The organism is Pseudomonas sp. A-B-19 (genome assembly GCF_019947515.1).
In the GTDB taxonomy this organism is placed as follows: Bacteria; Pseudomonadota; Gammaproteobacteria; order Pseudomonadales; family Pseudomonadaceae; genus Aquipseudomonas.
Map to the genome: position 1 here is coordinate 57,672 of NZ_JAGYGN010000005.1, position 57,671 is coordinate 115,342.

Below are 57,671 nucleotides of genomic sequence, written 5' to 3' on the forward strand. Positions count from 1 at the left end.
GCAGGTTGCCCGAGACGAGCTTCGCGCTGTTGCTGATGCTCGCCTCCATGTCATCGAACTCCCGCACCAAATACTTTGCCCTTTCCAGCAGCTGCTCTCCCAGCTCTGTCAGATGCAGGCCTCGAGTCGACCTGTGCATGAGTTTTACCCCCAGCCGTTTCTCGAGCGAATCCAGCCTCCTTCCCAGCATCGCGGGGGTGACACCCTCGCTGAGGGACGCTGCAGCAAAACTGCCTTTCTGGGCGATCTGAATGAAGCTTTGGAGTTCTGTTAGACGCGCCATTCGATACCTTTTATATCGGCAGAAACTAATTTATGGGGCTTCAAGGCCTGCACGTGCTGCTCCACACTGGACTTCAGTATAAAAATATTGTTATTCCGGAGGAATTGCTATGCCGAAGATGAGAGCAATTGACGCAGCCGTTCTGGTAATGCGCCGTGAAGGGGTTGATACCGCGTTTGGCATCCCAGGTGCAGCTATTAACCCGCTGTACTCTGCGTTGAAAAAAGTCGGCGGCATTGATCACGTCCTCGCGCGTCACGTTGAAGGTGCCTCGCACATGGCCGAGGGCTACACCCGCACCAAGGCCGGCAACATCGGCGTGTGCATCGGCACTTCCGGCCCTGCCGGCACCGACATGGTTACCGGGCTCTACAGCGCCTCGGCCGACTCGATCCCGATTCTCTGCATCACCGGCCAAGCACCCCGTGCCCGTATGCACAAGGAAGACTTCCAGGCAGTCGACATCACCAGTATCGTCAAACCGGTTACTAAGTGGGCAACCACCGTTTTGGAACCGGGCCAGGTGCCTTACGCGTTCCAGAAAGCCTTCTATGAAATGCGCTCCGGCCGCCCAGGCCCGGTGCTGATCGACCTGCCGTTCGACGTGCAGATGGCGGAAATTGAATTCGATATCGACGCTTACCAGCCGCTGCCAGTGGCCAAGCCAGCCGCTACCCGCGTTCAAGTAGAAAAAGCCCTGGCACTTCTCGATCAAGCCGAGCGCCCATTGCTGGTGGCCGGTGGCGGCATCATCAATGCCGATGCTAGCGACCTGCTCGTGGAGTTTGCCGAGCTGACCGGCATCCCGGTCATCCCTACCCTGATGGGCTGGGGCACCATCCCTGACGATCACCCGCTGATGGTCGGCATGGTCGGTCTGCAAACCTCGCACCGGTATGGCAATGCCACGATGCTGAAATCCGACGTGGTGCTGGGCATCGGTAACCGTTGGGCCAACCGTCACACCGGTTCGGTCGACGTCTACACCGAAGGCCGTAAGTTCATTCACGTCGACATCGAAGGCACTCAGATCGGCCGCGTGTTCACCCCGGATCTGGGCATCGTTTCCGACGCCGCTGCCGCGCTGACCGTGTTCATCGAAGTTGCTCGCGAATGGCAAGCCGCGGGCAAGCTGAAAAACCGCAACGCCTGGCTGCAAGACTGCCAGCAGCGCAAAGCCAGCCTGCAACGCAAGACTCACTTCGACAATGTACCGGTCAAGCCGCAACGTGTTTACGAAGAGATGAACCAGGTGTTCGGCAAGGACACTTGCTACGTCAGCACCATCGGTCTGTCGCAGATTGCCGGCGCGCAGTTCCTGCACGTCTACAAGCCGCGTCACTGGATCAACTGCGGCCAAGCCGGCCCTCTGGGCTGGACGATTCCTGCGGCACTGGGCGTGGTCAAGGCCGACCCGACTCGCAAGGTTGTCGCACTGTCAGGCGACTACGACTTCCAGTTCATGATCGAAGAACTGGCGGTGGGTGCGCAGTTCAACCTGCCGTACGTCCACGTATTGGTGAACAACTCGTATCTCGGCCTGATTCGCCAAGCGCAACGCGGTTTCGAGATGGACTTCTGTGTTCAGCTGGCATTCGAAAATATCAATGCCCCGGAGCTCGATGGCTATGGCGTAGATCACGTGGCCGTTGTGGAAGGACTTGGTTGTAAAGCGATTCGCGTACACGAGCCTTCGGAGATTGCTCCTGCACTGCGGGAAGCTCAGCAGATGGCGGAAAAATTCCGCGTTCCAGTCGTAGTTGAGATCATTCTTGAGCGCGTGACTAACATCGCTATGGGTACAGAAATCAATGCGATCAATGAATTCGAAGAGCTTGCGGTCACTGCCGATGACGCCCCGACTTCGATTCTGCCATTGAATCAAAACTAAGTTTTCAGCAGAAGGAAAGCCCCATGCTCCGTATAGCCGCCAACCTCTCGATGCTGTTCACCGAACATGAGTTTTTAGCTCGTTTTAAAGCCGCATCTGATGCTGGATTCAAAGGAGTCGAGTACCTCTTCCCCTATGACTTCACTGTCACCGAGATTAAACAGCAGCTCGAAGCTCACGGCCTTACTCAGGTGCTGTTCAACCTCCCCGCTGGCGATTGGGCCAAGGGGGAGCGCGGCATCGCATGCCATCCCGACCGAGTGGAAGAATTCCGTGCTGGCGTCGACAAGGCCATTGAGTACGCAAAGGTTCTGGGTAACACCCAAGTCAATTGCTTGGCTGGCATTCATCCTCAGGGAATGGGCTTAGCCACCGTACGCAAGACCTTCGTCGAAAACCTCAAGTTCGCCGCCAGCAAGCTCGAGGCGGCTGGTATTCGCTTGGTAATGGAAATGATCAACACACGAGACATCCCGGGTTTCTATCTGAACACTACCACACAGGCCCTCGATATCCAGGCAGAAGTCGGCAGCGCCAACCTGTTCCTGCAGTACGACATTTACCACATGCAGATCATGGAAGGTGACTTGGCTCGCACCATGGAAGGCAACCTCAAGCTGATCAACCATATCCAGCTGGCGGACAACCCCGGCCGCAACGAACCAGGCACCGGTGAGATCAACTATCACTTCCTGTTCGATTGGTTAACTCGTATCGGCTACCAAGGTTGGATCGGTGCAGAGTACAAGCCGCTCACGACTACCGATGCCGGTCTCAGTTGGCTAAAGACCCACAACGTAGTTTGAAGAATCGCCACATTTAGGCGCTTTCCGATTCCTTCAATACAGCCACGCCCTCAATGAGGGACGTGGCTCCAGAAATGATAAGAGGCAACCCACATGGCGAACATTGGCTTTATCGGCACAGGCATTATGGGCCGTCCAATGGCTCTGAATCTGCAGAAGGCTGGCCACAAGATCTATCTCTCAACTCATCACAGCTCCGCTCCGGCAGACTTGCTCGCAGGCGGAGCCATTGCGCTGGCCAGCCCAAAAGAGGTTGCTCAGGAAGCAGAGTTCATCATTGTGATGGTGCCCGATACTCCTCAGGTAGAAGGAGTGCTGTTCGGTGCAGACGGCGTGGCGGAGGGTATCGGGCCTAACAAAGTAGTCATCGATATGAGCTCCATCTCTCCGTCAGCTACCAAGGTGTTCGCTGAGAAGATCAATGCTACTCAGGCGACTTACCTGGACGCTCCTGTATCCGGTGGCGAGGTGGGAGCCAAGGCAGGTACTCTCAGCATCATGGTGGGCGGAAGCCCAGAGACATTCCAACGCGCCCTTCCCTTATTCGAAATCATGGGGAAAAACATTACGCGTGTTGGCGGGAACGGTGACGGCCAGACTGCGAAAGTCGCTAACCAAATCATTGTCGCGCTGAACATTCAGGCAGTGGGTGAAGCCCTACTGTTCGCAGCAAAAAACGGTGCAGATCCTGCGATGGTGCGACAAGCGCTGATGGGAGGCTTCGCGTCCTCAAAGATCCTTGAGGTACATGCTGAGCGGATGATCAAGGGAACGTTCGATCCTGGGTTCCGAATCGGCCTGCATCAGAAAGACCTGAACCTGGCACTACAAGGTGCCAAAGAGCTAGGACTCAACCTGCCAAACACATCCAATGCTCAGCAAGTTTTCAACACTTGCGTAGCACTGGGCGGGGAAAATTGGGATCACTCGGCATTGGTGAAGGGCCTGGAGCACATGGCTAACTTCTCCCTGAGAGACGAAAGCTAATCACACCTTGTATACGGTAGGCATGGAATCAAAGTCAGCAGAAATTTTAGCTGGCCCCTCCGGGAGCGCGATCAGGGTGCTCCCGTCTTCAATACGCCGTTTCGAAAGGAACGGTGAGTCATCCAGCTGTACGTAGAGTCGAAGCTCCAATGCAGCTTGGCGCGCACAGAGCTTCAGTTGTTCTGACCTTCAATCCTGACCTTGACCATAATGGCTAGCGATCAAGCCCAGCATCTTTTTTTGATGCCCCGAAATCGCTGTCTCATCCCAATCACGTTCAGCCTTGGCATTGAACATGTGGGCGAGCTTGAGCGAGTCGTATCGACTTTTGCCTTTGAAGTCTTCTCGCTTCTTCCCAACGCTCTGGTTGCTATAGGAAGAGTTCTCACCAGGACTTAAAAGCACCAGATTGCCGAAACTATCCAAATGCTTCGCATCCATGAGGCGGCCAAACTCCTCCTTTCTTGGGTGGACGTGTTCTACAGAATTTTTTGACGTCACTCGATAGCCACCCAATTTCTTTGAGTCATAGAAATTGAAACGGCCACGCTCACGCCACAGAATGTATTCGAGCTTCTGAAACCAGTAATGCTCAAAACGTGTTCCTTGAGGTACGTTCAAGTCTTCAAGGATACTACCAATGTCTCGCTGAGCAGGACGATCGCCCATCAGTAGCATGAAGCTGGCATCTTTCTGGCTGTCTTCAGCCAGTGACAATTCGTTATCAATGCGCTCCAACAGTGCGACAACGCGAGCTTGCGTTCTGGCTGTCCCGGCCACCAACTCTCCAAGGAATGGCGTCAACCAGTACTGCGCACTCCGCTCGCCAGTGAAATTTCGCACACTTTGGAGCTGGCTCAGATCGCTGCTCTCCAGAGGGGTACGAGTAAGCCGGTACCCTTCCTCAGACTGCTTTAGCTGGACGTTAGTCTGACGTAGATACCAGGTATCGCTATCGGGTTCCGGCAGCCATTTCACCACCCAACGGTCAAACTGATATCTCACCTGCCACAAGCACTCGATAAAGGCTTTAGCCTGCTTCGCCTCCGCGCTATCGATAAAGTCTTCAAAATATTCGTTCAGCCGACTGTCATGCAGACGAACTTCGACATCCTCACCGCCATTCATTTGCTGATAGATACGGAAGGTGTGCATCAACAACAAGCTGAAACTGATAATGGGCCGGCAGTACCGGATACGCTCCACCTTCTCTTTTGGCTCATGGGTGACTGGCACTGGTTGCTTAGCCAACTGGGCAATGCTCACACCCTGTCCAACTTGGGACGTGACAGGCTGAAGCGGAAAAGTCTCAGCACAATACTCAGCTAGATCTTCATTCTTGAGACGCTTCCAATCAGCGGCAGGGAAAACCCGTCGTAGATTGCGCTCAAAAAAATCGTCCATATTTTCGCAGGCTTGCCAAATCGCATCGTAACGCAGCTTCAATCTTTCGATTTTGCTCAACAGACGCGCCTTGAGAATGTCGCTTTGCTCGAGCTGCACACCGCTGTTGTTCATGGTGGAAAAAAGACGGTTCAAATCCATGCCCTTAGGCATGATGTTATTGACCCATCTCACCTTCGAAAAGATGTAGTCAGCGATACTCGCCAGATACTCTTCATCCTTCTGCTTCAACAAGGAGCCCAGGTGATCCGCGAGAGCCTTCCGGGCTGCGGACAGATGCTTGAGGTAGTCTTCGTCTGCAGGTGACGATCTCCTAGGGCCCTCTTCCTCTTCAAGCCCGGCCCAGGCGCCAAACAGCCGCTGGACTTCATCACGAATGGCGAACACGAGCCGTGGCTTCTTATCAAGCACGACGAATTGCGCAAGAGCGTTGTCGGGTACAACTGCAGTGAGAGCGAGCGCCAGGAGCATCAACGTTGTCATGCGTTGCTGGCCGTCAATGACCTCATAAGTAGTACGCGCATGACTTGGTGCCCGTGACGTCACAACAGAGGTCAATACCGTGCCAATGTAGTAGTGAGGCGCGTTGGTGTCGTGGGCAGTAATGATCTGATCCAGTAGTGCAATCACATCCTCGCTAGGCCATACATACGGACGCTGATAGCTGGGAATGATCAGAGCAATGTCCGTGTCACACAACACTGAAGGTGCCTGGACATAGGAAAGGACGCTAGTGCTCATAGGACACCTACCTGGCTCAAGGAATGCTTCACAAGCATCCGGCCGATAGCTTGCTTGAGCTCCTTGTCGTACGTGTCCGGCAGGGCTTCACCGGGCTTTGCCAATGGCATTGAAAAGTACTCCTGCACTGCCCGCACAAACCGAAATTTCACACTGTTTTCGTCAAGTCGATTGGATATTGGGCATTCGAATCTCTTCAACGTCGCCACCAACTCATCGTGAGTGAAACTGCTCGCAATCCAGTCCAACACAGGGTTCTTATGGACGAAACTCTGCGCGGTGCTCTCACGCACTGCTTTGTCATTTATCAACCGAGGTGCAAAAACCACGCGGAATAGCCAATACCCAGCTTCCATGAGTCTCTGTCGACCAAACTGACTGACGTACAACAACACAGCGCAATCAAAAAGCCTGAGCAAAAACTCGCTACCGTTGGCTTTTTTCACCAAGTCATCGTAAAACTGATGAAAGGACTGAAGGCTGCCGTCATCCCGTTGGAGTAGCACATTTCGCCTCAACTGCTGAAAGTAGTCGAAGTACTGAATGACGTTCACACCGGCGTTCAGCGGCTGACGCATTGCGTACCCTCGCATTACCGCCTGATGCGTTTCGTCTTCAAGGAAGTGACTGATTTTGGCGGTGCGATAGGCCACATCTGCTCCCCTCCCCGTGCACTCAGCAAGCTCAGTGACAATTTCCTCTCTCTCCTGAGTAGGCTGGCGATGGCTGGATAGCGGACGCCATCTGAGTGCTTGCCAATGGCGCGCCTTCATCACCGCATCCATCGTGCCATTCAAGTTACCCCACGCTTCCCACCGCCTCGCAAAGTTATCCTGATCAACCTGTGGCACCATCCGTAGATGATGTGCTTTCAGAATCGCGGCACCATTGAGTCTGACACCACCGGTATTCTGAGTTTCAAAAAAACGGTAAGCATCGTCCTCGTGCGGTGTCACCACCAAGGTGACGTTCACCCTGGAGAAATCTACCTTTGGCAAGGCCTGCTGCTTAAGCCACTGCAGATTCTGCTGGGCGCGCATTTGAGACTCTGGTGAAGCTAACCAAACACCGTTGGCCAGCGTACGCTCACCAAGCAGATGGGCGAGCAACGCCAAGCTGATCAAACGTTGCTGGCCATCGATAATATTCAGTTGGTCTTTATGCCTCCTGGACTCACGAGTCTTGTGCACGATAATGCTACCCAGATAGAAATCATGCTGGGGGAGAGTTGCATCTGCAGGAGGGGAAAAATATTCAGTGAGATCATTCAGCAAGCGTTGAAGATGCTTTATTTGCCAACGATACGGGCGCTGGTACTCGGGAATGTTCAAACGCCCTTCAATCAGACTGCCATCGCTCCCACGAATCGATTCGGCAGCCAGCAAAGCTTCAACCGATGTGCTAGCCACTACGATTTCAGGAGTGACTAGACCACTGACCAAAGTCAGGTGTTCGTCCTTGAGTTGTTCGGTCATAAGCACCCTTTCCCTGAGATTAAGCAAACCTGAGCATCGGCGACAGCTTGGAGAATCCTAGCCGCCATATAGTGGCCAGATGATCTCAACCAATCTGGGCAAAGACAAGGAAGGAAGCCTGAGCATTCACCCAGAAGGAGTTAAATCGAGGCCCTAATACGTTTTGTAAGGCCTCGTTATACGGAAAGCTTGTGTATTCGCATTCGAGGGGCTTTATCGCTGAAGCCCCTCCTCCACCGTGCTCGTAGTACTGACAAGTGATTTACGCTCTAGAGCGTAAGACCAGAAGTAAATCAGGCATCCAATGAATGCCATGGCAGCCCCCACATACCCCGTTGAAGTCCAACCCCAGCCGGCATTAATCGCCAATCCACCTAACCACGGGCCGAGAGCATTGCCAAGGTTGAGAGCTGCATGGTTGGACGCGGCAACAAGTGATTGCCCATGTTTACTGACGTCCATGAGCCGCATTTGCAGTGCTGGGCAAAGCGCGACCATGCATCCAAGCATCAGTGCGCCAACGGCCACACCTGGCAATGTCAGCGACAGTACGGGGAACGCAAACAGCGCGAAAAAGCTGAACACCATGATGTATTTCACAGCAGAAAACTTGAATCGATCGTATAGAGCGCCTCCTGCGTAATTCCCGATCAATGTGCCCAGGCCAAACATCACGAGCATAGGCGCGATCCACTCGACCTCGAGTTTTGTGACATTCAAAATCATCGGCGCGAGATAGCTGTACACACCAAACATGCCAGAGAAACCTATCGAAGCGATCGCCAAAGCAAGCCATACCTGAGGATTGGCAAATGAAGCCAACTCCTCTCTCACATTGAGTGGTCGCTCACCCTCAACTTCAGGCGCGTTGCGATAAAGCAAAAAGAGACTTGTTAAACTCAGTGCAGTGATAGCTGCAAATACTGACCGCCAGCCAAAAATCTGACCAAAATATGTTGCACCTGGTGCACCAACCAGAATTGCTGCCGTCACACCCAGAAGAACCCTACTGACTGCTTTTCCTCGCTTATTAAAAGGCGCCATGGAGGCTGCGAGCACTGCAGCGACCCCGAAATATGCAGCGTGAGGAAACCCAGCCACGAGCCTTGAAAAAAGCAAAGTCTCATAGTTTGGCGCCATTAAGCTCACAGCATTTGCAAGAGTGTATATTCCCAACAAAAACAGAATGAGCTTTCTCTTGCTCAGATAAACACCTACAAAAACCATAACGGGCGCACCTATCACAACCCCAAGCGCATATGCACTGATGAGGTGAGCCACGCTCGTCTCAGGCTTGGAGAAGGCTTCAGACAGGTTTGAGATCAGCCCCATCATCGCAAATTCGCCGGTGCAAAGGGAAAACACGCCGACAATCAAAGCCAGTTCAACTAGAAAGTTTTTATTCCTAATCCAATTCACAGATAACTTCCTCTCGAGAAGCGGTAGATCCCTCTCCACAGCAAATTCGAGCCGCGAACAGGGTAATGTTAATTAAAACTTAAAACAGCCATGAAACTGAAACCAGTTGAAACCTACCCCTGTACACGAGAGCGAGTTCGCACCTAAACTGCGTCACCCACCTTTTTCATTCCATAAATACAAAAATTACAATTTCAATATTCTTTTAGAGACATCTACACAATAGGCCACCGCCGCTTCCAAGCTGGCTTCACTTCCATCCCACTTCCACCAAGCCCCGATACTGTCAAATAGTTTCCTCAAGGCTCGTGCTTCAATAGAACACTGTTTAGCGCCAAGGTTCTCCGCAATGGAAAAATACATAAAATCAACAAACCCTTCCCAATCTTCAATTTCTTCGCGCAACCCTTCCGGAAGTAACTTAGCGATCCTATCGGTAGCGATAAGCGTGTCCCAAATATCATTCTCTGGTCGCTGCAATTGCTGACGGATGTGAAAATTTATTAATGCGTGCCAACTCTCCTCTGGTGCTCGCAAATTTTTTAAATCTTCAAATAGCCCATGTGCGTAGTGGTTATAGTGCCAGCGCAAAGCATTGGATAAAACTTCTTCTCGGCCGCCTGGAAAATGAGAATAAATTGTAGGTGGCTTTAATCCCACCGCCGCAGCAAGGGTGCGCATTGATACACTTGCAATGCCATCACGCGTTGCAACTCTTAGAAATCCTTCGAGAATTACCTGCTTACTGGTAGTCAGGCTATTCCAGTCGAAGGTACCGAGATACTTCTCCAACCGTGCAAGCAATTCCTTTGAGCTTTCCATAATTCCTCCGCCTCATCGGCCACTCAATCTTGTATCGATTGCGCTCTCAACACACTGCATCACCAAAACAACTGAGGTTCCCTAGCAGCCCGTATCGCCTCATCGAGAAAGCGTTTTGATGCCAAAACGGACAACCGTACGAACAGTCGTTCGGGTTCAGTATATGGCAAAGGCAGGTCACGTAGCAATCAGGTACCCGGCACGTCTTACGGAAAAAATTACCTTATAAACATCAATGCTTTAACTCTAAAAACACGTATAAAATCCTCAGCATGAAGCTGAAAAGCGCGCAAAAAAAATACTTCCGATGACCCGATTGGCAGAGTGAGCGCCGATCTGAAGACAATTTCTCCCACCATACGACGTCGACAATCGCGCAGGCATAAAAACACCAGGAGCCGGCATGAACGGGCTCCTGGTGAAAGGTGAGTAAAGCGCAGTGTCCGCCCTATGCATGGCCTGCTCACAACCTGTGAGACAGCGCACAAGGCCAGCAAAGAATACTCAAAGACTTAACCTAGGAACTGTGCCAACTTGATCCAACCCCCAAATAGAATCCATAACTCAGCACAAGAAAAATAAGAAAAATTTACTGAAAGTAAAAATCAAACTTTTACATAGCAAGATATGTTACAGACACTCCAAAAACAGGCGTCACCAAAAATTAAAGTGACGCTTATATCGGGCAGTCGCAGAAAAAAGGCATAGCAAAATCCTCTGTTGACCAATTAGCAGAGGTTTTGCTATGCAAAGAGGGTGACTAAAACAACGAAAACTGACGCTAACGCTTTACTTAAAAACTACTGTGCGGTCACACCGCCATCAACGACCAGCTCACTACCCGTCATATAAGACGACCGGTCAGAAAGAAGGAACGCAACAGTTTCAGATACCTCGGAAGGCTTACCAACCCTTTTCAAGATTGCAGCATTGGCCAGAAGCTCTTCGGTGCTTTTGTCAGCCAAATACTCGGCAACCATAGGAGTTTCGATAGCTCCCGGATGAACCGAGTTAGCCCGAACACCATAACCGGCATAATCAAGTGCAATAGCTTTAGTGAACAGCCGAACCGCCCCTTTAGTTGCGCAGTAAGCACTGAGACCTGGCAAGTTAGCTACTATACCCGAAGTCGACGAGATGTTGACGATCGCGCCGCCACCAGCAGCCTTGAAGCCCGGGAGTGCGAACTGGCATCCAAAGAAGGTGCCTTTGAAGTTTACGTTAATGCAAAGATCGAGCTCTGCTTCCGTAATTTCTTCCACTGGTTTAGACAGTACGATACCGGCATTGTTGACCAGCCCATCGAGGCGGCCATGCTCTTTCAATATGGAATCGATCACGCTCTTCCAGTTGTCGGGGCTGGTGACATTCAGCTGGTAGAAGCTTGCCTGCCCTCCTCCGTCCCTGATGCTTTGCGCTACGGCTTCACCTTTCTGTCCAGGTCGGCCAAGACAACAATTGCGCCGTAACCTGCGCAGACGCGCGCATGAAACTCACCCATACCTTCTGCGGCACCAGTGATGAGGACTACTTTATCCTCTAACATAACTTACTCCGACATCAGAGTTGGAACGAAAATCTTCAACGCGTGCTAGAGCCACTCTAGCACGCACCATGCGTGGATTAGCTCACTAGGTCAGGCAACTGCTCGCCTGCAAGCGCTTTGCGTGCACGCTCAACCGCACCGTCTTGCAACGCACCAAGGGAAGTGTTGGAGCGCCATGCTATATGCGGTGTGAGGATCAGATTCGGAGCGTTGCGAAGCGGACTGTCAGTTGGGAGTGGCTCTTTCGCAAAGACGTCCAAAGCTGCGCCGGCGATTTGGCCCGAGCGAAGTGCATCAGCCAAGGCAGGCTCATCGATGAGACCACCGCGAGAAACGTTGACGATTACCGACCCAGGACGCATACGCTTCAGCACCTCAGTGGAAATCATGTCCTGGGTATCAGCATTCAGCGGCAGGTGCAGCGAAACCACATCGGACTTCTCCAAGATTTCCTCAAGCGACGCCTGTGGGACATCAGTGAATTTCGCAAATGGGTCATAGGCTTTCACCTTGGTACCCAGTGCAGCCCACCAACCTGCAGTCAGTCGCCCGATCCGCCCCATGCCTACGATACCCACCTCAAGATTAGCGAGTTTTGGGGTGTCATAAGCGATGGTACCCGCCCACGCATTATTCTTAATGGATGCTTGGCCTTGTGGCAGTCGACGAGCTAAGGCGATACCCATAGCAAGGGCATGGGCTGCAACTTCTTCAGAAGACGCGTCAGGAACGATGGATACAGGAACCCCAACTTTGGTTGCAGCTATGACATCGATGTTGTCGTAGCCCATGCCATAGCGGACAACGGCTTTGCAGCGTGTCATGCGTGCTAATTCGGCTTCATTGACCTTTCCATAAGGGGTGACCATTACAACTTCAGCGTCGGCCATTCCATCAGTAAAGGCTTGCTGATCTTTAGCCGCTACGAGTTTGAGCCCAAACTGGTCAGCCAGTTTCTGTTCACGCTCAAGATGCGGAAATTGATGAGGGGCAACCAAAAGGGTGCCACGATCGGCAATAGTCGACATATCTAATACCTAAATTAATGAGAAATCGTGCAGCGATACATCGCCACCTGGACTAGATAATCCAAGTGGCCTGTCAGCAGGAATCAATCAACTTTTCGTCCGATCCTTGCGTATTTCGGAGACCCTTTTTTCTTCAACACAAGTGCAACCACAACACCTAAGCCAACAGAAATATAGGTAATGGAGAGAAGCGACCAAATAACCACGCGGGGAGCATCAATAAGCAGCTCAATGTTTGTACTTGCAACCGCCACCACAGCGCCTACCCCGATAGCTGCAATCACGGGAGCCACAAGTGTCTGCCATACTGAACTTCGCTGCCCTTTACGATGGAAAAATGCCAATACCGCCACCGATGTCATAAAGAGGAGCAATAGCATCCCGTAAAATGCGATACCCACTGCTGCACCGTAAAGTGCAAGCGCCTTAGTATTAGTGAAGATCAAAACTACAATCGATAACAGAATCACACCACCGACGGCGAGCGCAGACAAGTATGGCGAACCATGCTTGGGATGCACTGCCGCTAACGCCCGAGGAAGAATGCCATCAACACTAAGAGAGTGCGTATAACGCGACAGAATATTCTGCAAGGACAATGTAGATGCGAACATACTTGTCAGCAACAATGCGGCCACGACTTGGTTAGCAAACACACCAAAATAACGAAGCAAAGCATCTGGCATCATCGCTGCCGGATTCGCCTGCGCACTGGCGACTGCGTTTGAAACACCGGCAGAGAGAATTAGTGCGTAAGAAGAGATGGCGTAAAACACACCTAAAAAGATAATCGCAAGGTAGGTCGCACGTGGGATCGTATTCACCGGATCGCGCACTTCGTCTCGATAGATAGCCGTCGCTTCGAATCCATTGAATAATCCAACACTAAAAAGGAGCAGCAGCCCCAGCGTCGGAGTCATCAGATTCAAAGGATTCCAGGGCTGAATGGACTGACCTTCGGGGCCGCCATTGAAAATCATCACAACGTCAAAAATAATAATTGCGACAACTTCTAAAAACAGCAGAACCGTCAGAACCTTTGCCGAAAACTCGACATTGAAATAGCTCATTCCCCATACAACCGACAGCATCAACAGCGACCACACCCACCAAGCAACAGTGCTCTCCCCTGCAAAGCTGGCAATGAAGTTATTAACTGCAACACCTGCGAAAACCAAGGCAGCAACAATGTTGAATCCATAGGTAACAAGAGCAAGGAATGAACCTCCAAGACCGAGTGGCCGACCAAGCCCCTCCGCGATATAGGTATAAAAAGCACCTGGTCGCGGAACCTGCCGAGTCATATTGGTGAAGCCTACTGCGAACATCATCATCAGTACGGTGACACCCAAAAAAGCAATGGGCACGCCAATTCCGTAGCTAATGTTGAAAGAGAGGAAGCCGAATACAACACCTAGGGGAGCTGTGAAGGCCAACACGGTAAATACAAGGTCGAGAGTCCCCATATTACCTTTTAGCTTGAAATCAGTTTTCGGCGCGTCCATCACCTCAGAAGACAACTCACCTGTTAGTCTTGTTTGGTTTAAAACTGAGCTCATTTTCATTTTCCTGTGAAGATCTTAGTCACTTCGCCTTTCGCCGAAGATTTATTTGTTATGGCAGAAAAATTTTTAGGGACGCCTTCTCGCACGCAGACTTGTCAAAATTATTATCATCCTGATGGCTCGACCAGAGCATGCTCTCGCCAGTCCCAACCTCTCTCTGTGCCTCTTGAGAGAGTTCGCTAGCTTCAATCTGGGTGGAAGCTCACTTTCCACCCAGACTGTCACACCTTTTACTCCGAGAGCAGCGATTCCAGGCCAGCTACAGTCTTTCGACTCTGCTGACGCGCGAACTGCTGCACGTACCATTTGCCCAACGCCTGCTTCCCTGTCGAGCCACTTGCCTTCCAACCACCGAATGCTTGAGGGCCTGGCCACCAACCGGTGGTCGCGTGACTAGGAACGTTAACGTTGACGCAGCCGGCTTCGATTTCCCGCAAGAAAGTTCGAGCTTCCTCAACATCCCCTGTGTAGATGCCCGCAGTCAGCCCCATCGACGTACCATTGGCAGCCTGCATGGCCGCTTTAAAGTCCGGCACGACACTGATGGACACCAATGGTAGGAAGTATTCGGTAACAGCCAACTCATGATCTGCAGGCATGCCCGAGATGACGGTAGCATCGACGAAATAGCCTTCTTGATTCAGCACTTCACCGCCGTCAACGCGGAAGCCTCCGGCCTTGGCCTGCTCTACAACCTTCTTAAAGCGTTCAACTGCTCGCTTCTCGACCACAGGCCCACCAAAACTGTTTTCGACTGTTGGTTCAGCAATGACTAACTTGTTGCGGCGCGCCGCAACGAGCTCAATCAAACGGTCATACGCTTTAGGCGTGGCGATGACGCGAGACAGTGCACTGCACTTCTGACCGACCAGATCAAATGCGGAAAATACAATGCCATCCGCAGCCATTTCCAAGTCAGCAGTATCAGTGACAATGACGGGGTTTTTGCCGCCCATTTCCGCGATGACTGGCCGTGGGTACGCGCCATTACTGAATTGACGAATGATCTCCTGCCCAACGGACACCGAACCTGTGAAGGACATGCCGTCGACATCGCTGGCGACCAGAGCGCGACCTGGATCATCGGCCCCGTGGATAATGTTGACCAAGCCAACAGGCAGATCCATCGCCGCACACATTTCGTATACCGCGTGGCAAGACCACGGGCCATGGTGCGTGGTTTTGATCACCATTCCGTTGCCAGCAATAATCGCAGCGATCGTTGGGCCTGCTGCTTGGACAATCGGATAGTTGAAAGGCGTGATGAAACCAAATACGCCATAGGGACGAAGCACGGAGGCATTTACCAAGCCCGATGGATCGTCTTCACGCTCGTCCTCGAAAGCACCTGGACGACTGGAGTACTCAACGTAGTACTTCAACAGCTCCAGCACTTCCGTTGCTTCAGCACGAGCACCGGCACGGGTTTTACCGATCTCTACAGCGACTCGCACAGTCCAGTCATCGATTTTATTCGCGACGTAGTCATATGCCTTGGCAACACGAGCAATGCGCTCGTCTAAAGGGACTTTTACCCATTCACGCTGCGCTTCGCGACTCTTTTGCACTGCGAGATGAACCAGGTCAGACGGAGCATCGTGACAACCCGAAACGATGACAGATGGGAAGCTTGGATCTTCGCGCTGCAACAACGGGCCATCAAAATACTCTTTGCCCGCGATCACATGGGGAACAATCACCGGCTTGCTCTTACGCTGGGCCGATACTGCTTGGGCAAATACTTCATGGTTGGCGGTAGACATTATTATCCTCGTACCAGTCAGGTTGACACTCGGTCGAGTGCACGCTTGGTACTAGGCTAACCTCGTCCACCTTTTGCGACTGTGCCAACCTGACACACGCCTTTCTCCCGCTCCTTAACTCGACTCTCAGCACCTATCTGAAGTGAAGTCATGTAACTCAGAACGTCTCTGTAGAACTCGACTCTCTCCTCCATCACATTTTGATAGCGCCTGTTTTCACGCCTGCAAACACCCTCTCCTACTTAGTAGCGTTTGCTACTACCCCCGCCATAGCTCCAAGCCACACATAAAACCGTGGTCTTGTCTCAACTCGGCACAGTTCGCCGCCAAACCTGGGCGATAGGCTAATACCACGATGTCGACCCCACAGGTCATTCTTCCAGGAGACAGGCGCACTATCATGGCTATCGAAAACAAAGGCGACCAAGCTCGTAACCCTACTGAGGACGCAAATGTACTTCGGAACGCAAAGGGGTTTCCCCTGCTGCCCGGTGGCTTTGGCCGATCCACCTATTACACCGGCGCACCGACGCCCTACGCAGTGCGTGGTGAAGGTTATAAGGTCTGGGATGACCGTGGGCGTGAGCTGATTGATGCCAACAACAACTTCACCACTTTGATCCACGGCAACGCCCATCCTCAGCTTGTTGAGGCTGCCACCCGTGTTATCAAGAATGGTAGCTGCTGGGGCATCCCCAACACGCATGAGTGGGATCATGCCGAACTTCTGCTGGCCCGCCTCCCAGGTCTTGACCAAGTTCGCTACTCCAACTCCGGTACCGAAGCTGTGATGACCGCGGTAAGGGTCGCCCGAGGCGCTACGGGTCGCGATGGCGTAATCATGATGAAATACGGCTATCACGGATCGTCCGATCTCGCACTGTGCACCGGTGGCCCTCAGTATCGTCGTGGCATTCCGGAAGGCGTCTCAAAGGACGTCACGCTGATTTCGCTCAATGACTTGAGCGCGCTGGAAGAAGTCATTTCCGCCAAGCCTAGCTATTTTGCGGCGATCATCATCGACGTTCTCCCGAACCGTGCTGGCTTGATCCCAGCAGATCCAGAGTTCATTCGTGGTGCACGCGCATTGGCGACCCGCTACGGAATCGTTCTCATCATTGATGAAGTCATCAGTTTGCGTCTTGGCTTCAATGGGGCTTGCGCTGAATACGGCATCACTCCGGACATCCTGACAACCGGGAAACTAATTGGAGGCGGCTTCCCAATTGGTGCTTTCGCGGGGAAAGAGGAGCTGATGCGCCATCTTGACCCCACCGGCCCTAATCCTCTGCCCCAGGCGGGAACATTCTCTGGCAACCCGGTGAGTATGGCTGCCGGCGCTGAATCGCTTCGACTGCTGACCCCCGCAGTGATCGACACGATGAATAATTTAGGCAACTCCGCAAGGCTCTCAATCGACGCCCGGGTTGCTGCAGCAGGCTGGGAAGTTCGCGGGAAAGGTTCCCTCCTGCGCCCATTCCCGAAAGCAGAAGGTGCTTACACCACCGAAGTGCAACAAAAGCTTTGGTGGGCCGCGTATGACCGAGGGGTGCTGTTGTCGCCGGCAAACTTGGTCGCACTTTCATCGCCTATGACAAAAGAAGTCGTGAGCGATATGGCTGAGCGCCTGACCGACGCAATTCTCTCTGTGTCGGCTTCTTCCTAAGTATTTCTACCGCAACACAGCCTACTCAGTTGGGCTGCGATGAGAGGGATGTTCGCGACGTTTGAACAAGCGTTGCCAGCACCCTCTCGATGAATCAATCACAAACAAAAATGAACTCTGTTGGAGGTTTTCATGGATATCGGTCTGTTCCTCGTGCCATTTCGCGCACCACAAACCAGCTTGAAAGATGGTTACGACTGGGATATGCAAGTCATCCGCTGGGCGGATGAATACGGCTTGTCCGAAGTTTGGGTTGCCGAACACAGCACTATGCGCTGGGAACCCGTTTGTAGCCCAGAACTGTATCTGGCAGCAGCCCTGGCTCAAACCAAGCAAATCAAACTGTGCACCGGCGCCAACGTACCCGCTCACCACAACCCAGTCGCACTGGCTCACCGCCTGATGCAACTTGACCACATGTCCCAGGGCCGGCTGATCGTGGGCCTGGGTGCTGGCGCGTACCCGTCCGACCACAAAATTCACGGCAACGACAACCCGCCTGAGAAGATGGCTGAGGCCGTCGATATCATGCGCAAGGTCTGGGAAACCAAAGGCGCTTTCAAATACGAAGGCAAATACTGGCAGTTTGAAATCCCTGAATATGATGCAATTCAGCAGGGCCCATTCTTCGAGTCGTTCCAGAAGCCACACCCACCGCTGGCAATGGCAGGCCTTAGTCCAAACTCCAAAACCCTCACCGAAGCCGGTCGCAATGGCTACCTGCCGATGAGCTTCAACGTTGGTCGCGAATACCTTGCTGGTCATTGGTACCGCTACATGCAAGGCGCGGAAGCAGCCGGTCATGCCGCAGACCGTAACCAATGGCGCGTAGCCCACAACATCCTGGTTGCTGACACCGATGAAGAAGCAATCGACATGGCGGTAAATGGCGCCATGGGCCAGGCCTACCGTGAATGGCTGCTGCCAGGCTATGAGCGCGGCGGCTTCCTGCCTGTCATGGTGCCTGAACTGGGCAAGGTGACCGCGGCCGACATCGATATCGAATACCTCGCTCGCGAGAAATGGCTTGTAGGCTCCCCTGACACCATCATCAAGAAGCTTCAGCGTGACCTGGATGCTTCGGGCGGCTTCGGCACCCTTATCCACTTCTCATTCGACTATCTGGATCAGGCTGAAAAATACCGTCGTCACTTCGAACTGCTGGGCACTGAAGTACTGCCTCGCATCAAGAACCTCAAGCACAAGACTGAAACGCTGGCACAGCTCAAGCGTCCTGATGGCATCAAGGACTAATGAGCACCTATCGACCGGACGGCACCGCCCGGTCGATGCAGCTCAATACGTATCTGTCCCTATTCGGCCAGCAAATCGCGAGTTGGCCTTCCCGACGGGCGACAGCGCCGATATGCGATCACGTGCATGGGGCCTGCCCTAGGCACACAGTTGCAAACTCATTTTTTAAGGCGGAACAATGAAACTCGTTAGCTACGAAACTCAAGGCAAACTGCAGCCAGGCGTTCTAATCAATGACCTGGTTTTTGATACGCGTAAACTGCTGGAGGCCGCGGGCGAAAAAAGCACCGCCGACCTTACTAATCGGACACTGCTCGCAATTTGGCAGGGCAATCTGGCGGCGCTGGAAGATAAGTTGGTAAGCGCTGCAAAGAGCACTCCTGACGCGCTGGCAGGTAACGTGAACAAACTTCGACTTGGCCCTCCTGTTCATGATTCCGCGAAGGTTCTCTGTGTTGGTTTGAACTATCGCGATCACGTAGCAGAGACAGGTCGTAAGCTGCCAACTGCTCCCGACATTTTCTGCAAGTTCAACACCTCCCTCATCGGTCACACGGACGATATCGCGTGCTCCAAACTCACACCCAATCTTGACTTCGAAGGTGAGCTGGCAATCGTCATTGGTAAAGCCTGCCGCAATGTCTCGTCGGAAAATGCTCTGGAGTATGTAGCCGGACTGACCGTTTTCAACGATACCTCCGCCCGTGACCTTCAGCTTCGAGGAACACAGTGGACACCAGGCAAAGCTATTGATGGCTCCACTCCATGTGGGCCAGCATTGGTAACCCTGAACGAGATCAGCAATCCACAAGCTCTCGACATTCAGACCCGGGTGAACGGCAACGTAATGCAGTCCTCCAACACCAGTTACCAGATTTTCCAGCTCGCTGACGTAGTGTCATTCATCTCCAGTTTCCTGGAGCTTTCTCCGGGTGACATTATCGCAACTGGAACTCCCGAAGGTATCGGTAGCAAACGCACCCCTCCATTCTGGTTGAAACCCGGCGACGTGGTTGAAATTGAAATTAGTGAGGTTGGTAAGCTGCGTAATATCGTCCGGTGAATCCAACGCCTCGATGACAAAAAGCCTGGGCCGAGTGCTTGGGCTTTTTGACTCTCCACCCTACCCCTAACTCCACCCCTCCATACGCATCGTGGCTCGCACCAGTCGCTGCTCCTCTTGCTCAATCTCCCTGAGGTTATCCCTGATGCTGTGGATGTGTTCTCGCGCGGCTCGTTGAGCCTGCTCCGGTAACTGCTCCATTACGGCGTGATAAAGCTTTGAATGCTGACGGTCAATCTGGCGCTTCTGAGGTGGGCGGCAATAGAGGTTGTTGACCGAGGCAAAAACAGTGCTCAGCGTAAGCTCGCTGAGGGTTTGCAGGGTATGCACCAATACAGGATTGTGGGATGCCTCACTAATCGCGCGATGAAACGCGTGATCCAGTTGAGCCTGCATACGAGGATCATGACGAGTTGAGTCTTCTTGGGATCCGACCATCTCGTCGAATCGGCGCTTAATGATCATCCGATCTACATCAGTTGCACGCAATGCGGCCAATCGTGCCGATTCGCCCTCCAGCAACGCGCGAACCTCCAGTAAATCAAACAGCGTTCGCGGTTGCGAACTGAAGAGGTGCATCAGGGGGGAGGTATTGTCGGAACTACTTAATTTCGCGACATACGAACCTCGACCATGCTCAGTTTCAATGATCCCTTTCCCGCGCAGAATCCTTAATCCTTCCCGAAGGGCCGTACGAGAGCAATTCAACTTCTCAACCAAACGCCTTTCCGATGGGAGCGCCTGGCCCACTTTCAGAATCCCGTCAACGATGAGCCGTTCGATCCTCTCCGCTACATGATCCGCAACCTGTGGCTTGCTCTGCTTGCTTGAGCTGGAATCAGACATCAAAACGCACTCCACAACTGGTACTACCAGATGAAAACCACCATAAGGCCCTTACCTGATTCTACCGTGATAGCCCGTAGCGCACCTACTACGGACACCATTTACACGAATAAAGTGGTACTACCAGTTCAAATCCACGTCGACCTACATATTCCCTTACCTGCATTGTTGAGATGTTCAGCTTCGCGAGCCAGTACCCGATCACACCGTGCATCAGCCTTCGGGAACCGGCTCCAACAAAAATAAAAACTGACAAGTGAGCTTCATGAACATTCTCTATGACGAGCGCGTCGATGGCGCACTGCCGCGGCCAGACAAAGCAAAGCTGCTCGCTCAGCTTAGCGATGCCATGCCCAGTCTCGAAATCCTTCATACCCTAGAAGATCTAAGACCTTATGAATGTGATGGTCTGTCTGCTTATCGTGTTGTTCCTCTGCTTGTAGTGCTTCCAGATCAAATCGATCAAGTTCAAACGATCCTCAAGCTGTGCCACTCCAATAACGTACCGGTGGTGGCTCGCGGGGCTGGGACAGGTCTTTCCGGAGGTGCACTTCCCCTGGAGCAGGGCGTCCTGCTAGTCATGGCTCGCTTCAATCGGATCATTGAGGTGAATCCAGACAGTCGGTATGCACGAGTACAACCAGGTGTTCGCAATCTCGCGATTTCCCAAGCAGCTGCACCTCACGGCCTTTATTACGCGCCCGACCCCTCCTCCCAAATTGCCTGCTCAATCGGTGGCAACGTTGCAGAAAATGCCGGTGGAGTGCATTGCTTGAAGTACGGACTCACCGTCCACAATTTGCTTCGGGTGGATATTCTCACTGCCGATGGCGAGTTCATGACGCTCGGGAGTGATGCACTGGATTGCCCTGGCTTTGATCTTCTGGCTCTTTTCACGGGCTCCGAGGGAATGCTTGGGGTTGTCACCGAAGTCACCGTCAAACTGCTGCCAAAGCCACAAGTAGCGCGGGTGATGCTGGCTAGCTTCGATTCGGTGGAAATGGCCGGCCGTGCGGTCGGAGACATCATCGCAGCAGGCATTATTCCGGGAGGCCTGGAGATGATGGACAACCTATCAATCCGGGCAACAGAAGACTTCATTCATGCGGGATACCCTATCGACGCAGCAGCCATGTTGCTTTGCGAGTTAGATGGGGTTGAGGCTGATGTACATGAAGATTGTGAGCGCGTTGAACAGGTACTGAAACTGGCCGGTGCAACCAGTGTTCGCTTGGCGCGTGATGAGGCCGAACGGGCTCGATTCTGGGCTGGCCGCAAAAATGCCTTTCCGGCGGTAGGCCGAATCTCTCCAGACTATTACTGCATGGACGGCACCATTCCAAGGCGGGAACTGCCCAAAGTTCTCAAAGGGATCGATGAACTCTCGAATGAGTTCGGGCTGCGCGTTGCTAACGTCTTCCATGCTGGAGACGGAAACATGCATCCATTGATCCTTTTTGATGCCAATCAACCTGGTGAGCTCAACCGAGCCGAAGCACTCGGTGCCAAGATCCTTGAACTTTGCGTTGATGTGGGCGGAAGCATTACAGGTGAACACGGGGTCGGTCGCGAAAAGATTAACCAGATGTGTGCCCAGTTCAACAGTGACGAGATCACGCTTTTCCACGCTATCAAAAAAGCCTTCGACCCCAACGGTCTGCTCAATCCGGGCAAGAACATTCCTACGCTTAATCGATGCGCCGAATTCGGATCGATGCACATTCACCGCGGAAACCTGCCCTTCCCAGAACTGGAGCGATTCTAATGCGACAAGATCATGACGACTCCACTTCGATGATGGAGCAGGTTAGTTATGCGCTTAACAAACGTGTTCCGTTGCGCATCCAGGGTGGCAACACCAAAGCCAATATTGGTCGCAAAGTGGTAGGTGAGATACTCGACACGCGTAGTCACCGCGGCATCATCTCCTACGATCCTACCGAGCTGGTGCTCACTGCACGAGCCGGCACTCCTCTCACAGAAATCGAGGCGGTGCTCGAAGCAGAAAACCAAATGCTGCCTTTCGAACCTCCGCACCTAGGGCAATCAGCAACATTAGGCGGGATGGTCGCTAGTGGGTTTTCAGGGCCCCGTCGTCCGTGGGCAGGCTCTGTCCGTGATTATGTGCTGGGCACACGTATCATCACGGGCCATGGCAAGCTTCTGCGCTTCGGTGGCGAGGTAATGAAGAATGTTGCGGGCTACGATCTCTCGCGCCTGATGGCGGGCAGTTTTGGATGCTTGGGTCTGCTGACAGAGATTTCCCTCAAGGTACTTCCAAAGCCCCGACAGTGTGCCAGCGTGAAGCTGGAGTTGGACACACATCAAGCCCTCGCAAAACTTGCCGCGTGGGGCCAACAACCGATCCCCATCAGCGCAGCCTCCCACGACGGTAAATTTCTCCACCTGCGTTTAGAGGGAGGTGAAGGATCGGTGAAATCAGCGTGTGACCGCCTAGGTGGCGAAGCGCTGGATGGTAGTTACTGGTCGAAGCTGCGTGAACGGCAACTTCCATTCTTCGACACCTCAGAACCACTCTGGCGCATCTCTGTTCCGAATAACTCAGCTGTCTTAAACCTGCCAGGTAAGCAACTGTTGGACTGGGGTGGAGCGCAACGTTGGTTGCTCACTGACGAGCCGGCTGAAGTTGTTCGCCTGGCTGTAACAGCGTTGGGTGGCCATTCCACTCGCTTCGGTACTCATGAGTCCCCTTTTCAGCCACTGCCTGAGCCACTGCTGCGATACCACCAAAGGCTGAAACTGCAGCTTGACCCACAGCTCATCTTCAACCCTGGCCGCATGTACGCGGAGGTCTGAGTACGCCATGCAAACGAATTTGAGCGAACAAGCAAAACGCCTCCCTCGCGCAGAGGAAGCCGAGCGTATTTTGCGGTCATGCGTGCATTGCGGATTCTGTAATGCAACCTGTCCAACCTATCAGATTATGGGTGACGAGTTAGATGGGCCCAGAGGCCGTATCTACCTAATCAAGCAAGTACTAGAAGGGCAAGAAGTCACCGCTAAAACACAACTACATCTTGACCGTTGCCTGACCTGCCGCAACTGCGAAACAACCTGTCCATCGGGTGTGCAGTATCACAATCTTCTCGACATCGGGAGAGCTGTGGTCGAGGAGCAAATACCTCGTGGATTTGGAGAGCGTTTGCTGCGAGAGAGCTTGCGCGCCGTTGTCCCGCGCCCAGCTGTATTCAAAGCATTGACCATGGCAGGTCAGTTATTCCGACCTTTGCTCCCAGGAGCGCTCCAAGCCAAGTTGCCTCGTCAAGCTCATCCAGCGAAAGCTCGGCCTTCCGTTCGCCATGGTCGCAAAGTGCTGACGCTCGAAGGCTGCGTACAACCATCGCTATCCCCGAATACGAATGCTGCAGCTGCGCGCGTACTGGACAGGCTCGGGATATCCGTAGTCCCCGCTCGCGAAGCAGGGTGCTGCGGTGCAGTCGACTACCATCTGAACGCTCAAGATAAGGGTCTTGATCGTGCACGACGTAACATCGATGCATGGTGGCCAGCCATTGAACAAGGCGCGGAAGCACTCATTCAAACAGCTAGTGGCTGCGGAGCCTTCGTGAAAGATTACGGGCACCTGCTCAAGGACGATCCAGCCTATGCCGAAAAAGCGCAGCGGGTGACCTCCCTCAGCAAAGATCTGGCCGAAGTCCTCAGCGCCGAACCCATCGAACAGCTCGGCATTGAGGCAGATCGTCGCTTAGCCTTCCACTGTCCTTGCACTCTGCAGCACGCCCAAAAGCTCAGCGGCGCCGTCGAAGGAATCCTTGGCCGTTTCGGGTTTAGTCTCACCGCAGTGCCTGACAGTCATCTCTGTTGCGGTTCGGCCGGCACCTATTCGCTCACACAGCCTGAGCTATCCCGCCAGTTGCGTGACAACAAGCTCAATGCCCTGGAAAGCGGTAATCCAGAGGTCATCGTGACCGCCAACATTGGATGCCAGACTCACCTCGACGGTGCCGGACGTACGCCAGTGCGCCATTGGATCGAGTTGGTGGAAGAAGCACTCGCCTAGGAGAAATTCATGCAACGCAAAGCCGTTCTGGAAAGCGCTGAGGTCAACCGTATGGTTACGGCCGCTCGCGCGGAAGCACAGAAAAACAAATGGCCGGTAACTGTGGCGGTGGTCGACGACGGCGGGCATTTACTTGCATTGGAGCGCCTCGATGACTGCGCGCCAATTTCCGCCTATATCGCAACGGAAAAAGCTCGCACCGCAGCGCTTGGCAGGAGAGATACCAAAAATTACGAAGAGATGATCAATTCTGGACGGACAGCACTAATCACCGCTCCCCTGCTCACTTCATTGGAAGGCGGCTTACCATTGGTAGTAGAGGGAAAGGTAATAGCAGCCATTGGCGTATCGGGTGTCAAACCAGAACAGGACGCTCAGATTGCGGCTGCTGGAGTTGCGGCACTTTGACTAGGCCATGCTTAGAGCTACAAATTTGTCTGTGCCCGGAGGGAGTTTAGTTTGCCAGAGTGCAAGCATCACGGAATCGAGCAGACCTCATGCAGCTTAAAGGCTATGAGGATCTGCCCCATTAAAGCACCAGGCTTTAACCAGTCCCCGATGCTTTCTCAGTCAGGACGCACCCTAACCTTCACGTACTAAGGTCATTCGTTTTCCTGAGGCATATAAGTCAGCACTTAACGTCGATATCAAAGCCTCTGCTGGTGTATGAGTCGATTTTTCGGTACAGCGTTGAACGACCGATTCGCAAAATTTCAGCAGCACGCAGACGGTTTCCTCCGGCTTCGATCAGTGCTTCTCTGATCTGATCCAATTCAGCCTTCTGAAGCCGGCTCAAACGGCTTCTTGCAAGCGCACGACGATGCAGTTCGGTGAGGTCTTCTATCTTGACTTCACTCCCCGATGCTTTCAGGGCGGCAGCCTCAACAATCTCTTTCAACTGTTGAACGTTACCGGGCCACTCCGCCCCCACCAGGACTTCAAGCAGACGAGCCGACATCCGACGCTGTTGTGGAAGCTGGCTGAAGAAATGATCCACCAACAACGGAATGTCTTCGCGACGAGTCCGAAGCGGGGGCATTTGGATTTCGATGCCGTGCATACTGGAGATTAAAGGCAACATTTCGTCAGTGACTTTTTTTGCCGTCATGACAATTCGTGGTGCATCGATAGAGGACAGCACAGTAGTCAGTCGATCTCTGAAGATGGCCGGCAGCGTTTCGATCTCATGCAGGATTAACGCCTGGCCTTGGGCGAGCTGGTTTTCGATCTGATGCAGATCCAAGGGGTTATCGAGACTGATGGCGCAACATTCGTAGGCAGAAGTTTTATCTGACAACCTTCCAGCGAGCGCTTCTGCCAGAAGGCGCTTCCCTGTGCCTGCCTCACCAACGATATACGCTGCGATCTCACGACTGGCTGCAGTTGTGGCACCTTCGACAGCACGTTTGAATGTAGAGCTTTTACCCACCAACTGCCCGAAAATATCCTTGCCAGCGACTGACCGAGAAAACGCCGCACGCGGGCGTGATTCAACCTTGCGCAACCTGATTACTGAGCCGGCCTCAGTATCTCCATTTGATACAGGACGAACCTGCAAATGAAGGGTTCGATCAGGGCCACAGCAGATCTCGCGCTCCATTGGGCGATCAAGGCTTTGGACTTCCTGCGCATATCCTGCCAAGACGGCATAGTCACTCTGGTCGAGCAACTGCATCGCTCCCTTACTAGCAATCGTAGTGCGCCCGTCCATTGCAACTACAGCGTCAGAACCACGCTTACGAACCTCTCGAAGATACTCCGCTAATAGTGACTGCTCACGTGCAGCCAACCGAGCGTGGAGTGCACTTGTGATTTCTGCTGCAGCACCCTGCAGAATCAGCATGATCGAACGTGGATCCATCCCAATGATTAAGCGCTCAGGAAAAGCCAGACTCAGCACCCCACGGATGGAGCGACGAAGGGGATCGCGGATTGGTACCGAAGTACAGTACATGTCCTGCAAAGCGTCATTGAAATGCTCGGCGCCCCAAACCTGGACAGCACCGCCCTCTTCAATTGCAGTGCCCTCGGAATTGGTACCGATCTGATCCTCGGACATGCATCCCCCTTGGATGGGAAAGCACTTTTCAGCACGCTTCACCATCGTGGGATCACCCCGGAAGTCTGCAAGCGTGCCCATGGAATCAGAAAGGGTCACCAGGCCTTGCGCATCAATACACAAACGCTCAAGTTCGGAGAGGATTGGGCTAGCAATTCGAAGAATCTGATCATCAAGCTGAGGCGTAGCCACAAGCTCCATCGCCTTTTGGGCTGGGCTAACCTGACACAGAATACTGCGCTGCCAAGAGCGAGCAATCACCGGGCGTAAGCCAGAGAGATCAGTGTTTTTCGGGTCAGAAAGGAATTGCTCTCTGAGAGAAATGATCGCTGACTTATTCAGAGAGCCCGCAGCAATTTCATGCTGCCCGTTTGTATTCGTATGGTTCATGTATTCCTCCGCCCCGGAAGGGAAGCAAGGCTTTGCGTGCAGGTTGCACGCATTAGCTGGCGCAGGCTGATAAGCCAGGCGATATCGCGGGGCGCCAGTGACGAATAACTCTTCAACTGCAGCTTCGTCAATCGGCAAAGAGTGCAGTCCGTCCGAAGCCATACACAGGGAAAGCGATGGCTTCGAACCACTAAGCAAAAGTACTTATTTTTCGGCGAGCCCACGGACTCGCTAGCACCAGCATTTGAATCGTTACTGCGCGGTGTAACCGCCATCAATGTAAAGCTCAGTTCCGGTGACGTAGCTGGATTCGTCACTAGCGAGGTACAGCACTCCGTAACTGATTTCTTCAGCACGGGCAGCACGCGCCATTGGCGTAGCAGCTACGAAAGCCTTGACCGACTCCTCACCCTCTTCCTCAGCCATAGGTGTCAACACCTGGCCAGGGCAGACAGCGTTGACACGAATATTTTCCTTGGCGTACTCCATAGCGGCTGCTTTGGTCATCATGCGTACCGCGCCCTTGGAGGCTTGATAGGAGAACGAACCAGGGCCGCCAACCGTTGCGCTGATGGAGCTAATGTTCACAATGGCTCCGCCGCCAGCACGTCGCAACGCGGGAACTACGTGTTTGATCCCAAGGAAAACACCTTGTTGATTGATGGCCGTCACCTTAGTCCAGGCACCCAACTCCTCCTCGTGAACTGATTTCATGGAACCCACTATGCCTGCATTGTTGATCAGGATATTCACACGTCCCCAACGTCGCTCGGCCTCAGCCACAGCTGCAACCCAATCCGATTCCGAAGTCACATCCATGTGGAGGTAATGGACATCATGACCCGCATCGCGCAACTCCTGAGCAACGGTCATCCCAGCCTCATCAAGGACATCAGTCATCAAAACCTTCGAACCTTCCGCGGCAAACAGACGAGTATGCGCTTCGCCTTGTCCACGAGCTGCGCCGGTAATAATCGTGACTTTTTCCAATACTCGATTCATCGCTAACCTCAAAATTATTCTTGGCTGGTGCCATTGTTTTGCAGGATCACCTTAACGCTGACCTCAAGCGGCTACTGTGCCATTTCGAGACAAGTGCCACATCTCAGTCAGGATCCATTTTTTCGCGCGCTTTTGCTGCACTCACTCGCCCAAAAACGATCTAGCAATACCCTTGATGCACTCAAAATGAGCAGGCCGTTCTACACACCGAACCGAGACATACCCAATAATTTGGAGCTACTCACACTCTGAAATGATCCATCAGCCTCATCTGTTCAGCTGTAAGTACGTCAAGCTGGCCTGTGATAAGCGCGGACTGATTGGCTTGGTTTGTAAGGGACTCCGTGACGCCCCTGATGTTGGCAACGTTTCGATTAACTTCTTCTGCCACAGCTCCCTGCTCCTCCGCAGCACTCGCAATCTGAAGGTTCATGCTTGTAATAACAGACACGGCCTCCCCTATACGATCGAGGGCCTCCATAGCGCGCTGGATGCTATGAGCATTGTCCTGAGCTTTGGCCTGACTGTTATGCATCATCGTCACAACGCCTCGGGTATGACTCTGAATGCGCTCAACAACATGCCGAATTTCTTCAACGGAGTCCTGGGTACGCCGGGCTAGTGCCCTTACCTCGTCCGCAACAACGGCGAATCCACGACCGCTTTCCCCCGCTCGTGCTGCTTCGATAGCTGCATTCAATGCCAGTAGATTCGTCTGTTCTGCGATGCCTCTGATGACTTCGAGAACGGAGCCGATCTGCTCGCTGCTCACAGCCAATTCCTCAACCTGTTGAACAGCCTGGCTGACTTCCGCACAAAGAATGTCTATGTCCTTCGTGGTTTGACGGATGATTTCCATCCCATCCTGAGCAGCCTCGTCTGCACCTTGAGCTGCTGTCGCGGCGCTTGAGGCGTTGCTTGCAACATCCTGAGCCGTAGCACTCATTTCGTTTGAAGCGGTTGCTACCTGATCAATCTCTCGAAACTGGATCTTCATGCCTTCGCTGGTTTCTCGGGCCACAGTAGAAGAACGATCGGCCGTGTCGCGAGTCTCGACGATGCTTTGCTTAATCCGTGCAATCGTGGGTTGAAGCTTGTCCAAAAAGCGATTGAACCAACTGGCGAGCTCTCCCAATTCATCGCGATTTGCATAACCAAGTCGGCGCGTGAGGTCACCATCCCCTGTAGCGATATCTTGCAGCATTTGTGCCACCGCATTGATGGGTCGGATAACCCCAGAAGCTGTGAACCAAATCATTACCAAACCAAACAACGCAGCTGTAAACGCAATCAATAAAGTGTCCTTCACGCCCTGCGCCTGCGCGTCACTCAGCTCACGCTGCATCGTGAGCGTGTCCTCCAGCAACACACTCCGAGGCACCCCCAACATGACGCTCCAAGGTTTGGCACCCTCGAAAAAACTCAACGGGTGTATAGCGCGAATGTCTTCTCCACTCTCTATAACCTTTGAGCCATCATTGTCCTTCAGGCCAGGTATAGGATGCGAGCCACTACCTAAATCTTGCGACCATGGCTTACCGATCGCGCCCGGGTCTTTGCTATTTGCCGCGACTACACCATCATCTGAAGTGATGACGACATAACTCTTACCACCAAATAGATCAAAAGCACTTTTCTCCACCCTCGACTGCAAAGCGGCAAGAGACAGATCTACACCCACTACCCCAACCACTACTCCATCGACCAAAACAGGCATAGATACAGATGTCAGCAAAATATTCACGCCATTGGCAGTGTCCTGATACGGAGGTTGCATGCAAATCTGCCGTGTTGTTTTTGGACATAAATACCAGTAGTTATATGGCACTCCACTGGCATTTAAATCCGCTCTAACAAAATACGACTCAGCAATGGTTGAGCTCACTACATCATTGCCGTTGCGGCTCCACTGCGGAGTAAAACGCCCTTTATCATTGCTACTGTGACCAGCATCATCTACAAAACCCGCATCTCTTCCATCCAATGCATTAGGCTCAAAGACAATCCATACCCCCTGCAGTCCACGCTTGGCATTTCGCTGGTATAGTTTTTTCAGACTTTGATTTATCAGTTCACGCTGCGCACCTGCATCCCCACCATGTTTTACCCAATTTTCCCTTTGAGCGGTCACTAGGTCAGCAACTGACGTGAGTAACAGAATGCTCTGCTGAAAGTGGCTATATAGAGCGGCTGCTTGCTCACCTGCCTCGGCCTGAAGCAGTGTCTTCGCATTATCGATCATCATCCTTTCGCTCGTTTGAGCAACAATTGTGTTATTGCTCTGCGAAAGATGAATATTCATAAAAACCACTACAACCACAATGCCGAGCAAACATATACCGGCCAATACAACTATTTTTGAACGAATAGAAAACGCGCCAAACCCCATATCACACCTAATGACGGGTGGAAGAAATATAATAACTGAAGAATGCAGCCTGGCCTACATAGGCCACAGCCATCCAACTACATTCTTAGGAAAAGGCAGAGAGGATATTAATTTTGAATCTTTTAGTGCCGAATTTGCGGTGATACGCCCTTGAGATAGAAAATAATCACTGTGTTCTTCGCGCCGCCACTCCTCCTCTTGTCCGTGGCGAGGCAGCAGGACGATAGGTAGAACGAGAGCATCAACATCCATACTGACCGCCATCAACCCGGATGCCAGTGCACTTGCAATGTGATCCTTCCTAAAATCAATATCGTTGAAAAACATCGCCGAGACAATTATTGCGTGGTAATAGCCAGATTTCGCCAAATCTCTAGCTAAATTTGGTGCTGAAAAAGGATCCGCAATCACAAAGGAATCAACGTGTTTTTGAGGGATAACCTCACAGAAACCTTTGAATGTTTTTTCAACAAATTCATCCAGCTCGCCGACCTTGATGAAGGCATATTTGTCGTTTTTCATCGCACCTACCTCTTCTTCTTATCGTGTGTCATTTCACCGCCTACTTGACCCGGTAAGGATGCAGAGAGCGTCCTGACACGCGAAGCCTGGATAACGATGTCAAAGGCTGGCCTGGAGCAGCCAGTCAGGCGAAGCACCCGGGGTAGTCTGCCGCATGCAAATCATGCCGAACTGTCCCACCTTGAATCACTGTAGGGCAGGATTCGCACGCGCGTGAGTGGCGACATGCAGGCTGCCCATAAAATTACGAGCGACATACCAACTTAAAATTCAGACATCGAATCAATGGCAGCGTTTCTCAGGTTGCCCAGTTGAAATTGGCTCTGAAGCATACCTTCGAACCACGAGAATTTCTGTCTGTCGCGGATGCCGCGAGCTGCTGGCTCAACTTGGCACAGTTCCTTTACCCGTTTGTGAGAGAACCTGAGATCAGAGGCAGGCCGATCAGCCACCTCACGATTTAGATGACTTTCAATTGTGGGCTTGAACCACCTTATAGAACGGGTTGACGCGCAGCCTTCGAGGCGCCGACAACTGAAAAAGTGATTTATGGCGGCTTAAGGGTGCACTGGCAGGGCCACGTGCATTCGCCCAGCTAAGCCTGCAGAGGTGAAAGAATGGCTGTTCTAGAGCAAGTTACCCAGTTTAAAGACTCGGTTGATAAGACGCTTTTTTTGCAAGCAATGTCGATTCTCCCTGGGCCTGTATCCCTAGTCACAACGGGGCAAGGTGATAAACGCATGGGACTGACAGTGTCGGCCCTGTGTAGCCTCTCTGCCGAACCTCCCTCCTTGATCGTATGCATCAATAAAAACGCCAGCGCTCACGAAGAGCTGCTCTCACAAGGAGTTTTCGGGGTCAACGTACTTAAGCCCGATCAGACCGAATTCGCCACCCTCTTCACTCAAAGAGGAGTAGATCGTTTCGCCAGCTCGGAATGGGTACAGCGCGAGACCGGTGCCCCTTTGCTGCGTAGCGCTCTCATTGCCTTCGACTGCCGCCTAGAGCGAGCGATTGATGGCTACTCCCATACCATTTTGATCGGGTCTATCGCCGACATCGTGCTCACCCCAGAAGAGCCGGCAGAGTGCCTCGTTTGGCATCAGCGCCGCTATCGCACCTCTGCAGAAATCGCATGATCAAGATTGCTAACGTCAGACGCTAATCGGTGCATGACGACTCATACCTTCCATGTATGAGCTCGGATGACGTCGGACTGGGAAAGCTCAAGCGTCAATGTAATGCAACCAATCCTCGGCATACACCTGCCGTGGGCGCAAACAATAAAATGATGAGGTAGAAAAAATGGCCGCCAATCGTTACGCGTTCGTCAAAGCAGGCTGGCACAGCGACATAGTTGATCGTGCCCTTGAGGGTTTCCTTGAAACAATCTCAGCGGAACAGGTTGACGTCTTCGACGTGCCCGGGGCTTTCGAACTGCCTCTGATGGCACAGGAACTGGCATTGACCGGCCGATACGCGGCAGTTGTTGCAGCAGCTTTGGTTGTCGACGGTGGGATTTACCGACACGACTTCGTTGCGCAGGCGGTTGTCGATGGATTGATGCGAGTGGGCCTGGATACCCGAGTACCCGTACTGTCGGTATCCCTGACTCCTCATCACTTCCAGGAAACGGAGCATCACCGTGAAATCTTCAGCAAGCATTTCGTGGAGAAAGGACGTGAAGCTGCACAAGCAGCGATCAAGATTTCGATGACTAGAAACAAAACACTGGGTAAGCCACAGCGCAAACTGCAGTCTGCTAGCTGATCCACAGGATGATCAATTGATCGCTGAGTTCTCATAGGGGCAATGATGGTTACGGCAGTCGCTCTGTTCAGTTCACTCAGTGGAGACCACACAGTCTACGGACTACCGACCATGTCATCCTCGCCCAACAAAAAAAGGCCCTGAAAAGGGTCTTTTGTACTCGAACCAGATCTGGGTCACCCTAGACTCAGCTTTCCACTCCTTAAAGGTTTTGGGGTAACGCCTTGACCCCGCCCAAAATCAGACAGCGTACCGCAGCAACTCCACCAATTGGGTATGCTGTGTGGGATCTCCACAAGCAACGACACTCCCGCCATTTTGAGCAGCGCTACCACCTTCGATGATCGGTATCAGGGCCTGTACGTCGTATGGCTGCAGACTGGCTTCGATAATCACATCCACGAATCCTGACGCGAGCATGCAGTACGCGTAGCAATCACCGCCAAAGCGAACTAGCGGAGCCTGACTCGCCACGGACTGAAAAGCATCTCGCCGTAAAGGTGTGTCGAACATGTCGGGTGTGGTGCACATCAGTGTCGCAGAGGAAAGATCTTGGCACGGACGTGTCTGCAGTTTCGTGCCATTGCGCTGGGCTCCATCTGGAGTGCCAATGTAGCGCTCTCCAGTGAACGGCTGATTCATCACTCCAATCACAGGTTTCTGACCATCATTGAGGGCAATCAGCGTTCCCCACAGTGGTAAGCCGGTAATGAAAGCACGAGTGCCATCGATGGGATCGAGCACCCAGGTCAGGCCGCTGCTGCCTACAATTGAGCCTTCCTCCTCACCAAGGATTCCGTGTGCGGGATACCGATCTTGAATCAGTTCGCGCATAGCTCGTTCAGCAGTCTTATCGGCCAAGGTAACCGGATCGAAAACACGACCGCCCTTATCCTCCACATCGATCTTTGCTCGGAAGTACGGATGAATGGCTACCGCGGCAGCATCGGCTAGCTCCTCAGCGAAAGCTTCATATTTCAGAAATTTGAGCGGCACTAATTGGCATCGGTCAGTCCCCCGTTTATGAGTGCCATTATGTCTGGCTAGAGGATAGACCGAACAATTGCACTGACTCACCTTCTACATTCCCTCCGCCACATCCATCAATCACCGAAAATGATCGAGCCACCTCATGCCCTTGAGCGTGCCATCAGCAGGCTGATATTCGCAGCCAACCCACCCTGTATAAGAATGTGAATTTACCAAATCAAGAACTCTAGCTAGGTTCAAATTACCGATATTAGGCTCATGCCTTCCTGGGTATCCGGCAATCTGTAAATGGTCGGATTGAGGAAGAAGGAGGTCGAGGCAAGCAAGAGGATCCAGCCGCTCCATCGCAGCATGATAAAGATCCAGAATCAGGCCTAGCCCTTCAAGCCTTTGCGTCCAGCTGACGGCTCCCGCCAGTGTTCGAATAAAATACCCTGGCACTGAAGTTTGATTGATGGCTTCAATCACAACCTTTACGTCATGACGGGTAGCCTCCTCGATAGCCCAGCGCATGTTGTCGACAAATAGTCCGCTCGAAACCGAGTAATTTTTCTGCTCAACTACACCGGATAGCACGTGAAGCAGTGGGCTTCCTCCTTCCACGGCATATTCAAGTCCCAAGTGAAAATCTTCACGGAAGTCCCCAGCTTTTCCGGACTGAGCGGCCAGACCCTTACTGCCAAGTCTTAATGGCACTGTTGCCAATACCTGTTGAAGGCCTGTGCGACGAAGATTTTCGGCTATTTCTGTTGCCGTCATGTCTCGTGGGAAACTGAACTCAACGGCCTCAAACCCGGCGTCCCGCGCGGCGCTAAATCGATCCTCGAAAGACCATTCGGTGAAGAGCAAGGTGAGATTCGCTGCATATTTGATCATTCAATTAATCAAGCCATTGTGTTTGAGTTGCACCACGAAAAGCGGATTCAGCGCCACTGAATCCGCACTCGTGCTTGGAAATTACGCAGTTACAGGAAAAGATTTTGGCTTGAGCAGAAAGTGCGCCAGTGCCGGAACCAGTACCAACGCGCCCACCATGTTCCAGATGAACATGAACCCGAGCAAGATGCCCATGTCAGCTTGGAACTTGATAGGTGACAGCACCCAGGTGAGGACGGCAATGCCCAGCGTGATCCCGGTCATCACCACCACCTTCCCCGTAGAAAGCAGGGCCAGGTAGTAAGCATCCGACAGGCTTGAGCCATTTCGCAAATTAGTGAGTGTTACGCTGAGGATGTACAACGCGTAGTCCACACCAATGCCCACCCCCAACGCGATCACGGGCAGCGTCGCGACCTTCACGCCGATGTTAAGTCCGACCATCAAGGCTTCGCACAAAATGGAGGTCAGCATCAGTGGCAGCACCGTACACACGACCGCGCGCCAAGATCTGAATGTAATGAAGCACAGCGCGATGACGGCCGCGTACACCATGAACAGCATCTGTACGTTGGAACGCTTCACCACGATATTGGTGGCCGCTTCAATGCCGGCATTGCCCGCTGCATTGAGGAACTGGATCTGATCCGAGTTATGGGTCGCCGCGAACTGTTCGACTGTCTGAACCACGCTGGTGAGCGTGTCCGCCTTGTGATCCTTCAGATAGACATACACGGTCAGCAGATCGCAATTCTGGTTGAACAGCTCTCGCGGCGCCCGGGTGATGATTGCATTCAATAATCCCTGGTTACGGGGTATCTCGTACCAGGTCATGCTGCCTTCATTCATGCCGGCCGCCGCCTGCTTACTCAGCGCCGCTAAAGACGTCGTGGACACCACGCCCGGCAACTGCTGAAGCTGCGCTTCCAGCGCGTCGACTGACACCAGGGTCTGGTAATTGGCGCAGTAGTATTGGGGCGTTTTCACCATCACAACATACTTGTCGCTACTGGCGGAAAAGTTACTGACCATGAAGCGGTTATCGCTGTTGTAACGCGATTCAGGACGCAATTCCGGTGCCCCGGGATTCAGATCACCGATCTTCACATGAAGGCTCACCGCAAAGCCTGCCACGCCTAAAATCACGGCGACAATGATTGCTCCGCTTGCCCATTTACGCTCAGTGAATCTATCCAGAAATGCCCAAAATGGATGGCGGGTGTGGTGAGCGTCCAACTGCGAGAACTTGTCGTTCGCCGCTTCACGTTGCGCCGCCGCTTTGCTGACCCCGGTGTACGACAACAGAATCGGCAACAGAATCAGGTTGGTGAAAATCAACGTCAGCACGCCGATCGTCGCGGCGATAGCCAGATCCTGGATGACCGGAATCTTGATGATCATCAGCACAGCAAAACCTACGGCGTCCGCCACCAGCGCCATCAGCCCGGTCAGAAACAACCGGCGAAAGGTGAAGCGTGCCGCCACGAGCTTGTCGGCTCCACGCCCGATGTCCTGCATGATGCCGTTCATTTTCTGGGCGCCATGACTCAACCCGATTGCAAACACCAGGAACGGGACGAGGATCGAGTAAGGATCGAGATCAAAGCCCAGAGTGGGCAGTAATCCCAGCAACCAGATAACCGCGACAATCGAGCACAGCAACACCAACAATGTGCTACGCACGCAACGGGTGTACCAGAACAACACGATTCCGCAAATCACCAATGTCGCGGCGAAGAACAGTTGCATCTGGCGCATGCCGTCAATCAGATCACCCACCACTTTGGCAAAGCCAGTGATGTGGATTTTGATGTTGTCGGTTTCGTACTTGGCCCGGATCTGTTCGAGCTGGCCGGAAAGCGCGTTGTAGTCCAGAGGTTTGCCGTCGTCCGAGGTGATGTCCTGAAGAGGCAACAGTACAATGCTGGAGTTGAAATTGGAGGCTACGAGCCGACCTACTTCACCCGACCGATCAACGTTCTGCCGAACCTGATCAAGACTCTTGGCAGAACCATCGTAATCGTCAGGTATGACTGGCCCACCATCGAAACCCTCCTCCGTCACGCCGATCCAACGGGTTGCCGGAGTCCACAGGGACTTCATGTATGAGCGGTCGACGCCGGGGAGTAGAAACACCTCATCATTGATTTTCTTGACCGTCTCGAGGTAGGCAGCATCAAAAATACTGCCCTGTTTGGCCTCGACCGCAATCCTCAAGGTGTTTCCACCCTCCCCCAACTGGCCTCGGTTTTTCAGGTAGTTCTGCACATAAGGGTGATCTGTCGGGATCATTTTTTCGAAGGCGGCATTAAGCTTCAGGCTCAGTGCCTGGTAGCCCAGTATTAGACTGAGCAACACGCAAATGCCCAAAATGATGCTGCGATGATTGAACAACAGCCGTTCAACCAGCGTGCCGGAAGAAGGATCGAATGTGTCCGTTTGAGGAACGGTGTGATGCTCGGCAGTACGCGTAAAGCTGTTCATTGATCGTGCTCCGGCAAGTCCACGGCAACTGCGGACGACAGCATGCCGCGTGCACTACTGATGATCAGGTTGCCGTTCGCGGCTTGTGCCATGCCTGTGAAATAACTGGGTTGAGCAATCTGAAGGACTGCCGCTTTGGTATCGCCATCCGCGTAGCGCAACACTCTTCCCGACTCATCGGTGAGCAGCACCGATCCATCGGCAAGACGCAACCCACTGGTCAAGGAGACGGGCTGCAAAGTGTCGAGGGGCTGCCAGGTATCGCCGCGATCCTTGGACTCAAACGCTTTGCCGCGAAGCCCGAACGCCAGAATCGATCCGCTGTTGGTCGCCTGAAGCCCGAAGGTCGTGCCCTCATAGGGGGAAGTCAGCGACTCGAAGGTTTGCCCCTCGTCGCTTGACCGCAACAGAGTGCCCTGCTCTCCGGCGATGAAGAGGTCAGCCCCCACCCGCTCAATGCTGTAGAGATGCAGTCCGGATGGGTTGTTGATACGGGAACGGATGGATTGCCAGCTGAGTCCGCCATCATGCGTGACAAACGCGAGACCGTAAGCGCCCACCACTAGCCCATTTTTGGCGTCCAGGAAGAGCAGATCGAGAAAAGGTTTGTCTGGGCCCTCGTCAACGAGTTGTTGTGCTTGAGCGAGCCCCTCCTGTGCCATTTCTGTTTTTTCGGAACTCTCAACGGCGCGCTTCGCTTCCTGCAGTTCGATACCCGCGGCTTGGACACCATCAAACTGCTTCTTCCAACTCAACCCACCATCTTGGGTGTGCAATACGATCCCTGCATGCCCAACAACCCAACCTTCGCTGTCATTGATGAATCTAACTTTGACCAGCGTCATGCTCACGGGCGAACTGACTTGCTGCCAAGAATTGCCATTGTCATCTGAGACAATAATGAACCCTCGCTCTCCGACTGCCACCAGGCGTTGCCCTGCACGCGCAACGCTGAGCATTACTGACTGCGCAGCCATGGCACTCGTAATTGCAGGCTGCACCTGCAATCCATCTGGTTGTGCAACAGCTGTGCAGGAGAAGCATGCCGGCATGATCAACATGCTCAGCATGAGTGCCCTGAGCGGATATTTATGTAGAAGCCTGGGTATTTGAATGCGCATTTGAGAACCTCGAGGATGCGGTTCACTGGGCGCAGTGCTACTGACACTGCGTCCATGGAACAAATTGAATGAGTCGTTTCGAGATTCAGCGCACCGATCCGGACGCTACCGCATTACCGGTAAAAAAGTTCTCTGGTTTGCGCGGGATAACGCTATAGGTTTCGCCGTTCAGGCCCTGCACGACGCTGTACGTCTTGGCTTGCAGGTTGTAAATCACCACAGGTTTCACCACTACCGCCGGGATGGAAGGCACAACAAATGGCAGCACTTGTGAGACACGCCACAGCTTGCCCTCAGCGTCATATCCGTCTACTAGCGATACCGTCCAGCTGTCTTCATCAATGAAGAACTTGCGCTTAGGTACTGCATGGCGTTTGCCTGGTGCAACCGTGGCCTCCAACTCCCAGACGCGATGGAGCTCCCAGCGCAATTTGTCTGGATTGAGGTGATTGGCCACGAAGGCGTCATCTCGTTTTTCTGCGTTGAACTTGTTGTCGTTGTAAGGGATGTACATTTCTTTTTTGCCAACGAGCTTCCAGTCATAGCGATCTGGATGGCCAATGAAGCCATGCACCTCATCAAAGTAGTTAGCGCCCGAGGCTACAAAATCGGGGGTGTCATAGCCGACAGTGGGAGCCCGTCGCACACGGCGTTGGCCGACTAGGTATTGCCAAGCCTCTCGTGGCTCCTGGACATTGATACTGTCGTGCGTCACAAGCGACTCACCAGCTTTAAACGGTGGCTCGTTGGTCAAAAAGCGCAGCAGCGCATACTGCCCTGACCATTTATCAGCACTTCCGTCTTTGAAGTAATACGGGTATTGCCAGTTCTCGATTCCGCGGCTTGCTAGAGTCCGGGTTCCGTCAGCATTACCAATAACGTTGGCGTATCCCATCTGAATTGATTCCGCCTCCACGCGCAGAAGGAAATTCCAGATGACCTCATTACCAGTTTTTGGAATAGGAAACGGAATACCGCCGTAACAACCTTCCACTGACAAACCGTTGCTGGTCGTCTTGCAACGGGTCGCATTGGCGAAGGTATTTTGATACACGCTATCCGGTGCTGCAGCAGTACGGTGGGTTGGGTAAATATCCAAATGGAAGGTGTCGGGATATTTGGACAACAGTGCTTTTGTACCTTCGCTCAATTTGTCCGCGTACTGCGCAACGTTTTTAGCGGTGATCTGCAATACAGGCTTCTCGCCAGGGAATGGATCAGCCGGCATATCGCCAAGCTTTGTCCCAGCGACATCTTTGGTCAATCCGCCTGTCCAAGCAGGAATGGAGCCGTCGGCATTGCCGGCTTTTTCGGCGCCCATGGGAGTCAGTGTAGTCTTGAGCTTTGCTGCCTCGTCGGGAGTCACCGCTGCGAAGGCGGTGCTGGCACAGAGTGAGATAGACAGGGTGGAAAGCAGCAGTTTAATTTTTGTCATTATCAGGGCCCGCCTCTTCTTTGCTTAAAAAGTTCGCTGGATCGAAAACGCCACGAAATCTCTGTCTTTCATGTTTTGCTGGTAGGTGAATGAGTTGGAGGAGTTGATGACAGGCCCCGCCTCGCCAAAGAAATTGGTGTAACTCAGGGATGCGTACCATTGCTTCTTGTAATCAGCCTTGAGACCTAATGTCAGATCCCCACCGTGCTCGGGGCCAAATGCCTGAGGTGTGACTGAAGATCGCCCGGAGGGGTTGTAACCAATGGTGATTGGGGCCTGAACGTCGATGCCAGGAAAGACCTGGAAGTACTGAGGTTCAAAGGTGAACCGCAGTGCGAAGGCATCACGTGTGGTGTTGGGATCCAGCTGATCGGCATTTTTGGTCACGCTCAACCGACGGTTGAATGCAAGCTCGCCTACGAATGAGGCACCATCCCAAAGTGCCGATCCGCCATATACATTGACCATCGACACCTGGGCATGCCACGAGCGACCAATGGGGTAAGCCGGATTGGAATCGTTGTCGGAATCCAGGCCGGTAATGATGGTGCCGCCAACACCTGCCAACGGTGTATCGACCCGAATCGAAGTCTCAACAGCAATGTTCGCTTCGCCGACCAAGGTACTGAAACTTGCGCCAAAGACTTTGATATCCTCGGGATAAACGTTGACGAAAGTGTCATCTGCTCCAGGCACCAGTGCTGCTGGTCGGAAGTAAAACACCGGAGTTTTTTCGTGATACTTAGCCGCGTATAGACCGAACTCCCAGTCTTCGATAGCGAATTTCAGCTGAGCGCCAAACTGGCCTGAGTTCTTGGCATCAATGTCCTTGCCGTGAAGTAGCGCACCAGTAGGGAAAAATACACGTTCGCCTCCTTCACCGACAAAGTCCGCGCCACTGAAGTAGCTCCCCGCTGCGGGAAGACGAGTTTTGTTCCACTCGAACTGGTAATAGGCACCGACACTAACCGTATCGCTCAGCTGCCAGTTACCCGAGACCTGCTTCGTCGGCATCAGAATCTCTTTGAACTGGGAGCTGGGTACTGACTGCAGCTTCACTAAGTCAACGGTGGATTGCGCATTTGCAATTCCGTTTGCACCGAAGAAAAGGCTTTCACCGTAAATTTGGGTGAACTGCCCCAATCTGCCAGACAACGAAGTGCTGCCAATTTCCTTCGAGCCATAGATGAAGGCATCGAGGATTTCAGTGTTCGTTTCGTGGATCCGACGCGTGTCGCTGGTGAACTGATCGTGATCGACGCTCACCGAGTTCGCCGTAGCCGGCGAATCGTTATCGTTGTCATGACTGTAAACATTGTCGTACCAGGAGGCCGCGCTGAGACGGGCACCGACATCCTTGTACTTGATGTCGAACTCGGACAGGAGATCTAGGCGATTGGATATGAGCCCACGATCGAAGTTTCGGTCGCCGTCATCCAGATTTGGATTACTGTTGGAAGTGCCTGGGCCGGCCGCAACCTTGTGATCCAGCTTGTTCACACGCCATGCATTGCTGTACTTGATCGTATTGTCCCAAGTCGCCGAAAGATCGGGGTTACCAGTATCGATTTGGAAGGCTTGCGATTGAGTAGAAAGACTCAACAGCGCCATTGCGCTGACTGCACAGGCGATGCTTGAAACCGGCAACGGGCAGAGCCGCTGGTTAGCTGTTTTCATGAAGATGTTCCTGATTTTTTTGTTTTTGTAAAAGGTCTTCAACTCGCAGCATCAGCTGCGAATACATCTGCGTACTGCGTGGTGCTCTCGGCTTCTTCCTTAACCACTTACCGTTCCTGATGAGCTGCCAGTGCTTGTAAGCCCGTCTCCACAAGGATGATGTCCAGCTGAGACTTCAACCTGCTGACAGCGAACCCTCCTACGACCTCGCCCTCGACAACGATTGGAAGCCCCCCTTCGATGGGGAAGACCCCATGGATCATCGAAGCGCCAGATCTGCCTTCGGCGACCATGTCCTCAAAAAACTTCGTCGGTCGGCGCGTGACAGCGGCGCTGCGGGCCTTTTCAATGGCCGTTTGGACAGACGAGACGGATGCGCCATCAAGCTTTCTAAACGTCATGAGGCAGCCCGCCTCATCAACCACAGCCATGGAAACCTTCCAGTTTTCCCGGGTGGCTTTTTCCATGGAGGCCACAAGCATCAATTCGGCGTCAGCCAACTCGAGTACCCGCTTCGTTTTCATCACGCCCCTCTCGAACCTTTGGTTTGTGGTCAGCCTATGCACGAGCCATTCATGCATAAAAGAATATATACTGCACTACAAATCACTTTGTGCACAAAACGTAATCCTGGGCAAATTTAAAGTCAAGGAGATTCTCCAACGCATTTTTTTGCTACATGGATAAGGCGAGACAGGAAAAAGGCATCCGAAGCCAACCGGCTGGGGGGATGGTTCAAAGGACGGAAAATTCTGAAATCCACCAGGAGAGGTGGATCTGGGAGGGGTGCAGGCGGGAGCAATAGAGGCGCAGGTGAATTAGAGCTGTTGACAGAGTGGCCAACGATTCTTTGCTTGCGGCTCGGGAAAATTTATGCGCAATTCAGGCATTCATCCTTTGCACTAAAGAATGTTTTGCGCATAAAATCGATTTAGTGCAAATTCCAGGATGACTCCGACCATGATCACCTCCCCCGGCAGTCCGCTGATCGATGTCGCGTTGACGAAGATGAAAAAAGCGATTGTTTGTTGCGAGCTGGCCCCGGGCGAAAAGCTCAAAGTGGCCGAACTGTCCAAAACGTATGGACTCAGTAGCTCCCCCATTCGTGAAGCCCTCAATCGACTGACTCAGGACGGTGTCGTCGAAGCCAGCGATAACAAGGGGTTTAGGGTCGCTCCAATTTCCACGACAGACTTTCGCGACATTACTCGATTGCGCTGCCTGCTCGAATGCGAAGCGCTAAGCGATGCCATCCAGTATGGCGACGATGCCTGGGAAGCCGATGTGCTGGGTGCATTTCACCGCCTGAATCTGATTGAGAAAAAACTTGGTAGCGGCGTGCTCGTACTCGATGATGAGTGGTCTATCCGGCATAAGGCTTTCCACTTTGCGCTGTTCGCGGCCTGCCCGTCACCGTTGATGTTGAAGATGGTTGACTCCCTGTTCGACAGAGCAGAGCGCTACAGACGCTTCTCAGCCAAGCAGCGGCAGACTCCAAGGCACAAGGGAAATGAGCATCAAGAGTTAATGGATGCTGCGCTTGCACGCGATTCAGACAAAGCGGTGACGCTCTTGCGCAATCACATCCAAGGCACTTTGGGCCGAACTGTCGAAGCTATCGAACGCCAACAAGCCACGCTCCAATAACTAAATCGATAGCCTGTCGCCCCCCATTCGGGGCGACACTCGATGTCCTCCGCGTCCAATTCAAACTCAAAAAAACCTTCGCATCGCAACTGCTTTCGTGGACAGTGCAATGCGAAGGCTCTACAGCCCCTTGTAGGTTTACACCTGCGCAAACCTGTTTGTCGTGTCGCACGCTCCGCCGCTACTCTGCCTAGCCTGTTCAGGTTCCTTGCACCACAAGGCAAGCTCCATTCCCTCTAGCAGTTCCATCGCCCAGGCGACAGTGACTGCCCCGCCGTACACGTAGTGATCCGGCCGCACGATGACCACATTGCAGCCTCGACTCTCAAGCCATTGCGTCAGTACGCCGTCGACCTCTTCATAATCATCAACAGTGCGAGCAGCAGTCTGCTGAGGGCTGACCAATCGCACGACCTGAATGGGCAGACCTTTAAGGGATTGGCTACTGCGCAGACATCTCAGTAACGCGCTAGCGTCGAATCCAGGCGCAACCACCACTCGAAAGGATTGCCCGGTAAATTCATCCAGCAGAGCTTTTTTACCCGTATGGTTGATGACCATTGGCTGAGGAAACAGCTCACCGGCAGGAGCGACTTGCGAGACAAAGCCTCGCGACAGCCCAGGAATCAGCGATTGTCTGATCGTACCTCCCGGATTTTCCGTCATCTGCTGGATTAATCGCGTATCCCGGATCGCTGCTCTCTCGTTATCACGCTCACAGATCACTACACCAAATTCTTTGGCTGCCAGGGTGGTTTGGCGGACGTGAGGAATCCGTTCAGTTTGGTAGGTATTCAGGAATGCCGGTGCTGCCAGACCTCCTTTTACCAGCGCGAGCTTCCAGACCAGGTTCAGCGCATCGCGGATTCCCTGACACATGCCTTGAGCCAGGAATGGAGGCGTCATGTGTGCGGCATCCCCTAGAAAGAACACTCGATCGGACTTCCACTGTTCCAAAATCAGTGCATGGAATCGGTAAGCAGAGGCTCGCCATAGCTGATAGTCGCCCTCAGGCAACCAGCGGGAGATCAACTTCTTGATCACTTCGGGCTGGGAAATTTCCGTCGGTTGTTCGTCAGGATTGATCATGAACTCCCAACGCCGATGTTGACCCGGGCCTACGACAAAGGTGCAAGGTCTGGCCAGCTCGCAAAACTGCACGTTCGTCTTTGGCAGGTGCTCACCCGCCCCTTCATTCAGGATTACGTCGACGACGAGCCACGGCTCATCGAATGCGAGATCCTCCATTTTTAACCCTAGACGGGTTCGGATCGGGCTGGTACCCCCGTCACATGCCAAGACATATTCCGCAGTCACAGTGCGCTCAGTTCCATCCTTAGCTTGGATGCGAACATCAGCTTGTACATCTTTGGAGTCAACCGATAAAACCTCTGAGCCGAGTTCTACCGTTACAGACTTGAAGCCCGAAATTTTTTTACGCAGCGCACGCTCTACAGGTGGCTGCGAGAACACGTAGTTTGGTGCCCAGCCCAACGGAAATGGAGGTTTGGCGGCATCAATGCGTTTGATCAGCTGAGAACCGGTAGTACGGTACTCAGAGGGACGATAAGGCATGACATGTTCGGCAATGTCATCGGCCAAGCCAATGTTGCCGAAGACACGCATCACCTCGTGGTCAAAGCCCATAGCCCTTGGATTGGTGTACACCGTTTCGGACTTGTCCACGACGAGAGCCTTCAGCCCCCACATGCCGGCGAGATTCGCGCACAGAGCACCGACCGGCCCCATTCCAACAATGATGACATCGTAGTCCATCGTCTACTCCGCTTTTTGTTTTTATCTATCGCGACGTCTGGCCGATGAACCGACTTTCGCACGCTCACCCACCAGACCTCGGCATCCAACATTCAGAACGGCCCAATGGCCCTTCCCTACACGACTAACCGATTCGAACCCGTTGCTCTTCGATCCTCGCCCGAATGGAGTCCATCCATTGCTCTCGTGTCTGGAAACCGGGACGACGCTTACACATGGCTTCGGTCTGGGCCAGGATGACTTCAGTCGGCAACTCGAGATCTAGTGGTTCCTTGCAAGGCTGTGCGGTGTAGAACGGCGCATCGACATACATTTCGACGGGGTTGCCTTCAGGGTCTTTGAAGTACATCGACCAGGCGTTGCCGTGATCCACCTGAGCAATCCCTTCGATGCCGCTCTTTTTGGCGAATTGATAATAGGCCTTCAGGTCATCCAGAGAGTTCAGCAGAAACGAAAGCTGGTTGATCGGGTTGAATGGTAGGTCGACAGGCTTACCGTCGAAGAGCACAACCTGGTGATGCAATTCGGGGTTCTGCGTCATAAAAAACAACCGATGCCCTGTAGAAGCGACACCTTTGTCACTGACGATGAAGCCCAGGGTACGGCAGTAAAAATCGACCATACGATCAAGGTCTGCGCAAAACACGCCGGTGTGGGTGAAATTGATAGTGGGTAATGCGGGCATATGGAACCTCCGGTTTTTATGATTGTGTAGAGGACAACGCTTAGGCTTCGTCAATAACGCCGTTCGATAGCGTCCCGATCTCCGTGATGATCACTTCAAAAACATCACCGGGTTTCAGGAAAATTGGAGGCTTCCTCTTGAAGCCAATCCCGCTTGGCGTACCGGTTGCCAGAATGTCTCCCGGGTTCCAGGGAAGTGCCTTCGATACATAAGAAATCAAATGGGGAATGTCAAAAGCCAGCTCCGAAAGGCTGCCTTCCTGCAACTGCTCGCCATTGAGTACTCCCCGCACTACCAGCTTACGGTAATCGGGAATTTCTGAAGCCGGAACCAGCCATGGGCCTAGCGCACCGGTTTTCCTGAAGGTCTTGCCCATACCGTACTGGTGCGTATGGAATTGCCAATCGCGCACACTGGCATCGTTGAAGCAGGTGTAACCCGCAACATGATCCATCGCATCCTTCGGATCGATGTGCGCGCCGCCTTTTCCGATCACAACGGCCAACTCTGCTTCGAAATCAAATTGCTCTGATACCTGAGGCCTTACCAATGGCTCTCCATGGGGAAGCAAGGTTTCGGCAAAACGCTGAAAAATGACCGGGAACTCTCCAACCTTTCTACCGGCCTCTTCCGCGTGAGCGACATAGTTAATGCCGACGCAAATGACCTTACCGGGATTCGGTATGACGGCTTCCAACTCGACACTTGAAAAGGGGTAATCGGGCTCAGCTGCGTCCACCATCTGCCGGGCCTCCTGCATCATCGTCGGCTCCGCCAGCAAAGAAGCGAGATCCGGAACCTGTGCAAAGCGACGAGTCAGCTCGACCACCCCATCGCCAGACACTGCTCCGAAATGGGCCTTCCCCTCTTTTCGATACGAAATCAGCTTCATGATCATCTCCTGTTTTTTTGTGCACAAAAACTAACTTCTTGCACCATACATCATTAAATGCATAATGCAAAAGGCCGGTTCAAAAAAATAGCGAGCCACTTGAGGCTCTCGGTTCTGGAGGTTAGGTATGTCGCTTGTGATAGTTCGTAAGGTCAAACTGGACGTCGAAGAAGTATTCCACGAAGGCGGGCCCCGCTCGTCCGTTCCGCTCAGGATTGCTGTGGCCACTGCCGTGGTTACCAATCCTTATGCAGGCCGATACGTCGAAGACCTGTTGCCGTTTATGCAGGAACTACGAGCTTTAGGAGCAGAGCTGTCCGAACAACTGATCCATGCACTCGGTGGTGCAAATCAGGTACAAGCCTATGGCAAGGGTGCCATCGTCGGAGAAGACGGCGAGTTGGAACACGGAGCTGTCTGGCATGAAGCTGGTGGCTGGGCCATGCGCGAAGCCCTCGGTAACCCGAAGGCAATCGTGCCGGCGGCGAAGACCATCGGTGGCCCAGGTTGCCGGGTGATGATCCCTCTGGGCCATATCCAAGCTGCTTATGTTCGTAGCCACTTCGGCGTGGCTGAAATGACCGTATGGGATGGCCCTCGTCGTGGCGAAATCGCCTTTGGTTTAGCGATGGCTACTGGCGGCCGGATACATGCACGATTGGGCGGTCTAGCGGCCACCGATGTGAAGGGCGAAGACGGACTGCGCTAGTGCCACAGATTTAAAGCTTGCTCCAAGGTTACGTATCACTACAAAAACAATATGTGTTGGAGAGCATCATGACTGTAAAAACTATGCGCGCTGCACGCCTGTACGAAGGCGGTAAACCCATGGTCATCGAGCACGTTTCAGTACCTGAAATTCGCCCTACCGAGGTGCTGGTCAAGGTTAAAGCATGTGGGATCGTTCCAAACCTGCACAACATTCTCACCAATTGGGTGAAGTGGTTCCCTCAAAATCCGCTGCCTAAACTTCCTGCCATTTTCGGGCTCGATCCATCAGGTGTCGTCGAAGCAGTAGGCGCTCAAGTCTACGACTTCAAGGTCGGCGACCGGGTGTACGTCAATCCGGGCCGACACTGCGGCTCCTGCCGAGCGTGCCGTGCGGGCAACACAATTGCCTGCACCGCCTATACCTTCAACGGTTATTTTGGCTTCACGCCGAAAAGCCCCCGCATGTTCGAAGACTACCCTTACGGCGGCCTTTGCGAGTACATCCCGGCCCCGCAATACAGCCTGGTCAAACTGCCAAACAACATCAGTTTCGAAACCGCCGCGCGCTTAGGCTATCTGGGCACCGCCTACAAGGCTTTGCTCAAGGCCAACGCGGGCCCTGGTAGCACTGTCCTAATCAACGGGATCAGCGGCACACTCGGTTTAGGTGCAGTCGCTCTGGCATTGGCCATGGGGGTACGCAAAATCCTCGGCACTGCGCGCAACCAAGAGCTGTTCCAAAAGGTGAAAGACCTAGCAGCCCCGGGTCGGATCGAAATTCATACCCTTGGTACGATTCCCACCAATGAATGGGCCTTTGAAGTCACCCATGGCGAAGGCGTCGACGTGGTCATTGATGCCTTGGGCCCTGGGGCCCCCCACGAAAGCCTGACCCAAGCCCTTAAATCTCTCCATCGCGGTGGCCATCTGGTCAACGTCGGCGCCATTGCCGGTGAAGTCCCAATCGACCTTCACTGGATCATGGACAACGACATCCAGATCAGCGGGTCGGCCTGGTTCACTACAGGGCAAGGCCAAGCCATGGCTGACATGGTTGAGTCCGGTGTGCTGGATCTCTCATTTTTTGAAAACACGGCCTTCAAACTAGAAGACGTCAACAACGCAATTACCGGTATCGAAAACCGCCACGGCGGCTTCAGCAACTACGTCATCTGTCCTTGATCAAGCTCGGCGAGCGGCGCGGTTTAGGCCGCCCCTCGCTGTCTTTCGGTTGTCAGTACGCCTGCACTTTTTGACTATTAGTCGAGTAATTCAAAATGAAAATAAGAAGAATCGTGACCGGCCATGACGAACATGGAAACTCCGTGTTCATTTCTGATGATTACGCTCCACGAGCACAATCCTTTACCTCGATTCCCGGGCACGCTATGGCCCAACTGTGGACGACTTCAGCACATCCGGTTTGTCTTGAGCAAAGGAGCGACCCCACGCTTGACTACGCGTCGCTAATTCCGCCACTGGGAGGCACCAGTCTCGCCATATTTGATTTCCCACCTGACTCGATCATGCAGAACCCTATCGATGGTGTCCGGGCCTATGAGGAACTGAGTGCTGCTCTGCCTGGTTTGATTGAAAGCTTTGAGCCAGAAAATCCGGGTATGCACACCACTGCCACCATCGATTACGGAATCATTTTGGAAGGCGAGATGTGGCTTGAATTGGATCATGGCGAGAACCGCCTAGTGAAAGCCGGCGACGTCGTTATTCAGAGCGGCACTCGACATGCGTGGCGCAATAAAAGCGAACGTATTGCCAGGGCGCTTTTTGTGATGATAGGTGCATCGCTCCCAGAAAAATCTGGGCTGTAGTCTTACCGAGGCCATGCCCTCTCTTGGCTCAAGGAGTTTTATGAGCACTTCAACTCTCCGTTTAATCGGCATCTCCGGCAGCTTGCGCTCGGCGTCAAACAACACTGCGATACTTGAAACACTCGCGTCTCGATTGATTCATCAAGCAGAACTGAGCCTTTATCCGTTGAACGATATCCCCCTGTACAACAGTGATCTCGAAACGGACGCGTTACCGACCTCAGTGGCAGCGCTGAAGGAAGCGATCTCACTCGCCGATGGCTTAATCCTCTGCTCACCGGAGTACAACTACGGCACTTCTGGCGTTCTGAAAAACGCATTGGATTGGGCCTCTCGTCCTGGCTTCAATTCACCTCTAAAATATAAGCCCGTTCTGATAATGACGTCTTCACCGGGGTTGCTCGGCGGGGTACGTGCCCAGTCTCAGCTGCGTGAGACGTTATCAGCCACACTTTCCAAAGTGGTTTGCTGCCCTCAAATTGTCATTCCTAACGTCTTTCAAAAGATGCAGAACGGCAGATTCGTCGACGAGCCAACGATTGAATTCATGCTCGCTGCCATCAATGAGTTGAAAAGGGAAATCGATCTTGCGACAGAGCAAAATTGAGATAGCTAGCAGACTCCAAGTGATGAAGCAGAGGTGGAAACCACATTACATTTGAGGCGAAAACTGATCCAGAAATGTTCTTTATCTTCGTCAGCAACAAGACATTCAGCAGCTTCGCCAGAAATCGTTTAGCTAATAACCCCGATCAACAAAAAGGGCCCTCTCGGGCCCTTTTGTACTCAAACCAAGATCACTTTGTCAGCCAAGACTCAACGGTCGCGGAGCTAAACGTGCATCAATACCGACTTCAGATGTGACCATCTCTCAGTGCAAGATGCTTGGAATTGGAAATGCTCAATCAAAATGGCACTAAGCATCGCGTTGGTCAGCACCAGATATTTACACTCGTGAAGCTTTGTTAAGGCTGGGCAGCAAGGGACTGCCCGTCACCGATGAAGGGGCATAGATAGTCTCCGCCTGCACAATTTCAGGCTTTTGTTCTTCGATCTCACCATTAAGCGCCTTGTGCATTTTCACCGTGTCCAGCGCCCCTACCCATTTGGCGATGGCCATGGTGCCGACACCATTACCGATGGTGTTGGTAATGGCCCGCGCTTCCGACATGAACCGGTCGACACCCAGCAGCAACACCATGCCGGCCACTGGGATGGTGCCCAGGGAAGATAAGGTGGCGGCCAAAATGATGAACCCCGAACCGGTGACACCTGCCGAACCTTTAGAGGTGAACATCAGCACCGCCAGTACGATCAACTGATCGGTCAGGGTCAGCGGCGTGTTGGTCGCTTGGGCGATGAAAATCGCGGCGATGGTGTAGTAGATCGCCTGCCCGTCGGGGTTGAAGGTCAATCCGGACGGAATGATCATCCCGGCGACGGGCTTGGACACCCCGGCCTTTTCCATCTTCGAGATCATCTGCGGCAGTACTGACTCCGAAGAGCTGGTGCCCAGTACGGTGAACAGCTCTTCCTTGATGAATTTCAAAAGCTTCCAAAGGCTGAAACCGCTGTAGCGGCAGATCGGCCCTAGCACAAAAATCACGAACACGGCGCAGGTCAGGTAAACGCAGGCCATCAGCTTGCCCAGAGAGAACAGCGAGCCGAAGCCGTACTTGCCGATAGTGAAGGCGATGGCACCGAATGCACCGATCGGCGCCAGGCGCATGACCATGTTGACGATACGAAACATGCCCTGCATCAGGCTATCCAGCGTATCGACGAACGCTTTGCCGCGTGGCCCCACATGAGCCAAGGCGATTCCCAACAGGATGGAAAACAGCAGGATTTGCAGCACATTGCCCTTGGCGAAGGCGTCCACGACGGTGTCGGGAATGATGTTCATGACGAAGTCCATGAACGATGCATGTTTCACTACCGAGGTGTAGGTGGCCAGGCTGGAAGTGTCGAGGGTAGCAACATCGATGTTCATTCCGGCGCCGGGTTTGAACACATCGACCACCACCAGGCCGACCACCAGCGCCAGCGTCGACACAACTTCGAAATAGAGCAAGGCGCGAAAGCCGACTCGACCTAGTTCCTTCATGTTTTCCATGCGGGCGATGCCCGTGACTACGGTCAGGAAGATCACCGGAGCGAGGAGCATCTTGATCAATTTGATGAAGGCATCGCCCAAGGGTTTGAGAGCAGCGCCGGTTTCAGGAACGAACACACCGACGATGGCGCCGAGGATGACCGCGATGAGCACTTGCACGTAGAGTTTGCCGAATATTCTTTTCATGACAGGGCCCTGATTTTTTATTGTTGTCAGGAAATGCCAAGGAGTCAGATCCAGTGATCTGCCCCTTGGTGTTGTGCCGCAGTACTACTTTGAATCGCTGGAAAATATCAGCGGTTGATCAGCGCGATGACCGCATCCGTGATCTGGCGGGTGGTGGCGGTACCACCCAAATCAGGGGTATGCACACCGCTTTCGGTCACGGCTTCGATGGCTGACATCAGCTGTTTCGCCGCAGCGGCTTCGCCCAGATGTTCGAGCATCATCGCCGCCGTCCAGAACGTAGCAATCGGGTTGGCCACACCTTTGCCGGTGATGTCGAAAGCCGAGCCGTGGATCGGTTCGAACATCGAGGGGAATTTGCGCGACGGGTTCAGGTTGGCGGTCGGTGCGATGCCCAGGCTGCCGGACAACGCGGCTGCCAGGTCGGACAGAATGTCAGCGTGCAGGTTGGTGGCGACGATCACATCCAGCGAGGAGGGTTTGAGCACCATGCGCGTAGTCACCGCGTCGACCAGTTCCTTGTCAATTTTGACGTCCGGGAAATCCTTGGCCACTTCGTAGAAAATTTCGTCCCACAACACCATGCCATGACGTTGGGCGTTGGACTTGGTGACCATGGTCAGGTGTTTGCGTGGGCGGCTTTGCGCCAGTTCGAAGGCAAAGCGGTGAATACGTTCCACCCCGGCACGGGTGAATACCGACACTTCAGTGGCAACCTCTTCCGGCAGTCCCCGGTGCACACGACCGCCGTTGCCGGAGTACTCACCTTCGGAGTTTTCCCGCACCACCACCCAGTCGATCTGGTCACCATTGAGCAGCGGGCTTTTCACCCCAGGCAGCACGCGAGCCGGACGCACGTTGGCATACTGATCGAAGCCCTGGCAGATCGGCAGGCGCAAGCCCCACAGGGAAATGTGATCCGGTACGTTGAGTGCTCCCACGGCACCAAAAAAAATCGCGTCGAAGGTTTTCAGTTCTTCCAGACCCCCTTCAGGAATGTAGTAACCGTTTTTCAGGTAGTTATCCGAGTTCCAGTCGAAATGTTTGAAGTCCAGGTCGAAGCCAGATTTTTTCGACAGGGCTTGCAGCACCTCGACGCCAGCGGCGATCACTTCAACACCGATGCCATCACCTGGAACCGCTGCAATTTTGTATGCGCTCATGGTCAACTCCAATCTCGTAACATTCTTGTTTTGCCTGTCGAACGGACTGTTCAATCAGGGTGTGAGCGGAGTATATGTAGTGAACAAATAGGTGTGAGTTACTCAGAATCACTACATAAATAACTTTGAGTTACGAATGAACCCAACCTTGGATTTGTCATTTTTTTACCTTCTGGCCAACAAAGGCAGCCTCGCCGCGACGGCGCGAGAGCTGGGCATCACGCCACCGGCGGTGAGCAAGCGTCTCACCGCGCTGGAGGCTCGATTGGGCATCCGCCTGGTGAATCGCACCACGCGCTCAATGAGTCTGACCTCAGAAGGTGAACTGCTTTTTTCCCATGCCGCCCGGATCCTGACGCAGATCGATGAGGTCGAGCAGTTGATCAACAGCAGTCGGGCTACACCTAAAGGCCTGATCCGGGTCAACGCGTCGCTGGGCTTTGGCCGTCGTTACATCGGCCCGGCCCTCGGCGCGTTCTTCGCGCAGTACCCGGAGGTGGAAATACAGCTGGAAATCAGCGATCACCCGCTGGATCTGGCGACCCACGGTTTCGATCTGGGAATCCGTTTCGGCACCCTGCCCGACGCGACATTCCACGCGCGCAAGATCGCCTCTAACCGTCGCCTGTTATGCGCCTCACCGCTCTACCTGGAAAAACACGGCGTGCCGCAACGCCTCACGGATTTACAGCTACACAACTGCATCTTTCTGCGGCAAAACGAAACGCCTTACGGGGTGTGGAGTTTTACTCACGGTGGGCGTACACAAAACATCAAAGTCCGTGGTGCATTGGGCTGCAATGACGGTGAGGTGGCCCTGAATTGGGCGTTGGAAGGCCACGGAATTCTGCTGCGAGCAGAATGGGATATCGCCCGCTATGTGCGCAGTGGCCGCTTGCGATTAGTGCTGGAAGACCAGACACCAACCCGCGCCGATGTTTTCGCGGTTTACCCGCAACAGTTACACCTGTCGGCGCGAGTGCGCAGCCTGATCGACTTTCTGGTTGAGCGATTCAAGCACATCGATCACCTGGATGAAGCGGAATCTATGCATGACTGAATCGCGTTTGACAGCATCCACTTCAGTTATATCTATTGAGGGGTAGAGATCTGCTGCCCCTACCGCGCGGACGCTTAAACAACTGCAAAGCTGTTTCCATAGTTGGGACAAATTCAATAAAAAAGGCCCTCGCAGGGGCCTTTGTACTCAAACAAAAATCACTTGATCAGCCAGGATTCAACGGTTGCTGAGCCGTGCTCAGCTTTCCATTCTTTCAGCGTTTTGTGGTTGCCGCCTTTGGTTTGGACGACTTCGCCGGTGTGAGAATTTTTACAGACCTTTGCCTAACCAACGGAAATCAATAGCTCACGGGCAAATCGAATCCGAATAACTCTCTAGGCGCCTCCACTAGCAACGACCGCATAAGCTGAGTCGAACACTCCAGCGCTTGAAGCTGCTCCACCACCGTACCGAAACCAACGCTGTCTTCATGCTGGGTGTGTGGCCAATCACTGCCCCACACCAAACGGCGAAGACCGAAACTCTGCACCAGTAGCAGTAATGCCGTCCGAGCGAATTTCAAGTTCTGTTGCTGCGTACCTGCAAGCCGATAGATACCGGAAACCTTCATCCATACCTGCCCGCTCAGTCCTAGTTCCAGCAACTCGGAAAAACCCGGCTGATCAAAGTCCAAACGCGCATCCGGACGACCGAAGTGATCGATGACAATTTTGATGTTCAATGGCATCAATTGCCGAATCAATCCCGGCAAATCCTCGACGTGGCGGTGCAACTCGACATGCCATTCTAGTTCAGCGATGTGGCCGAAGAAATCATTCCAGGCCGCGTCGCGAAAGTCAGGCAAGGATTTACCCATCAGGTTCAAGCGCACGCCGACCACGCCCAGTCGAGCCATGTCGTTCAACGTGTCGCGACTGACGTCTCGCTCCAGCACCACGACCCCTCGCAACTTGGCCGGCGCCTGCCGCAATGCTGCCAACAGGTAGCTGTTGTCGGTGCCGAGAAAACTTGGCTGCACCAACACGCCATGACTCAGGCCATGGGTTTGCAAATGCTTCAGGTACTGCACGAGTGTGGCGTCGTAGCCGGGGGTATAACGCCGTGCAGCGGCCAGGTTCAGCTCACGGCTAAACACGTGAGCGTGAGAATCGATGCCGGTAATCGGCGCAGAACAGGTTTCAGACATGGATTTCATCTATCGAAAGTAATGATCATCAGGCCCGGGCACTCTCATTGCCATTGACCGTGACGGGCGCTGCCGTGTTCGTGGCTTCAAGGCTGCGACCACGGGTTTCCGGCAGACAAAGGGCAGCGATCACCGCCACGCCATAGGCGATCCCGGCATCGATGCCGATTGCAGAACCCAGTGACATGGAGTCGCTCATGTGGCCGACCAGGAACGGAAACACCGCCGAGAGCACTCGGCCAAAGTTGTAGCAGAACCCCACACCCGCGCCACGAACATCTGCCGGGTACAACTCGTTGAACAGCGCACCAAGGCTCGCTGGAATGCCCGCCGCGAAGAAGCCGAGCGGGAAACCGAGAAACAGCATCTGCGTGTTGGTCAGCGGCAGAAACACGTAGCACTGTACGGTGACGACGCAGCACAGTGCGAACAGCACGATGTTTTTGCGACGACCAATACGATCGATCAAGAACCCGCTGACCACACACCCACACCAGAAGGCGAAGATGATCACCGCGAGGTAACCACCAGAGTTCAGCACCGACAGATTGCGTTCGGTTTTGAGGAACGTTGGCAGCCAGGTCATCACGGCGTGGTAACCGCCATGCGCACCCAGGCCCAACAGACCGCCGAACAGCGTCACTCGCAACAGCTCAGGGCGGAAGATGCCGGCCAGGGATTTGAAGAAGCTATGCGGGATGGCTTTTTCTTTTTGCAGACGCTGGAAGCTATCAGGCTCCTGAACATTGCGTCGCACCCAGATGATCAGAAACGAGGGCAGCAAACCAACGATAAACATCACCCGCCAGGCCATGTCTTGCGGCACGAAGGAATAGATCAGCGCGAACACTCCGACCGCCAGGCCCCAACCCACGGCCCAGGCACTTTGCACAGTGCCCATTACTTTGCCACGGTATTTCGGATTGATGGTTTCTGCCATCAGCACCGCGCCGGCCGCCCATTCACCGCCAATGCCAAAGCCTTGCAGTGCCTTGACGACCAGCAGTTGGTGGAAACCAGTGACGAACGCGGAGAGAAAGGTGAAGAACGAGAACCACAAAATCATCCACTGCAGCGTGCGTACCCGGCCATAGCGATCGGACAACGTCCCCCCTACCCAACCGCCGATGGCCGAGGTGATCAGGGTGGCGCCACTGACTAACCCCGCATCGCCCTTGCTTAAGGCGAACGCGGCGATCAACGCCGGAATCGCCAAGCCAAACATTTGTACTTCCAGTGCGTCGAGCGACCATCCACCGAAGCAGGCCCAAAACGTTTTGCGCTCCCGAGGAGTGACTTGGCGATACCAGCTAAACATGATTCTTATCCTTATAAGTGGAACGTAAGGCAGCCGAGAGCGAACCGCTCCGCTACAGGGCCAGTTTTGGCAATCAAACAGGAAACCAGCGGCGATTTACTCGCCGCTCAACGATTCGCTACACAGGCATGGGTTAGCGAATATCCACGCTGTAGCGGAAGTGCTCCGCATGCCCACGAGAACGACGCCACTCCAGTGGTGTACCGGCGTAATCGCGCGCCAGTCGCTCGATCACTACCACCGGACTATTGACCGGCACCTGCAGCAATCGAGCATGCACGTCACTCACGGATTCGGCGGTGAGTGTCTCTTCGGCGTAGGCGACAACCTGACCGCAGATTTCTTCGTAGATCGGATAAAGCAGTGGCCCTTTTCGACTGAGGTCAATTTCCAGCAGTGCTTGAAAGCGGTTACGTGGCAGCCAGATTTCTTCGGCCAGCACGGGCTGAACATCGAGCAGTCGAACACGGACAATGCGGATAACCGGCGCTTCGACGGGTAACCCTAACGCCTGGGCTACAGCTGAGGGTGCGACCACCGGTTCGATCGACAGGATGCGACTCTCCGGCACCTGGCGCTCGCCAGCAGCAGTTTGAAAACGGAAAAATCGAAACAGCGATGATTGAAACTGTGGCCGGCGTATGAAAGTGCCTCGGCCTTGCTGCCGCTCAAGAATGCCCTCGCTGACCAACGAATCGACCGCTTTGCGTACGGTGCCGGTAGATAGTTGGTATTCCGCTGAAAGCGCGGCCTCGGTAGGAATAGCCTCTCCCGGACGCCAGCGGTTATTAGCAATCTGTTCCACCAAGTGGTCTCGCAGACGTTGGTAAAGTGGCAGGCGAACATCACTGGAAAGAGAATTCATCGACTTTATTCACCTTGTTATCTAGTCATATATATGAATCTTGAGACCAGTATTTCCCCACACGACTGAACTGTCAAGGAGGGGCAAGACATCTTGCTGACGAGTGGCGGCTAATGCCGTAGGCGAGCCTGCTTCATGTGGGCTCTGTAATACTCATGCTGTGTCCCTGACCACCTCCCGAATTTTGTCCATCAACGCCTGCGCCGCTGGCGAATGAAGCGCCCCCGTCCTTGAGATAAAACCAATTGGTCGCGTGGTATGACTCAGGGAAAGCGGAAGCTGAACAAGATCACCGCTGATCATTTCGTATTCCAACTGGTGTGCGGAAACGGCGGCGAGCATGTCTGAACGCAACAACACACCGCGCAAAATCGCTAGGTCGCCCGTTTCAATCACAGGGCTAAGTACGGTGATGCCGATGTGGGCGAAAAACGCATCCAGCAGTTTTCTTGCGGGGGAACCAGCACGAGGCAGGATCCAACGGGCCGCACTTAAGTCTTCATAGACTGGAACCCGCTTTAACCAAGGATGGTCGCGGCGTACCAGGATGACCATTTCTTCTTGCAGCAAGGCCTCACTATGCAGGTCGCTGGCGTAGGCCGATGGACGTAGAGCCCCGAGCACAAAATCCACATCGCCTGCGCGCAGTTCACTTGCCAACAAGTCGAATGGGCTTTCGTTGGTTACGATTTGTACATGAGGGTGTTCCAAGGTCAGGCGCACTATGGCTTCGGGCAATATCCCCGTGCGCCCAAGAGGCAAGGCCCCTACGTGCACGACGCCTTGAAGGGAGCCACCCAAAGCGGCGATGTCTGCATCGATGTGACGCAGTTCATTAAGGGCTCGGCGCACATGCACCAACATTGCAAGACAGGCACGGGTGGGAAGCAAGCCCTGCGAAGTACGTTCAAACAGGCCAGCCCCACTGCCTTGTTCAAGGACTTTAATGGCAGCACTGAT

Annotated in this window: 47 protein-coding genes and 2 pseudogenes (2 of these 49 cut by a window edge); 18 read left to right on the top strand and 31 right to left on the bottom strand. The window is 53.4% G+C overall.

What is annotated here, in order from left to right:
- A protein-coding gene (locus tag KGA81_RS07425) for a LysR family transcriptional regulator (protein WP_223545226.1) crosses the window boundary here: on the bottom strand, positions 1–283 show its beginning. 620 nt of this gene lie to the left of the window's left edge; 283 of the gene's 903 nt are visible here — the first part of the coding sequence; it begins with the start codon at positions 281–283; its stop codon lies beyond the left edge, outside the window.
- A 109-nt stretch (positions 284–392) separates the two neighbouring features.
- On the opposite strand from KGA81_RS07425, the gene gcl reads away from it, so the two are divergent.
- From gcl to KGA81_RS07440, 3 genes are all read left to right on the top strand, one after another.
- Complete coding sequence (gene gcl / locus KGA81_RS07430; protein ID WP_223507656.1) at positions 393–2,174, top strand: glyoxylate carboligase; 1,782 nt, start codon at positions 393–395, stop codon at positions 2,172–2,174.
- Positions 2,175–2,197: 23 nt separating this feature from the next.
- The gene (gene hyi, locus KGA81_RS07435; protein ID WP_223507655.1) at positions 2,198–2,980 is read left to right on the top strand and encodes a hydroxypyruvate isomerase; all 783 of its coding nucleotides are present in this window, start codon (positions 2,198–2,200) and stop codon (positions 2,978–2,980) included.
- Between the two features lie 93 nt (positions 2,981–3,073).
- Positions 3,074–3,967, top strand: a complete 894-nt coding sequence (locus KGA81_RS07440) for a 2-hydroxy-3-oxopropionate reductase (RefSeq protein WP_223545227.1) — start codon at positions 3,074–3,076, stop codon at positions 3,965–3,967.
- 189 nt (positions 3,968–4,156) lie between these two features.
- Here KGA81_RS07440 and KGA81_RS07445 read toward each other — a convergent pair whose 3' ends face one another.
- The 8 genes from KGA81_RS07445 to KGA81_RS07480 all read right to left on the bottom strand — a co-directional run bounded on the left by KGA81_RS07445 (position 4,157) and on the right by KGA81_RS07480 (position 15,730).
- Positions 4,157–6,112, bottom strand: a complete 1,956-nt coding sequence (locus tag KGA81_RS07445) for a DUF262 domain-containing protein (protein ID WP_223545228.1) — start codon at positions 6,110–6,112, stop codon at positions 4,157–4,159.
- Positions 6,109–7,587 (bottom strand): DUF262 domain-containing protein, encoded by a 1,479-nt coding sequence (locus KGA81_RS07450; RefSeq protein ID WP_223545229.1) that lies wholly within the window; start codon positions 7,585–7,587, stop codon positions 6,109–6,111. Before KGA81_RS07450 ends, KGA81_RS07445 begins: the two co-directional genes overlap by 4 nt.
- A 213-nt stretch (positions 7,588–7,800) precedes the next feature.
- Positions 7,801–9,006 (bottom strand): MFS transporter, encoded by a 1,206-nt coding sequence (locus tag KGA81_RS07455; RefSeq protein ID WP_223545230.1) that lies wholly within the window; start codon positions 9,004–9,006, stop codon positions 7,801–7,803.
- A 186-nt stretch (positions 9,007–9,192) separates the two neighbouring features.
- Positions 9,193–9,828, bottom strand: coding sequence for a TetR/AcrR family transcriptional regulator (locus tag KGA81_RS07460; protein ID WP_223545231.1), 636 nt, complete (start codon positions 9,826–9,828; stop codon positions 9,193–9,195).
- Between the two features lie 800 nt (positions 9,829–10,628).
- Complete coding sequence (locus tag KGA81_RS07465) at positions 10,629–11,306, bottom strand: SDR family NAD(P)-dependent oxidoreductase (protein WP_223545430.1); 678 nt, start codon at positions 11,304–11,306, stop codon at positions 10,629–10,631.
- 145 nt (positions 11,307–11,451) lie between these two features.
- Positions 11,452–12,402 carry a C-terminal binding protein gene (locus tag KGA81_RS07470; RefSeq protein ID WP_223545232.1) on the bottom strand — a complete coding sequence of 317 codons (951 nt, stop codon included), beginning with the start codon at positions 12,400–12,402 and terminating at the stop codon, positions 11,452–11,454.
- A gap of 83 nt (positions 12,403–12,485) precedes the next feature.
- Positions 12,486–13,961, bottom strand: a complete 1,476-nt coding sequence (locus tag KGA81_RS07475) for an APC family permease (protein WP_223545233.1) — start codon at positions 13,959–13,961, stop codon at positions 12,486–12,488.
- A 236-nt stretch (positions 13,962–14,197) separates the two neighbouring features.
- Complete coding sequence (locus KGA81_RS07480; protein WP_223507647.1) at positions 14,198–15,730, bottom strand: aldehyde dehydrogenase family protein; 1,533 nt, start codon at positions 15,728–15,730, stop codon at positions 14,198–14,200.
- 400 nt (positions 15,731–16,130) lie between these two features.
- Between KGA81_RS07480 and KGA81_RS07485 the strand changes: the two genes are divergently transcribed.
- The 3 genes from KGA81_RS07485 to KGA81_RS07495 all read left to right on the top strand — a co-directional run bounded on the left by KGA81_RS07485 (position 16,131) and on the right by KGA81_RS07495 (position 19,713).
- Positions 16,131–17,396 (top strand): aspartate aminotransferase family protein, encoded by a 1,266-nt coding sequence (locus KGA81_RS07485; protein ID WP_223545234.1) that lies wholly within the window; start codon positions 16,131–16,133, stop codon positions 17,394–17,396.
- 132 nt (positions 17,397–17,528) lie between these two features.
- On the top strand, positions 17,529–18,650 hold the full coding sequence (locus KGA81_RS07490) for an LLM class flavin-dependent oxidoreductase (protein ID WP_223507645.1): 1,122 nt from the start codon (positions 17,529–17,531) through the stop codon (positions 18,648–18,650).
- Positions 18,651–18,828: 178 nt separating this feature from the next.
- Positions 18,829–19,713, top strand: a complete 885-nt coding sequence (locus tag KGA81_RS07495; RefSeq protein WP_223545235.1) for a fumarylacetoacetate hydrolase family protein — start codon at positions 18,829–18,831, stop codon at positions 19,711–19,713.
- A 66-nt stretch (positions 19,714–19,779) separates the two neighbouring features.
- Here KGA81_RS07495 and glcC read toward each other — a convergent pair whose 3' ends face one another.
- Positions 19,780–20,559, bottom strand: a complete 780-nt coding sequence (gene glcC / locus KGA81_RS07500) for a transcriptional regulator GlcC (RefSeq protein WP_223507643.1) — start codon at positions 20,557–20,559, stop codon at positions 19,780–19,782.
- Between the two features lie 265 nt (positions 20,560–20,824).
- On the opposite strand from glcC, the gene glcD reads away from it, so the two are divergent.
- The 4 genes from glcD to KGA81_RS07520 are packed head-to-tail and all read left to right on the top strand — an operon-like array spanning position 20,825 to position 25,009.
- Positions 20,825–22,324 (top strand): glycolate oxidase subunit GlcD, encoded by a 1,500-nt coding sequence (gene glcD, locus KGA81_RS07505; protein WP_223507642.1) that lies wholly within the window; start codon positions 20,825–20,827, stop codon positions 22,322–22,324.
- Entirely contained in the window at positions 22,324–23,376 is a 1,053-nt protein-coding gene (gene glcE / locus KGA81_RS07510) for a glycolate oxidase subunit GlcE (protein WP_223545236.1), read from the top strand. Before glcD ends, glcE begins: the two co-directional genes overlap by 1 nt.
- A gap of 7 nt (positions 23,377–23,383) precedes the next feature.
- Positions 23,384–24,601 (top strand): glycolate oxidase subunit GlcF, encoded by a 1,218-nt coding sequence (glcF, locus tag KGA81_RS07515; protein ID WP_223545237.1) that lies wholly within the window; start codon positions 23,384–23,386, stop codon positions 24,599–24,601.
- Between the two features lie 9 nt (positions 24,602–24,610).
- Positions 24,611–25,009, top strand: a complete 399-nt coding sequence (locus tag KGA81_RS07520) for a heme-binding protein (protein WP_223507639.1) — start codon at positions 24,611–24,613, stop codon at positions 25,007–25,009.
- Positions 25,010–25,229: 220 nt separating this feature from the next.
- On the opposite strand, the gene KGA81_RS07525 is transcribed toward KGA81_RS07520, so the two are convergent.
- The 4 genes from KGA81_RS07525 to KGA81_RS07540 all read right to left on the bottom strand — a co-directional run bounded on the left by KGA81_RS07525 (position 25,230) and on the right by KGA81_RS07540 (position 30,963).
- Positions 25,230–27,050 carry a sigma-54-dependent Fis family transcriptional regulator gene (locus tag KGA81_RS07525; RefSeq protein WP_223545238.1) on the bottom strand — a complete coding sequence of 607 codons (1,821 nt, stop codon included), beginning with the start codon at positions 27,048–27,050 and terminating at the stop codon, positions 25,230–25,232.
- Positions 27,051–27,302: 252 nt separating this feature from the next.
- Positions 27,303–28,052: a glucose 1-dehydrogenase gene (locus KGA81_RS07530; RefSeq protein WP_223507637.1), complete on the bottom strand. Its 750-nt coding sequence runs from the start codon at positions 28,050–28,052 to the stop codon at positions 27,303–27,305.
- Between the two features lie 241 nt (positions 28,053–28,293).
- Positions 28,294–30,441 carry a methyl-accepting chemotaxis protein gene (locus KGA81_RS07535; protein ID WP_223545239.1) on the bottom strand — a complete coding sequence of 716 codons (2,148 nt, stop codon included), beginning with the start codon at positions 30,439–30,441 and terminating at the stop codon, positions 28,294–28,296.
- Positions 30,442–30,495: 54 nt separating this feature from the next.
- The gene (locus KGA81_RS07540; RefSeq protein ID WP_223545240.1) at positions 30,496–30,963 is read right to left on the bottom strand and encodes a 6,7-dimethyl-8-ribityllumazine synthase; all 468 of its coding nucleotides are present in this window, start codon (positions 30,961–30,963) and stop codon (positions 30,496–30,498) included.
- Between the two features lie 617 nt (positions 30,964–31,580).
- On the opposite strand from KGA81_RS07540, the gene KGA81_RS07545 reads away from it, so the two are divergent.
- Complete coding sequence (locus KGA81_RS07545) at positions 31,581–32,102, top strand: flavin reductase family protein (RefSeq protein WP_223507634.1); 522 nt, start codon at positions 31,581–31,583, stop codon at positions 32,100–32,102.
- A gap of 166 nt (positions 32,103–32,268) precedes the next feature.
- The gene (locus KGA81_RS07550; protein ID WP_223507633.1) at positions 32,269–32,733 is read left to right on the top strand and encodes a 6,7-dimethyl-8-ribityllumazine synthase; all 465 of its coding nucleotides are present in this window, start codon (positions 32,269–32,271) and stop codon (positions 32,731–32,733) included.
- A 240-nt stretch (positions 32,734–32,973) separates the two neighbouring features.
- On the opposite strand, the pseudogene hisN reads toward KGA81_RS07550, so the two are convergent.
- The 7 genes and pseudogenes from hisN to KGA81_RS07585 all read right to left on the bottom strand — a co-directional run bounded on the left by hisN (position 32,974) and on the right by KGA81_RS07585 (position 41,840).
- Positions 32,974–33,739: pseudogene (hisN, locus tag KGA81_RS07555) on the bottom strand (histidinol-phosphatase).
- Positions 33,740–33,840: 101 nt separating this feature from the next.
- Positions 33,841–34,599: a hydroxypyruvate isomerase family protein gene (locus KGA81_RS07560; protein WP_223545242.1), complete on the bottom strand. Its 759-nt coding sequence runs from the start codon at positions 34,597–34,599 to the stop codon at positions 33,841–33,843.
- Between the two features lie 81 nt (positions 34,600–34,680).
- The gene (locus tag KGA81_RS07565) at positions 34,681–37,083 is read right to left on the bottom strand and encodes an efflux RND transporter permease subunit (RefSeq protein WP_223545243.1); all 2,403 of its coding nucleotides are present in this window, start codon (positions 37,081–37,083) and stop codon (positions 34,681–34,683) included.
- Complete coding sequence (locus tag KGA81_RS07570) at positions 37,080–38,204, bottom strand: WD40/YVTN/BNR-like repeat-containing protein (RefSeq protein ID WP_223545244.1); 1,125 nt, start codon at positions 38,202–38,204, stop codon at positions 37,080–37,082. Before KGA81_RS07570 ends, KGA81_RS07565 begins: the two co-directional genes overlap by 4 nt.
- Positions 38,205–38,289: 85 nt before the next feature.
- A complete protein-coding gene (locus tag KGA81_RS07575; protein ID WP_223545245.1) occupies positions 38,290–39,639 on the bottom strand; it encodes a DUF1329 domain-containing protein in 1,350 nt (449 codons plus the stop codon).
- A 24-nt stretch (positions 39,640–39,663) separates the two neighbouring features.
- Positions 39,664–41,316, bottom strand: a complete 1,653-nt coding sequence (locus tag KGA81_RS07580) for a DUF1302 domain-containing protein (protein WP_223545246.1) — start codon at positions 41,314–41,316, stop codon at positions 39,664–39,666.
- 107 nt (positions 41,317–41,423) lie between these two features.
- Positions 41,424–41,840 carry a GlcG/HbpS family heme-binding protein gene (locus KGA81_RS07585; RefSeq protein WP_223545247.1) on the bottom strand — a complete coding sequence of 139 codons (417 nt, stop codon included), beginning with the start codon at positions 41,838–41,840 and terminating at the stop codon, positions 41,424–41,426.
- A gap of 436 nt (positions 41,841–42,276) precedes the next feature.
- On the opposite strand from KGA81_RS07585, the gene KGA81_RS07590 reads away from it, so the two are divergent.
- Positions 42,277–42,963 (top strand): GntR family transcriptional regulator, encoded by a 687-nt coding sequence (locus tag KGA81_RS07590; RefSeq protein ID WP_116264904.1) that lies wholly within the window; start codon positions 42,277–42,279, stop codon positions 42,961–42,963.
- Positions 42,964–43,101: 138 nt separating this feature from the next.
- Here KGA81_RS07590 and KGA81_RS07595 read toward each other — a convergent pair whose 3' ends face one another.
- From KGA81_RS07595 to KGA81_RS07605, 3 genes are all read right to left on the bottom strand, one after another.
- Positions 43,102–44,739, bottom strand: coding sequence for a bifunctional 3-(3-hydroxy-phenyl)propionate/3-hydroxycinnamic acid hydroxylase (locus KGA81_RS07595; protein ID WP_223545248.1), 1,638 nt, complete (start codon positions 44,737–44,739; stop codon positions 43,102–43,104).
- A 124-nt stretch (positions 44,740–44,863) separates the two neighbouring features.
- Positions 44,864–45,424, bottom strand: a complete 561-nt coding sequence (locus tag KGA81_RS07600) for a VOC family protein (protein WP_223545249.1) — start codon at positions 45,422–45,424, stop codon at positions 44,864–44,866.
- Positions 45,425–45,464: 40 nt separating this feature from the next.
- Entirely contained in the window at positions 45,465–46,316 is an 852-nt protein-coding gene (locus tag KGA81_RS07605) for a fumarylacetoacetate hydrolase family protein (RefSeq protein WP_223545250.1), read from the bottom strand.
- 127 nt (positions 46,317–46,443) lie between these two features.
- Between KGA81_RS07605 and KGA81_RS07610 the strand changes: the two genes are divergently transcribed.
- The 4 genes from KGA81_RS07610 to KGA81_RS07625 all read left to right on the top strand — a co-directional run bounded on the left by KGA81_RS07610 (position 46,444) and on the right by KGA81_RS07625 (position 49,463).
- A complete protein-coding gene (locus KGA81_RS07610; protein WP_223545251.1) occupies positions 46,444–47,025 on the top strand; it encodes an amino acid synthesis family protein in 582 nt (193 codons plus the stop codon).
- 68 nt (positions 47,026–47,093) lie between these two features.
- Positions 47,094–48,209: an alcohol dehydrogenase catalytic domain-containing protein gene (locus KGA81_RS07615; RefSeq protein WP_223545252.1), complete on the top strand. Its 1,116-nt coding sequence runs from the start codon at positions 47,094–47,096 to the stop codon at positions 48,207–48,209.
- A gap of 95 nt (positions 48,210–48,304) precedes the next feature.
- The gene (locus tag KGA81_RS07620) at positions 48,305–48,856 is read left to right on the top strand and encodes a cupin domain-containing protein (protein ID WP_223545253.1); all 552 of its coding nucleotides are present in this window, start codon (positions 48,305–48,307) and stop codon (positions 48,854–48,856) included.
- Between the two features lie 40 nt (positions 48,857–48,896).
- Positions 48,897–49,463: an NADPH-dependent FMN reductase gene (locus tag KGA81_RS07625; RefSeq protein ID WP_223545254.1), complete on the top strand. Its 567-nt coding sequence runs from the start codon at positions 48,897–48,899 to the stop codon at positions 49,461–49,463.
- A 339-nt stretch (positions 49,464–49,802) separates the two neighbouring features.
- On the opposite strand, the gene KGA81_RS07630 is transcribed toward KGA81_RS07625, so the two are convergent.
- Together KGA81_RS07630 and KGA81_RS07635 are read right to left on the bottom strand one after the other, a co-directional pair.
- A complete protein-coding gene (locus KGA81_RS07630) occupies positions 49,803–51,158 on the bottom strand; it encodes a dicarboxylate/amino acid:cation symporter (protein WP_223545255.1) in 1,356 nt (451 codons plus the stop codon).
- A gap of 107 nt (positions 51,159–51,265) precedes the next feature.
- On the bottom strand, positions 51,266–52,321 hold the full coding sequence (locus KGA81_RS07635; protein WP_223545256.1) for a tartrate dehydrogenase: 1,056 nt from the start codon (positions 52,319–52,321) through the stop codon (positions 51,266–51,268).
- Positions 52,322–52,457: 136 nt separating this feature from the next.
- Between KGA81_RS07635 and KGA81_RS07640 the strand changes: the two genes are divergently transcribed.
- Positions 52,458–53,381, top strand: a complete 924-nt coding sequence (locus tag KGA81_RS07640; RefSeq protein ID WP_223545257.1) for a LysR family transcriptional regulator — start codon at positions 52,458–52,460, stop codon at positions 53,379–53,381.
- A 158-nt stretch (positions 53,382–53,539) separates the two neighbouring features.
- Here KGA81_RS07640 and KGA81_RS07645 read toward each other — a convergent pair.
- The 5 genes and pseudogenes from KGA81_RS07645 to KGA81_RS07665 form a co-directional block, all read right to left on the bottom strand.
- Positions 53,540–53,662, bottom strand: a pseudogene (locus KGA81_RS07645) (transcriptional regulator); the annotation flags it as partial.
- 17 nt (positions 53,663–53,679) lie between these two features.
- Positions 53,680–54,528: an amidohydrolase family protein gene (locus KGA81_RS07650; protein ID WP_223545258.1), complete on the bottom strand. Its 849-nt coding sequence runs from the start codon at positions 54,526–54,528 to the stop codon at positions 53,680–53,682.
- Positions 54,529–54,556: 28 nt separating this feature from the next.
- On the bottom strand, positions 54,557–55,846 hold the full coding sequence (locus KGA81_RS07655; RefSeq protein WP_223545259.1) for an MFS transporter: 1,290 nt from the start codon (positions 55,844–55,846) through the stop codon (positions 54,557–54,559).
- 133 nt (positions 55,847–55,979) lie between these two features.
- Entirely contained in the window at positions 55,980–56,711 is a 732-nt protein-coding gene (locus KGA81_RS07660) for a GntR family transcriptional regulator (RefSeq protein WP_223545260.1), read from the bottom strand.
- A gap of 153 nt (positions 56,712–56,864) precedes the next feature.
- Positions 56,865–57,671: the 3' portion of a LysR family transcriptional regulator gene (locus KGA81_RS07665; protein WP_223545261.1), read on the bottom strand. Its footprint extends 396 nt past the window's final position; the window shows 807 of its 1,203 coding nt (coding positions 397–1,203); its start codon lies beyond the right edge, outside the window — the gene reads right to left on this strand; it ends in the stop codon at positions 56,865–56,867.

Bases quoted from the DNA above. Each gene is read 5' to 3' on its own strand.
- KGA81_RS07640 (WP_223545257.1), top strand. From the start codon at position 52,458: ATGAACCCAACCTTGGATTTGTCATTTTTTTACCTTCTGGCCAACAAA.
- KGA81_RS07495 (WP_223545235.1), top strand. From the start codon at position 18,829: ATGAAACTCGTTAGCTACGAAACTCAAGGCAAACTGCAGCCAGGCGTT.
- KGA81_RS07565 (WP_223545243.1), bottom strand. From the start codon at position 37,083: ATGAACAGCTTTACGCGTACTGCCGAGCATCACACCGTTCCTCAAACG.
- KGA81_RS07590 (WP_116264904.1), top strand. From the start codon at position 42,277: ATGATCACCTCCCCCGGCAGTCCGCTGATCGATGTCGCGTTGACGAAG.
- KGA81_RS07480 (WP_223507647.1), bottom strand. From the start codon at position 15,730: ATGTCTACCGCCAACCATGAAGTATTTGCCCAAGCAGTATCGGCCCAG.
- glcE (WP_223545236.1), top strand. From the start codon at position 22,324: ATGCGACAAGATCATGACGACTCCACTTCGATGATGGAGCAGGTTAGT.
- KGA81_RS07570 (WP_223545244.1), bottom strand. From the start codon at position 38,204: ATGCGCATTCAAATACCCAGGCTTCTACATAAATATCCGCTCAGGGCA.
- KGA81_RS07595 (WP_223545248.1), bottom strand. From the start codon at position 44,739: ATGGACTACGATGTCATCATTGTTGGAATGGGGCCGGTCGGTGCTCTG.
- glcD (WP_223507642.1), top strand. From the start codon at position 20,825: ATGAACATTCTCTATGACGAGCGCGTCGATGGCGCACTGCCGCGGCCA.
- KGA81_RS07520 (WP_223507639.1), top strand. From the start codon at position 24,611: ATGCAACGCAAAGCCGTTCTGGAAAGCGCTGAGGTCAACCGTATGGTT.
- KGA81_RS07625 (WP_223545254.1), top strand. From the start codon at position 48,897: ATGAGCACTTCAACTCTCCGTTTAATCGGCATCTCCGGCAGCTTGCGC.
- KGA81_RS07655 (WP_223545259.1), bottom strand. From the start codon at position 55,846: ATGTTTAGCTGGTATCGCCAAGTCACTCCTCGGGAGCGCAAAACGTTT.
- KGA81_RS07560 (WP_223545242.1), bottom strand. From the start codon at position 34,599: ATGATCAAATATGCAGCGAATCTCACCTTGCTCTTCACCGAATGGTCT.
- KGA81_RS07525 (WP_223545238.1), bottom strand. From the start codon at position 27,050: ATGAACCATACGAATACAAACGGGCAGCATGAAATTGCTGCGGGCTCT.
- gcl (WP_223507656.1), top strand. From the start codon at position 393: ATGCCGAAGATGAGAGCAATTGACGCAGCCGTTCTGGTAATGCGCCGT.
- KGA81_RS07615 (WP_223545252.1), top strand. From the start codon at position 47,094: ATGACTGTAAAAACTATGCGCGCTGCACGCCTGTACGAAGGCGGTAAA.
- KGA81_RS07550 (WP_223507633.1), top strand. From the start codon at position 32,269: ATGGCCGCCAATCGTTACGCGTTCGTCAAAGCAGGCTGGCACAGCGAC.
- hyi (WP_223507655.1), top strand. From the start codon at position 2,198: ATGCTCCGTATAGCCGCCAACCTCTCGATGCTGTTCACCGAACATGAG.
- KGA81_RS07450 (WP_223545229.1), bottom strand. From the start codon at position 7,587: ATGACCGAACAACTCAAGGACGAACACCTGACTTTGGTCAGTGGTCTA.
- KGA81_RS07475 (WP_223545233.1), bottom strand. From the start codon at position 13,961: ATGAGCTCAGTTTTAAACCAAACAAGACTAACAGGTGAGTTGTCTTCT.
- KGA81_RS07605 (WP_223545250.1), bottom strand. From the start codon at position 46,316: ATGAAGCTGATTTCGTATCGAAAAGAGGGGAAGGCCCATTTCGGAGCA.
- KGA81_RS07490 (WP_223507645.1), top strand. From the start codon at position 17,529: ATGGATATCGGTCTGTTCCTCGTGCCATTTCGCGCACCACAAACCAGC.
- KGA81_RS07600 (WP_223545249.1), bottom strand. From the start codon at position 45,424: ATGCCCGCATTACCCACTATCAATTTCACCCACACCGGCGTGTTTTGC.
- KGA81_RS07460 (WP_223545231.1), bottom strand. From the start codon at position 9,828: ATGGAAAGCTCAAAGGAATTGCTTGCACGGTTGGAGAAGTATCTCGGT.
- KGA81_RS07575 (WP_223545245.1), bottom strand. From the start codon at position 39,639: ATGACAAAAATTAAACTGCTGCTTTCCACCCTGTCTATCTCACTCTGT.
- KGA81_RS07650 (WP_223545258.1), bottom strand. From the start codon at position 54,528: ATGTCTGAAACCTGTTCTGCGCCGATTACCGGCATCGATTCTCACGCT.
- glcF (WP_223545237.1), top strand. From the start codon at position 23,384: ATGCAAACGAATTTGAGCGAACAAGCAAAACGCCTCCCTCGCGCAGAG.
- KGA81_RS07580 (WP_223545246.1), bottom strand. From the start codon at position 41,316: ATGAAAACAGCTAACCAGCGGCTCTGCCCGTTGCCGGTTTCAAGCATC.
- KGA81_RS07610 (WP_223545251.1), top strand. From the start codon at position 46,444: ATGTCGCTTGTGATAGTTCGTAAGGTCAAACTGGACGTCGAAGAAGTA.
- KGA81_RS07535 (WP_223545239.1), bottom strand. From the start codon at position 30,441: ATGGGGTTTGGCGCGTTTTCTATTCGTTCAAAAATAGTTGTATTGGCC.
- KGA81_RS07485 (WP_223545234.1), top strand. From the start codon at position 16,131: ATGGCTATCGAAAACAAAGGCGACCAAGCTCGTAACCCTACTGAGGAC.
- KGA81_RS07530 (WP_223507637.1), bottom strand. From the start codon at position 28,052: ATGAATCGAGTATTGGAAAAAGTCACGATTATTACCGGCGCAGCTCGT.
- KGA81_RS07630 (WP_223545255.1), bottom strand. From the start codon at position 51,158: ATGAAAAGAATATTCGGCAAACTCTACGTGCAAGTGCTCATCGCGGTC.
- KGA81_RS07445 (WP_223545228.1), bottom strand. From the start codon at position 6,112: ATGAGCACTAGCGTCCTTTCCTATGTCCAGGCACCTTCAGTGTTGTGT.
- glcC (WP_223507643.1), bottom strand. From the start codon at position 20,559: ATGTCTGATTCCAGCTCAAGCAAGCAGAGCAAGCCACAGGTTGCGGAT.
- KGA81_RS07585 (WP_223545247.1), bottom strand. From the start codon at position 41,840: ATGAAAACGAAGCGGGTACTCGAGTTGGCTGACGCCGAATTGATGCTT.
- KGA81_RS07635 (WP_223545256.1), bottom strand. From the start codon at position 52,321: ATGAGCGCATACAAAATTGCAGCGGTTCCAGGTGATGGCATCGGTGTT.
- KGA81_RS07545 (WP_223507634.1), top strand. From the start codon at position 31,581: ATGGCTGTTCTAGAGCAAGTTACCCAGTTTAAAGACTCGGTTGATAAG.
- KGA81_RS07540 (WP_223545240.1), bottom strand. From the start codon at position 30,963: ATGAAAAACGACAAATATGCCTTCATCAAGGTCGGCGAGCTGGATGAA.
- KGA81_RS07440 (WP_223545227.1), top strand. From the start codon at position 3,074: ATGGCGAACATTGGCTTTATCGGCACAGGCATTATGGGCCGTCCAATG.
- KGA81_RS07470 (WP_223545232.1), bottom strand. From the start codon at position 12,402: ATGTCGACTATTGCCGATCGTGGCACCCTTTTGGTTGCCCCTCATCAA.
- KGA81_RS07620 (WP_223545253.1), top strand. From the start codon at position 48,305: ATGAAAATAAGAAGAATCGTGACCGGCCATGACGAACATGGAAACTCC.
- KGA81_RS07660 (WP_223545260.1), bottom strand. From the start codon at position 56,711: ATGAATTCTCTTTCCAGTGATGTTCGCCTGCCACTTTACCAACGTCTG.